Origin of the sequence: Microbacterium sp. PRF11 (genome assembly GCF_031844085.1) — a bacterium.
Classification (GTDB): Bacteria; Actinomycetota; Actinomycetes; order Actinomycetales; family Microbacteriaceae; genus Microbacterium.
This window is the reverse complement of the sequence record NZ_JAUZUP010000001.1, coordinates 450,571-508,241: the sequence shown is the minus strand read 5'-3', so window position 1 is coordinate 508,241 and position 57,671 is coordinate 450,571. Positions and strand designations below refer to the sequence as shown.

Annotated in this window: 48 protein-coding genes (2 of these 48 only partly in view); 19 read left to right on the top strand and 29 right to left on the bottom strand. The window is 71.1% G+C overall.

The annotated features are described in order from the left end of the window. From ribA to sdhC, 12 genes are all read right to left on the bottom strand, one after another. On the bottom strand, positions 1-1,100 hold the 5' portion of the coding sequence (gene ribA, locus Q9R20_RS02405) for a GTP cyclohydrolase II (protein WP_311247835.1). It extends 169 nt beyond the left edge of the window; the window shows 1,100 of its 1,269 coding nt (coding positions 1-1,100); its start codon is at positions 1,098-1,100; the stop codon falls past the left edge of the window. Continuing rightward, positions 1,097-1,753: a riboflavin synthase gene (locus Q9R20_RS02400; RefSeq protein WP_311247834.1), complete on the bottom strand. Its 657-nt coding sequence runs from the start codon at positions 1,751-1,753 to the stop codon at positions 1,097-1,099. The genes ribA and Q9R20_RS02400 overlap by 4 nt, the downstream gene beginning before the upstream one ends. After that, positions 1,753-2,856 carry a bifunctional diaminohydroxyphosphoribosylaminopyrimidine deaminase/5-amino-6-(5-phosphoribosylamino)uracil reductase RibD gene (ribD, locus tag Q9R20_RS02395; RefSeq protein WP_311247833.1) on the bottom strand — a complete coding sequence of 368 codons (1,104 nt, stop codon included), beginning with the start codon at positions 2,854-2,856 and terminating at the stop codon, positions 1,753-1,755. Before ribD ends, Q9R20_RS02400 begins: the two co-directional genes overlap by 1 nt. 323 nt (positions 2,857-3,179) lie before the next feature. Continuing rightward, positions 3,180-4,043: a DNA-formamidopyrimidine glycosylase family protein gene (locus Q9R20_RS02390; protein ID WP_311247832.1), complete on the bottom strand. Its 864-nt coding sequence runs from the start codon at positions 4,041-4,043 to the stop codon at positions 3,180-3,182. A gap of 54 nt (positions 4,044-4,097) precedes the next feature. After that, on the bottom strand, positions 4,098-4,655 hold the full coding sequence (locus tag Q9R20_RS02385; RefSeq protein ID WP_311247831.1) for a GNAT family protein: 558 nt from the start codon (positions 4,653-4,655) through the stop codon (positions 4,098-4,100). A gap of 291 nt (positions 4,656-4,946) precedes the next feature. Then, positions 4,947-5,951 carry a tryptophan--tRNA ligase gene (trpS, locus tag Q9R20_RS02380; protein WP_311247830.1) on the bottom strand — a complete coding sequence of 335 codons (1,005 nt, stop codon included), beginning with the start codon at positions 5,949-5,951 and terminating at the stop codon, positions 4,947-4,949. Between the two features lie 84 nt (positions 5,952-6,035). Continuing rightward, positions 6,036-6,884, bottom strand: a complete 849-nt coding sequence (locus Q9R20_RS02375) for an exodeoxyribonuclease III (protein WP_311247829.1) — start codon at positions 6,882-6,884, stop codon at positions 6,036-6,038. Between the two features lie 40 nt (positions 6,885-6,924). Further along, on the bottom strand, positions 6,925-8,124 hold the full coding sequence (locus tag Q9R20_RS02370; protein WP_311247828.1) for a YihY/virulence factor BrkB family protein: 1,200 nt from the start codon (positions 8,122-8,124) through the stop codon (positions 6,925-6,927). Positions 8,125-8,362: 238 nt separating this feature from the next. Next, complete coding sequence (locus Q9R20_RS02365) at positions 8,363-9,148, bottom strand: succinate dehydrogenase iron-sulfur subunit (RefSeq protein ID WP_311247827.1); 786 nt, start codon at positions 9,146-9,148, stop codon at positions 8,363-8,365. A gap of 1 nt (position 9,149) precedes the next feature. Beyond that, positions 9,150-10,979 carry a succinate dehydrogenase flavoprotein subunit gene (sdhA, locus tag Q9R20_RS02360; protein WP_311247826.1) on the bottom strand — a complete coding sequence of 610 codons (1,830 nt, stop codon included), beginning with the start codon at positions 10,977-10,979 and terminating at the stop codon, positions 9,150-9,152. A 46-nt stretch (positions 10,980-11,025) separates the two neighbouring features. After that, complete coding sequence (locus tag Q9R20_RS02355) at positions 11,026-11,484, bottom strand: succinate dehydrogenase hydrophobic membrane anchor subunit (RefSeq protein WP_295839076.1); 459 nt, start codon at positions 11,482-11,484, stop codon at positions 11,026-11,028. Further along, positions 11,484-11,918, bottom strand: coding sequence for a succinate dehydrogenase, cytochrome b556 subunit (sdhC, locus tag Q9R20_RS02350; protein WP_074615813.1), 435 nt, complete (start codon positions 11,916-11,918; stop codon positions 11,484-11,486). The genes Q9R20_RS02355 and sdhC overlap by 1 nt, the downstream gene beginning before the upstream one ends. 201 nt (positions 11,919-12,119) lie before the next feature. Between sdhC and Q9R20_RS02345 the strand changes: the two genes are divergently transcribed. The 8 genes from Q9R20_RS02345 to Q9R20_RS02310 all read left to right on the top strand — a co-directional run bounded on the left by Q9R20_RS02345 (position 12,120) and on the right by Q9R20_RS02310 (position 21,609). Next, positions 12,120-13,238 (top strand): mannose-1-phosphate guanylyltransferase, encoded by a 1,119-nt coding sequence (locus Q9R20_RS02345; RefSeq protein WP_311247825.1) that lies wholly within the window; start codon positions 12,120-12,122, stop codon positions 13,236-13,238. Between the two features lie 233 nt (positions 13,239-13,471). Then, positions 13,472-14,545 (top strand): BMP family ABC transporter substrate-binding protein, encoded by a 1,074-nt coding sequence (locus Q9R20_RS02340; RefSeq protein ID WP_311248393.1) that lies wholly within the window; start codon positions 13,472-13,474, stop codon positions 14,543-14,545. Between the two features lie 93 nt (positions 14,546-14,638). Beyond that, complete coding sequence (locus Q9R20_RS02335; RefSeq protein ID WP_311247824.1) at positions 14,639-16,156, top strand: ABC transporter ATP-binding protein; 1,518 nt, start codon at positions 14,639-14,641, stop codon at positions 16,154-16,156. Then, positions 16,153-17,481 carry an ABC transporter permease gene (locus Q9R20_RS02330; RefSeq protein WP_311247823.1) on the top strand — a complete coding sequence of 443 codons (1,329 nt, stop codon included), beginning with the start codon at positions 16,153-16,155 and terminating at the stop codon, positions 17,479-17,481. The genes Q9R20_RS02335 and Q9R20_RS02330 overlap by 4 nt, the downstream gene beginning before the upstream one ends. Beyond that, positions 17,478-18,755, top strand: coding sequence for an ABC transporter permease (locus Q9R20_RS02325; RefSeq protein WP_311247822.1), 1,278 nt, complete (start codon positions 17,478-17,480; stop codon positions 18,753-18,755). The genes Q9R20_RS02330 and Q9R20_RS02325 overlap by 4 nt, the downstream gene beginning before the upstream one ends. Before the next feature lie 36 nt (positions 18,756-18,791). Further along, on the top strand, positions 18,792-19,193 hold the full coding sequence (locus Q9R20_RS02320; protein WP_013583709.1) for a cytidine deaminase: 402 nt from the start codon (positions 18,792-18,794) through the stop codon (positions 19,191-19,193). Beyond that, a complete protein-coding gene (locus Q9R20_RS02315) occupies positions 19,190-20,479 on the top strand; it encodes a thymidine phosphorylase (protein ID WP_311247821.1) in 1,290 nt (429 codons plus the stop codon). The genes Q9R20_RS02320 and Q9R20_RS02315 overlap by 4 nt, the downstream gene beginning before the upstream one ends. Beyond that, a complete protein-coding gene (locus tag Q9R20_RS02310; RefSeq protein WP_311247820.1) occupies positions 20,479-21,609 on the top strand; it encodes an adenosine deaminase in 1,131 nt (376 codons plus the stop codon). Before Q9R20_RS02315 ends, Q9R20_RS02310 begins: the two co-directional genes overlap by 1 nt. A 497-nt stretch (positions 21,610-22,106) precedes the next feature. Here Q9R20_RS02310 and Q9R20_RS02305 read toward each other — a convergent pair whose 3' ends face one another. From Q9R20_RS02305 to Q9R20_RS02255, 11 genes are all read right to left on the bottom strand, one after another. Beyond that, positions 22,107-22,955 carry a type IV toxin-antitoxin system AbiEi family antitoxin domain-containing protein gene (locus Q9R20_RS02305; protein ID WP_311247819.1) on the bottom strand — a complete coding sequence of 283 codons (849 nt, stop codon included), beginning with the start codon at positions 22,953-22,955 and terminating at the stop codon, positions 22,107-22,109. Between the two features lie 496 nt (positions 22,956-23,451). Continuing rightward, positions 23,452-24,510: a class C sortase gene (locus Q9R20_RS02300; protein WP_311247818.1), complete on the bottom strand. Its 1,059-nt coding sequence runs from the start codon at positions 24,508-24,510 to the stop codon at positions 23,452-23,454. Positions 24,511-24,614: 104 nt separating this feature from the next. Beyond that, positions 24,615-26,129 carry a SpaH/EbpB family LPXTG-anchored major pilin gene (locus tag Q9R20_RS02295; protein WP_311247817.1) on the bottom strand — a complete coding sequence of 505 codons (1,515 nt, stop codon included), beginning with the start codon at positions 26,127-26,129 and terminating at the stop codon, positions 24,615-24,617. Between the two features lie 77 nt (positions 26,130-26,206). Next, the gene (locus Q9R20_RS02290; protein ID WP_311247816.1) at positions 26,207-30,340 is read right to left on the bottom strand and encodes an LPXTG cell wall anchor domain-containing protein; all 4,134 of its coding nucleotides are present in this window, start codon (positions 30,338-30,340) and stop codon (positions 26,207-26,209) included. A gap of 310 nt (positions 30,341-30,650) precedes the next feature. Next, positions 30,651-31,433, bottom strand: coding sequence for an alpha/beta hydrolase (locus Q9R20_RS02285; protein ID WP_311247815.1), 783 nt, complete (start codon positions 31,431-31,433; stop codon positions 30,651-30,653). Positions 31,434-31,454: 21 nt separating this feature from the next. After that, the gene (locus Q9R20_RS02280) at positions 31,455-32,606 is read right to left on the bottom strand and encodes a mannitol-1-phosphate 5-dehydrogenase (RefSeq protein WP_311247814.1); all 1,152 of its coding nucleotides are present in this window, start codon (positions 32,604-32,606) and stop codon (positions 31,455-31,457) included. Continuing rightward, the gene (locus tag Q9R20_RS02275; RefSeq protein ID WP_311247813.1) at positions 32,603-33,040 is read right to left on the bottom strand and encodes a PTS sugar transporter subunit IIA; all 438 of its coding nucleotides are present in this window, start codon (positions 33,038-33,040) and stop codon (positions 32,603-32,605) included. The genes Q9R20_RS02280 and Q9R20_RS02275 overlap by 4 nt, the downstream gene beginning before the upstream one ends. Before the next feature lie 102 nt (positions 33,041-33,142). Further along, positions 33,143-34,810 carry a PTS mannitol transporter subunit IICB gene (locus tag Q9R20_RS02270; RefSeq protein ID WP_311247812.1) on the bottom strand — a complete coding sequence of 556 codons (1,668 nt, stop codon included), beginning with the start codon at positions 34,808-34,810 and terminating at the stop codon, positions 33,143-33,145. Positions 34,811-34,862: 52 nt separating this feature from the next. Further along, complete coding sequence (ptsP, locus tag Q9R20_RS02265) at positions 34,863-36,548, bottom strand: phosphoenolpyruvate--protein phosphotransferase (protein ID WP_311247811.1); 1,686 nt, start codon at positions 36,546-36,548, stop codon at positions 34,863-34,865. Between the two features lie 15 nt (positions 36,549-36,563). Next, positions 36,564-36,839, bottom strand: a complete 276-nt coding sequence (locus Q9R20_RS02260; protein WP_311247810.1) for an HPr family phosphocarrier protein — start codon at positions 36,837-36,839, stop codon at positions 36,564-36,566. Positions 36,840-36,858: 19 nt separating this feature from the next. Continuing rightward, positions 36,859-37,185: a PTS sugar transporter gene (locus Q9R20_RS02255; protein WP_311247809.1), complete on the bottom strand. Its 327-nt coding sequence runs from the start codon at positions 37,183-37,185 to the stop codon at positions 36,859-36,861. A gap of 164 nt (positions 37,186-37,349) precedes the next feature. On the opposite strand from Q9R20_RS02255, the gene Q9R20_RS02250 reads away from it, so the two are divergent. Beyond that, positions 37,350-39,278, top strand: coding sequence for a PTS sugar transporter subunit IIA (locus Q9R20_RS02250; protein WP_311247808.1), 1,929 nt, complete (start codon positions 37,350-37,352; stop codon positions 39,276-39,278). A gap of 96 nt (positions 39,279-39,374) precedes the next feature. Here Q9R20_RS02250 and Q9R20_RS02245 read toward each other — a convergent pair whose 3' ends face one another. Continuing rightward, positions 39,375-41,081 (bottom strand): phospho-sugar mutase, encoded by a 1,707-nt coding sequence (locus Q9R20_RS02245; RefSeq protein WP_311247806.1) that lies wholly within the window; start codon positions 41,079-41,081, stop codon positions 39,375-39,377. Beyond that, a complete protein-coding gene (locus tag Q9R20_RS02240; protein ID WP_311247805.1) occupies positions 41,078-41,911 on the bottom strand; it encodes a purine-nucleoside phosphorylase in 834 nt (277 codons plus the stop codon). Before Q9R20_RS02240 ends, Q9R20_RS02245 begins: the two co-directional genes overlap by 4 nt. Before the next feature lie 73 nt (positions 41,912-41,984). Here Q9R20_RS02240 and Q9R20_RS02235 point away from each other — a divergent pair, with 73 nt between their 5' ends. Further along, complete coding sequence (locus Q9R20_RS02235) at positions 41,985-43,445, top strand: NAD(P)H-quinone dehydrogenase (RefSeq protein ID WP_311247804.1); 1,461 nt, start codon at positions 41,985-41,987, stop codon at positions 43,443-43,445. Positions 43,446-43,831: 386 nt separating this feature from the next. Here the strand turns inward: Q9R20_RS02235 and Q9R20_RS02230 are convergent, their stop codons facing one another. Further along, positions 43,832-45,598, bottom strand: coding sequence for a biotin carboxylase N-terminal domain-containing protein (locus Q9R20_RS02230; protein ID WP_311247803.1), 1,767 nt, complete (start codon positions 45,596-45,598; stop codon positions 43,832-43,834). A 77-nt stretch (positions 45,599-45,675) separates the two neighbouring features. After that, positions 45,676-46,323 carry a Maf family protein gene (locus tag Q9R20_RS02225; protein WP_311247802.1) on the bottom strand — a complete coding sequence of 216 codons (648 nt, stop codon included), beginning with the start codon at positions 46,321-46,323 and terminating at the stop codon, positions 45,676-45,678. Positions 46,324-46,435: 112 nt separating this feature from the next. Between Q9R20_RS02225 and Q9R20_RS02220 the strand changes: the two genes are divergently transcribed. The 4 genes from Q9R20_RS02220 to Q9R20_RS02205 are packed head-to-tail and all read left to right on the top strand — an operon-like array spanning position 46,436 to position 50,679. Beyond that, positions 46,436-47,695, top strand: a complete 1,260-nt coding sequence (locus tag Q9R20_RS02220) for a TRAM domain-containing protein (protein WP_311247801.1) — start codon at positions 46,436-46,438, stop codon at positions 47,693-47,695. Positions 47,696-47,742: 47 nt separating this feature from the next. After that, positions 47,743-48,411: a response regulator transcription factor gene (locus Q9R20_RS02215; RefSeq protein WP_311247800.1), complete on the top strand. Its 669-nt coding sequence runs from the start codon at positions 47,743-47,745 to the stop codon at positions 48,409-48,411. Continuing rightward, the gene (locus tag Q9R20_RS02210) at positions 48,389-49,660 is read left to right on the top strand and encodes an ATP-binding protein (protein ID WP_311247799.1); all 1,272 of its coding nucleotides are present in this window, start codon (positions 48,389-48,391) and stop codon (positions 49,658-49,660) included. The genes Q9R20_RS02215 and Q9R20_RS02210 overlap by 23 nt, the downstream gene beginning before the upstream one ends. Next, positions 49,657-50,679, top strand: a complete 1,023-nt coding sequence (locus Q9R20_RS02205; protein WP_311247798.1) for a hypothetical protein — start codon at positions 49,657-49,659, stop codon at positions 50,677-50,679. Before Q9R20_RS02210 ends, Q9R20_RS02205 begins: the two co-directional genes overlap by 4 nt. A gap of 400 nt (positions 50,680-51,079) precedes the next feature. On the opposite strand, the gene Q9R20_RS02200 is transcribed toward Q9R20_RS02205, so the two are convergent. After that, positions 51,080-51,316 (bottom strand): acyl-CoA carboxylase subunit epsilon, encoded by a 237-nt coding sequence (locus Q9R20_RS02200; RefSeq protein WP_295838890.1) that lies wholly within the window; start codon positions 51,314-51,316, stop codon positions 51,080-51,082. Next, a complete protein-coding gene (locus tag Q9R20_RS02195; protein WP_295838891.1) occupies positions 51,313-52,902 on the bottom strand; it encodes an acyl-CoA carboxylase subunit beta in 1,590 nt (529 codons plus the stop codon). The genes Q9R20_RS02200 and Q9R20_RS02195 overlap by 4 nt, the downstream gene beginning before the upstream one ends. 158 nt (positions 52,903-53,060) lie before the next feature. On the opposite strand from Q9R20_RS02195, the gene Q9R20_RS02190 reads away from it, so the two are divergent. The 5 genes from Q9R20_RS02190 to Q9R20_RS02170 form a co-directional block, all read left to right on the top strand. After that, complete coding sequence (locus Q9R20_RS02190) at positions 53,061-53,843, top strand: biotin--[acetyl-CoA-carboxylase] ligase (RefSeq protein ID WP_311247797.1); 783 nt, start codon at positions 53,061-53,063, stop codon at positions 53,841-53,843. A 54-nt stretch (positions 53,844-53,897) separates the two neighbouring features. Further along, positions 53,898-54,452 (top strand): PH domain-containing protein, encoded by a 555-nt coding sequence (locus Q9R20_RS02185; RefSeq protein WP_311247796.1) that lies wholly within the window; start codon positions 53,898-53,900, stop codon positions 54,450-54,452. A 170-nt stretch (positions 54,453-54,622) separates the two neighbouring features. Further along, complete coding sequence (locus Q9R20_RS02180; RefSeq protein WP_311247795.1) at positions 54,623-55,756, top strand: 5-(carboxyamino)imidazole ribonucleotide synthase; 1,134 nt, start codon at positions 54,623-54,625, stop codon at positions 55,754-55,756. 94 nt (positions 55,757-55,850) lie between these two features. Continuing rightward, positions 55,851-56,318 carry a 5-(carboxyamino)imidazole ribonucleotide mutase gene (gene purE / locus Q9R20_RS02175; RefSeq protein WP_295838920.1) on the top strand — a complete coding sequence of 156 codons (468 nt, stop codon included), beginning with the start codon at positions 55,851-55,853 and terminating at the stop codon, positions 56,316-56,318. A 53-nt stretch (positions 56,319-56,371) separates the two neighbouring features. Continuing rightward, on the top strand, positions 56,372-57,671 hold the 5' portion of the coding sequence (locus Q9R20_RS02170) for an LCP family protein (RefSeq protein WP_311248392.1). It continues 107 nt past the right edge of the window; the window shows 1,300 of its 1,407 coding nt (coding positions 1-1,300); its start codon is at positions 56,372-56,374; its stop codon lies beyond the right edge, outside the window.

Below are 57,671 nucleotides of genomic sequence, written 5' to 3'. Positions count from 1 at the left end.
TTCACCTTGTCGGTGTTGTTGGTCAGCAGGCGCACCTGCTCGACGCCCAGGTCGGCGAGGATGCCGGCCGCGGCGGCGTAGTCGCGGGCGTCGGCGGGAAGGCCCAGGGCGAGGTTGGCATCCACCGTGTCCATGCCGCGCTCCTGCAGGCTGTACGCGCGCAGCTTGTTGATGAGCCCGATGCCGCGGCCCTCGTGGCCGCGCATGTAGATGACGATGCCCCCGTCGCGGTCGATCGTGTCGAGTGCGGCGTCGAGCTGCGGGCCGCACTCGCACTTGAGCGACCCGAAGGCCTCGCCGGTCAGGCACTCCGAGTGCACGCGCACGAGGGGGGCCTTCTCGGTCAGGTCGCCGGAGACCACCGCGAGGTGATCGGTGCCGGTGACCCGGTCCTTGTAGGCGAGGAAGCGGAAGGTGCCGTGCGAGGTGGGGACGTTCGACTCGGCGCGCAGGCTCACCCGGCGACGCGGGGCGGCGGTCGCGGGGGCGGGATCGGTCTCGTCGAGGTAGGCGATGAGCTGCTCGATCGTGATGACGGGGATGCCGTCGCGCTCGCCGAGCTCGAACAGTCCGGGCAGGCGCATCATGCTGCCGTCCTCGGCGACGACCTCGGCGATCGCACCCACCGGCTGCAGGCCGGCGAGGCGCATGAGGTCGACCGCGGCCTCGGTGTGCCCCGCGCGCTCGCGCACGCCGCCGTCGACGGCGCGCAGCGGCAGCACGTGGCCGGGACGGATGAGGCTCGTCGGCACCGACTCGGGGTCGGCGAGCACGGTGAGCGTGTGGGCGCGGTCGGCGGCGCTGATGCCGGTGGTGACCCCCGAGGCTGCATCGACGCTGACGGTGTAGGCGGTGCCGCGGGCGTCCTGGTTCACCTCGACCATGGGCGGGAGGTCGAGACGGTCGGCCCACTCGGCCGGCATGGGGGCGCAGACGTACCCGCTGGACCAGCGGACGGTCCACGCCATCCACTCGGGGGTCGCGAGCTGAGCCGACAGGATGACGTCGCCCTCGTTCTCACGGTTCTCGTCGTCGGCGACCAGCACCGGGCGACCCTGGCGCAGGGCCTCCAAGGCCTCGGGGATGGTGGACAGGCTCATGCGGAGCCCCTCTCGGTCGTTGCGGCCGCGGCCGCGGGGTTCTCGGTTGTACGGAAGGCGAGCATGCGCTGCACGTGGCGCGCCAGGATGTCGGTCTCGAGGTTGACGGGGGTACCCGCCTCGGCCCGCCCGAGGGTCGTGGCCGCGAGCGTCTCGGGGATGAGCGAGACCTCCAGCCAGGGCTCGGACTCGTCGGCGGGGCTCACCGCGCTGACCGTGAGAGAGACGCCGTCGATCGCGATGGATCCCTTGTCGACCACGAGAGGGGCGAGCGGGGTTGGGATGCCGACCCGCACGACGCTCCACTGCGCGCCGGGCCGCACCTCGCGCACGATGCCCGTGCCGTCGATGTGTCCCTGGACGATGTGGCCGCCGAGGCGGCCGTGCGCCGCGGTGGCGCGCTCGAGGTTGACGGCGCGCCCGGGAGCGACATCGGCGAGCGTCGACATGTCGAGGGTCTGCTTCATGACGTCGGCGGTGAACCAGTCGGGGCCCTGGTCGACGACGGTGAGACACACACCGCTGACCGAGATCGAGTCGCCGTGACCGGCGTCCGACACCGAGAGGGGAGCGCGCAGCGTCAGCCGCACGCCGTCGCCCGAGGGCTCGACGGCGGTGACGGCGCCGATCTCTTCGACGATTCCGGTGAACATCAGGCGTCTCCTCTGTTCGTGAGCGCGGGCGCGGGGCGTCCCGGCTCGGCGGTCGGGGCGGTCACGGCGTGTCCGCCCGTGGCGGGGTCGGACGGCTCGGGGCGGGCGACGATCAGGAGATCGTCGCCCAGGGTCTGCAGCGAGGTCACGACCAGGCGCCGTGCGTCGGCGATGGTCGGCACGCCGATGTCGCCGACGGCGAGGCGCGATCCGCCCAGGAGCACGGGCGCGACGTAGACGAGCACCTCGTCGGCGAGACCGGCGCGCAGGAACGCGCTCGCCAGCGTCGGGCCGCCCTCGACGAACACCCGCTGCACGCCCCGGCCCGCCAGGTCGTCGAGGACCGCGGGCAGGTCGTGGGTCGCATAGAACAGGGGCGAGCGGGGGTGCCGGTGCACGGCGGCATCCGGAGGGGTCTCGCGGGTGCCGATCACGACGGGAACGGGCTGGGCCTCGAGCAGCGAGCCGTCGGCGGCGCGCGCGGTCAGCGCCGGATCGTCGGCGCGCACCGTGCCGGTGCCGGCGACGATCGCATCGGCGGCCGCCCGGCGTGCGTGCACGTCGCGGCGCGCGTCGGGACCGGTGATCCACTGGCTGGTGCCGTCGTCGGCGGCGGCGCGACCATCGAGGCTCTGGGCCCATTTGACGGTGACGTGGGGACGACCGGTGCGCTTCACGGCGGTCCAATCGTGGATGAGCGCCTCGGCGGCATCCGCTTCGACACCCGACTCGACCTCGACGCCCGCCGCGCGCAGCCGGGCGGCGCCCCCGGCGGCGGTGTCGGTGGGGTCGTCGAGGGCGAACACGACGCGGTCGACGCCCGCGTCGATGAGCGCCAGGGCGCACGGGCCGGTGCGACCGGTGTGGTTGCAGGGCTCGAGGGTCACGACGGCGGTCGCACCACGGGCCGCTCCGGGCGCGAGCTGAGAGAGGGCGTCGACCTCGGCGTGCGCGGTGCCGGCGCCGCGGTGGTACCCCTCGGCGAGCGTTTCGCCGGTGGGGGAGAGGATCACGGCGCCCACCTGGGGGTTCAGACCGCGCGGTCCGCGCCGGGCGAGCTGAAGCGCTCGCCGCATGGCGTCGATCTCGACGGCGGATGCCATTTCCCTGTCCTTCCCGCGGTGTCGGGGCAGGGGCGGCGGGAAGGCGCGACGCGCCCTCCGTGCTGCCTCCCATCCGGACTAGCGACGACCACTCGTCGCATCACCGTCGGTTCCGGAATCGCACCGGATCAACCCTTCGGCCGAGGCCTCGGAGTTCGCGGACTGTCACCGCCGGTTCGGATTCTCACCGACCCCGGAGCACGTAGTTGCTCTTCGAAGTGTAGTCAACGCCCCCTTCGCGGTTTCATTCCCCGTCATGCAGGGACGTGTTCTGCTACGCCCGGGGGTCCTTCGTCGCGCGTCGGCGATCGCGTCGGCCGGTGCTACTTGAGCAGGCGCGAGAGCCGCCGGTCGGCCAGCAGCTTGCCGCCCGTCTGGCAGGTGGGGCAGTACTCGAGGGAGTTGTCGGCGAAGAACACGCTGCGCACCTCGTCGCCGCAGACGGGACACGCCTCGCCCCGGCGGCCGTGCACGCGCATACCGCGACGCTTGGCATCCTTCAGCTCGGCGGGCGGCTTACCGCGCGCGGCGGTGACGGCCTCGGTGAGCGTGGTGGTCATCGCCTCGAACAGCCGGTCGACCTCGGCCTCGGACAGGGTGGCCGCGAGGGCGTACGGAGACATCTTGGCGGCGTGCAGGATCTCGTCGGAGTAGGCGTTGCCGACCCCCGCGATGATCGACTGGTCGCGCAGCACGCCCTTGATCTGCGTGCGCCGGCCGCTGAGCAGCGCGCCGAACTCGTCGCGACCGAACTCGTCGTCGAGCGGGTCGGGGCCCAGTCGCGCGATGCCCGGGACCTCGGACGGATCCGTCACCGCGTAGACGGCCAGCGATTTCTTCGTGCCGGCCTCGGTGAGGTCGAAGCCCGAACCGTCGTCGAAGCCGACGCGCAGCGCGATCGGCGTCTTGCCGGGCTTGATGAGCGTGGTGGGAAGCGTGTCGTACCAGCGCAGCCACCCCGCCTTGGCGAGGTGGAACACGAGACGGATGCCGCCGTCGCCGACGATGTCGACGAACTTGCCGTGCCGCTCGACGCCGATGACCTGCGCGCCGATCAAGGCGGTGAGCGGCGGGTCGTACGTCTTCAGCGCGTTGATGGCCGAGACGAGGGCCTTGTCGACCCGCAGCCCGGTGAGACGTTCACGCAGGAACTCGACGAGCCCCTGGACCTCTGGCATCTCCGGCATGACGTCATCGTGCCACGGCCCTCCGACATCGGGGCGGGGCCTTGCGCCGAGCGCTCAGAGCACGGGCCAGTCGACCGGGCCGCGGTCGTCTGCGCGGAGCAGCCCGCCCACCCAGAGATCGGCACGACCCAGCGAGTTGACGTGCGCCTGCCGCAGCAGCCCCTCGTACCGGAAGCCGAGAGAACGAGCGACGCGCGCCGAACCGACGTTGCCGGTCACCGCCCGCCATTCGATGCGGGCCACCGCCGGGCGCTCCGGCGCGAATCCCCAGTCGACGACCGCGCGGGCGGCCTCTGTCGCCACACCCCGACCGCGCACGCTCGCCGACACCCAGTAGCCGATCTCGGGGGCTCCGCTCGGCAGCTTCGCCAGGCCCGCCATGCCGACCAGCCTGCCGTCGAGGCGGATCGCCCAGGTCGCCTCCGCCCCCTCCGCCCACCAGCCCCGGGCGAGCTCGACGAAGGTCTCCGCATCGGCGGGCAGATACGGCGCGGGCACTGTCGTGAAGCGTTGGATCGCGGCATCCTGGCACTCCGCGTGGATGGCCGCGACGTCGCCGTCATGGGGTGCGGACAGCTCGAGGCGGGCGGTGCGCAGGGTCTCCGGTTCCATCCGGTCACCTTACCGGCGGCCGGCGTGCGCCACAGATTCGGAACCAGGCGACAGATTCGGATGCCGCCTCGCGACGCATCCGAATCCGGTGCAGCGATCCGATTCCGCGACATGGGCGGCGTCGCAGCCGCGGCACGAACGCCGACGCCCCCGCGACTCGGATGCCGCCTCGCGACGCATCCGAATCCGGTGCAGCGATCCGATTCCGCGACATGGGCGGCGCCGCAGCCGCGACCCGAACGCCGACGCCCCCGCGACTCGGCGAGTCGCGGGGGCGTGGGATGGCGCAGATCAGCCGCGGCGCAGCAGACCGATGCGGTCGTACACGTCGGAGAGGGTCTTCTCGGCGACGGATGCCGCCTTCCCGGCGTTCACGGCCAGCACGCGGTCGAGCTCGGCGGGGTCGTCGAGCAGGTCGAGGGCGCGGGCGCGCACGGGCTCGAACTCGTTCACGACGACCTCGGCGAGGCCCTTCTTGAAGTCGCCGTACCCGCGACCGGCGTACTCGTCCTCGATCGAGGTGATGTCACGTCCGCTCAGGGCCGAGTAGATCACCAGCAGGTTCGAGACGCCCGGCTTCTCGTCGCGGTCGAAGCGCACCGCTCCCTCGGAGTCGGTCACGGCTCGCATGATCTTCTTCGCGCTGACCTTGGGGTCGTCGAGCAGCCACAGCACACCCGCGTCCGACTCTGCCGACTTCGACATCTTCGACGTCGGGTTCTGCAGGTCGTAGATGCGCGCGGTCTCGCGCCGGATGACGGGCTTGGGCACGGTGAACGTCTCACCGAAGCGCTGGTTGAAGCGTTCGGCGAGATCGCGGGTGAGCTCGATGTGCTGCTTCTGGTCGTCGCCGACGGGCACGACGTCGGTCTGGTATAGCAGGATGTCGGCGGCCATCAGCACCGGATAGGTGAAGAGGCCGACGTTGGTAGCATCCGTGCCGTAGCGGGCCGACTTGTCCTTGAACTGGGTCATGCGCCCGGCCTCGCCGAAACCGGTGAGGGTCGACAGCACCCACTGCAGCTCGGCGTGCGCCGGCACGTGCGACTGCACGTAGAGGGTCGAGCGGGAGGGCTCGATCCCCGCGGCGATGTACTGGGCGGCGGTGCGACGGGTCTTCTCGCGACGCTCGGCGGGGTCGCCGGGCTGCGTGAGGGCGTGCAGGTCGACGACCGAGAAGAAGGCGTCGTACTCGTCCTGCAGGTCGCGCCACTGCAGCAGGGCCCCGATGTAGTTGCCGATCTGGAGGCTGTCGGCGGAGGGCTGCATTCCGGAGTAGAGGCGCTCGGTGGTCACCGTTCGATCCTAGGCCGCGAGGCGCGGCCGGTACGTCGGGGGAGCGAGCGTGGACGGGTGCCCCGGCTCACGGCGTCGGCCGGATCAGGTCCCGAGCGTGTAGTCGACGATCACCGGCGCGTGGTCGCTCCAGCGGGTGTCGTACGAGGGGGCGCGCTCCACCATGTACGACGTGACGCGGTCGGCGAGGGCGGGCGTGGCGACGTGATAGTCAATGCGCCACCCGCTGTCGGTGTCGAACGCCTTCCCGCGCATGGACCAGAACGTGTAGGGCCCGTCGACCTCGCCGACGGCGCGGCGTCCGACGTCGATCCAGCCCAGGCCCGTGCCCGTCGAGCCGTCGACGCCCTCGACCTTCTCGCCCTCGGCCCCGAAGAAGCGGTCGAAGTAGGCGCGCTCCCGGGGCAGGAAGCCGGCGTTCTTGCGATTCCCCCGCCAGTTCTTGATGTCGAGTTCGCGGTGGCCGACGTTCAGGTCGCCCACGACCAACGCCAGCTCGCGCTCGGCCTTGAGCTCGACGAGACGGCGCTCCATGGCATCGAGGAAGAGCCACTTCGCGTCTTGCTTGGGGGTGTCGACCTCGCCGCTGTGCACGTAGGCGCTGACGATCGTGACGGTCTCGCCGTCGATGTCGAAGTCGCTCTCGATCCAGCGGCCCGAGGCGTCGAGCGGCTCGGGGCCGAGGTGCGTGCGGGTCTCGACCCCGGGCAGCCGGCTGATGATCGCGACGCCCGCGCGCCCCTTCTGCAGGGCCTCGTCGTTGACGATCTCCCACCCGGGCAGGGCCTCGGCGAGCTGGTCGGCGGTCGCGCGCACCTCCTGCAGGGCCACGATGTCGGCGCCGGAGGCGTCGAGCCACTCGGTCATGCCCTTGCGGACGGCGGCACGGATGCCATTGACGTTGACGGAGACGATGCGTACGGAACGAGCCACCCGTCGAGCGTAGCCGGGGGCTCCGACATCGGCCGGGGCGTCAGTCGGGGATGAGCGAGACCCGGCGCGGCTCGGGGAGGTCGGCCTCGGCGCGCGCGAGGGTTTTGCGTGCCGCCACGACGTGCCGACGGGCCCGCCAGCGCCACGGCCAGCGTGCGCCGAGGAGGCGCTCCTCGGCCTGCCGGACGCCGACCTGCGCCGCGATGACGAGGGCGGCCTGCTCCATGGCGCGGCGGTCCTCGGGGGAGCGCAGCGGCACGTCGCGGTCGTCCGCGGCCACCGCGATCCACGCCGCGGAGACGAGGATCACGATGCCGATGAAGCGGAACCACAGCAGGAACCCGATCAGCACGGTGAACGTCGCCAGCAGCGGATTGGTCGGGCTGTAGACGAAGAGGAAGCCGGCCGCCACCTGCAAAGCGACCATGCCCGTCGCCCCCACGAGCGCGCCGGGAATCGCGCGGCGCCAGGTGAGCGAGGTGCCGGTCAGGAAGCGGAAGAGGGCCGCGAGCGCGAGGGCGTTGACGGCGAAGGCCACCACGACCGAGACGACGCGGGCGCCGATGGACCAGCCGAGGGTGTCGCGATCCCATCCGATGACGCTGAAGACGAGGTCGACTGCGCCGGTCGCCACCGAACCGAGCAGGGCGCCCACGAGCAGCGCGATGCCGAACAGCACGGCCGCGAGCAGGTCGCGCGCCTTCAGCATGACGTAGTTGCGCAGATCGAACGGCAGCCCGAACGTGTCGCGGACGGCGCGGCGCGTGAAGGTGACGAAGCCGATCGCGGTCCACACGACCACGACGACCGCGACGACACCGGTGATGGTGAGCAGGCGGCTGCTGTCCTGCGCGACGCCCTCGACCTGCTCGCGGGAGACCAGGCCGTTCTCGCTGATGATGCCCGGGATGTAGCTGTTGACGATGTGGATCAGTCCGTCGATCGCGGTGCGGCTCCCGCCGAGCCAGATGCCGACGCCCGCGAACGCCAGGTAGAGGGCCGAGAACACTGCGAACAGGCCCTGGTAGCTCATGCCTGCGGCCAGCAGGAAGCCGTTGTGCCGCAGGAAGTGCCGCCACACGCGGATGGGGAACCACTGCGCGATCTTCGCCGCACGAGCGAGGGGTTCGTCGAGGCGTTCCCGCACGGCGGTCTGCGCCGCCTCGAGCCGCTCGCGCAGCGAGGCGTCGTCATCGCGCACCGCGGGCAGCGGCCGCGGGTCGTGGCGGTTCTCGGTCACCGGAAAAGCCTAATGAATGGATGCCGCAGCCCCGGCGTCGCGCCGGCTCCGCGGCATCCGGGTCTCTCCGTCACGCGTGAGTCGCCAAGATTTGTCGCTTCGATGCGGTCTGAAGCGACAAATCCTGGCGACTCACGCGGCTGCGCAGGCGCGGCTGCGCAGGCGCGGCTGCGCGGAGACGCACGAACGCCGAACGGCGGGTCCGCCTGCGCGCACCCGCCGTTCGAGAGGGGAGGGGTCAGCGACCGCCGCGGAGGACGGCCTGCTTGACCTCGGCGATGGCCTTGGTGACCTCGATGCCGCGGGGGCACGCCTCGGTGCAGTTGAAGGTGGTGCGGCAGCGCCACACGCCCTCTTTGTCGTTGAGGATGTCGAGGCGCACGTCTCCGGCGTCGTCGCGCGAGTCGAAGATGAAGCGGTGCGCGTTGACGATCGCGGCGGGGCCGAAGTACTGCCCGTCGGTCCAGAACACGGGGCACGACGAGGTGCACGCCGCGCAGAGGATGCACTTGGTGGTGTCGTCGAAGACCTCGCGGTCGACGATCGACTGCACGCGCTCCTTGCCCGGCTCGGGCTTCGAGTTCGAGATGAGGAAGGGCTGCACCTCGCGGTAGGAGGCGAAGAACGGCTCCATGTCGACGATGAGGTCCTTCTCGAGCGGCAGGCCCTTGATCGCCTCGACGTAGATCGGCTGCGAGATGTCGAGATCCTTGATCAGCGTCTTGCAGGCCAGGCGGTTGCGGCCGTTGATGCGCATGGCATCCGAACCGCAGATGCCGTGCGCGCACGAGCGGCGGAACGACAGCGAGCCGTCGGTCTCCCACTTGATCTTGTGCAGCGCGTCGAGCACGCGGTCGGTGGAGTACAGCTCCACGTCGTAGTCGACCCAGCGGGGCTCGTCGTCGACCTCGGGGTCGAATCGACGGATGTTGAAGGTGACCATGAACGACTGGATGCCGGTGTCTTCCGGCGTCTGCTCGACCTCGTCCGAGGTGTCGACGTTCTCGATGACGGTGGATGCCATCTCAGTACTTCCTCTCCAGCGGCGGGTAGCGCAGCTCCCCGGCCTCGTTCTTGGTGAACACCACGGGCTTCCAGCCGAGCTCGATGTGATCGGCGGGGTGCGACGAGTGGGGGTCCCCCGACAGGTACGCCATGGTGTGCTGCATGTACTTCTCGTCGTCGCGCGTGGGGAAGTCGTCGCGCATGTGACCGCCGCGGCTCTCTTCGCGGTTCTGTGCCGAGTAGACGACGACCTCCGCGAGGTCGAGCAGGAAGCCCAGCTCGACGGCCTCGAGCAGGTCGGTGTTGAAGCGCTTGCCCTTGTCATCGACGTGGATGTTCTTGTAGCGCTCGCGCAGGTCGGCGATCACGTCCATGACGTGGGCGAGGGACTCGTGCGTGCGGAACACCTGCGCGCCCTTGTCCATCTCGTCCTGCAGCGTCTTGCGGAGCACCGCGATGCGCTCGGTGCCGCTGTTGTTGCGCAGGCCCTCGATGAGCCCGCGCACCTCGGCCGCCGGATCTTCGGGCAGCGGCACGAAGTCGGCGGTCTTGACGTACTCGACGGCGTTGCGGCCGGCGCGCTTGCCGAAGACGTTGATGTCGAGCAGCGAGTTGGTGCCCAGGCGGTTCGAGCCGTGCACCGAAACGCACGCGCACTCGCCGGCGGCGTAGAGGCCGGGCACGACGGTGTCGTTGTCGGCGAGCACCTCGGCCTTGATGTTGGTGGGGATGCCGCCCATCGCGTAGTGCGCGGTCGGCATGACCGGCACGGGCTCGACGACCGGGTCGACACCGAGGTAGGTGCGCGCGAACTCGGTGATGTCGGGGAGCTTGGTCTCGAGCACCTCGGCGCCCAGGTGCGTGCAGTCCAGCAGCACGTAGTCGCGGTGCGGGCCGGCGCCGCGACCTTCCGCGACCTCCTGCACCATGCAGCGCGCGACGATGTCGCGGGGAGCGAGGTCCTTGATCGTGGGGGCGTAGCGCTCCATGAAGCGCTCACCGCTGGCGTTGCGCAGGATCGCGCCCTCACCGCGGGCGCCCTCGGTGAGCAGGATGCCGAGACCGGCGAGGCCGGTCGGGTGGAACTGGAAGAACTCCATGTCCTCCAGCGGCAGGCCCTTGCGCCACACGATGCCGACGCCGTCACCGGTGAGGGTGTGGGCGTTCGAGGTGGTCTTGAAGATCTTGCCGAAGCCGCCGGTCGCGAAGACCACGGCCTTGGACTGGAAGACGTGCAGCTCACCCGTGGCGAGGTCGTAGGCGACGACGCCGGCGACCTGCGTCTTGCCCGCGGCATCCTTCACCGTGATGAGGTCGAGGACGTAGAACTCGTTGAAGAAGTTGATGCCGAGCTTGACGCAGTTCTGGAACAGCGTCTGCAGGATCATGTGTCCCGTGCGGTCGGCGGCGTAGCACGCGCGGCGCACGGGGGTCTTTCCGTGGTCGGCCGTGTGCCCGCCGAAACGGCGCTGATCGATCTTGCCCTCGGGCGTGCGGTTGAACGGCAGACCCATGTTCTCGAGATCGATGACGGCGTCGATCGCCTCTTTGGCGAGGATCTCCGCGGCATCCTGGTCGACGAGGTAGTCGCCGCCCTTGATGGTGTCGAAGGTGTGCCACTCCCACGAGTCTTCCTCGACGTTGGCGAGGGCCGCCGCCATACCGCCCTGCGCCGCACCGGTGTGCGAACGGGTCGGGTAGAGCTTCGAGATGACGGCGGTCTTCGCGCCGGGGCCGGCCTCGATGGCCGCGCGCATGCCGGCGCCGCCGGCGCCGACGATCACGACGTCGAACTGGTGGTAGTGGACGCCGTCTTTGACGATCGAGTCCGAAGCGGTCTGAGTGCTCACGTGTGCGATACCTCTGCTGTCAGGGGAAAGAAGGGATGCCGTCGGCTCACGCCGCCTGGCACACGTCCCACAGGGAGCTGCTCTCGGTGACACCGAGGCAGGGGTCGAAGGTGAAGACGACGAGCGTGCCGAGGAGGATGAGGAATCCGGCCGACACCCACAGCGACCCCACGAGGATCTTGCGGACGGTGGCGTTGGTCACGTAGTCGTTGACGATCGTGCGCATGCCGTTGGCGCCGTGGATGAGGGCCAACCACAGCATCAGGACGTCCCACCACTGCCAGAACGGCGAGGCGAGCTTGCCGGCGACGAAGGCGAAGTCGATCTGGTGGATGCCGTCGCCCGTCATGAGGTTGACGAACAGGTGGCCGAAGATCAGGACGATCAGCAGCACGCCGGAGGCGCGCATGTAGATCCAGCCCCACTTCTCGAGATTGGAGCCCTTCTTCCGCACGCTCGGCGTGCGGGGGGCGGGGATCGTGGCGGCTTCTTGGGCGACGGACATCAGTGGCTCCCGGTGACGGCGCTGAAGACGTTGATGAGGTGACGCGGGGTGAACCCGAGCATCGTGACGACCCAGAGACCGAGCACGCCCCACCACAGCTGGCGCTGGTGGCGCGTGGCCCAGGGCCAGAAGTCGACGAGGATGATGCGCAGACCGTTGAACGCGTGGTATGCGATCGCACCGACCAGAGCCACCTCGCCGAGACCCATGACCGGGTTCTTGTAGGTGCCGATGACGGCGTCGTAGGCCTCGGGGGACACCCGGATGAGCGCCGTGTCGAGGATGTGCACGAGGAGGAAGAAGAAGATGGCGACACCGGTGATGCGGTGAAGCACCCAGGACCACATTCCTTCGCGACCGCGGTACAGCGTGCCGCGGGGCCTCTTCGACGTGGTTTCTTTCACCGACGGCGTGGCACGTGCTGGTGCTGACACGGTCGTCCTCCCTGATCGAACACGGTGTGGGGGCCCGCACAGGCCCCGAGCGTCACACGGGCGCCATTGAATACTACGTCCGGGCTATGAAACGCGGGGATTAGGGCGGCCTAAGACTCTCTCGATATCGAGATAGTTCCGCGACGTGCGGCGTGACGCCCGCTGCGGTCTCCCAGGGGCTCGCCCGCTAGGGTCGGAGCCATGGCAGACCTCGCACTCGACGACTTCTACGCCGTCATCCCCGCCGGAGGGATCGGCAGCCGTCTCTGGCCCCTCTCGCGGGCGGACGCCCCCAAGTTCCTGCACGACCTCACCGGCTCCGGCCAGACGCTTCTGCGCGACACCTGGGACCGTCTCGCTCCGCTGTCCGGCGACCACCGCATCGCCGTGGTGACCGGGCGCGCCCACCGCGCCGCGGTCGAGCGGGAGCTCCCGGGCGTCCCCGACCACAACGTGTTCCTGGAGTCCGAGCCGCGCGACTCCTCCGCGGCCATCGGCCTCGCCGCGGCGATCCTCGTGCGCCGCGAACCGGATGTCATCATCGGCTCCTTCGCCGCCGACCACGTCATCCGCCAGACGCGCCAGTTCGACTTCGCCGTCCGCCAGGCCGTGGCCGTCGCACGGGCGGGATACATCTGCACCATCGGCATCCAGCCCTCCGAGCCCTCGGTCGGGTTCGGGTACATCAAGAAGGCCGACGAGCTGATCGTCGACGGCGCCCCCGAGGCGTACACGGTGGAGCGTTTCGTGGAGAAGCCCGACCTCGACACCGCCAAGGCGTATTACGCCGACCGCGACTACCTGTGGAACGCGGGCATGTTCATCACCCGCGCCGACGTGCTGCTCGCCGAGCTCGCCGTCAACGAGCCGGAACTGCACGCGGGCCTGCTCGAACTCGCCGAGGCGTGGGACGACCGCGACCGCCGCGGTCCCGCGGTCGACCGCATCTGGCCGGGACTGAAGAAGATCGCGATCGACTACTCCGTCGCCGAGCCCGCCGCAGAGAAGGGACGTCTCGCGGTCATCCCGGGGCACTTCGACTGGGACGACGTGGGCGACTTCGCGAGCCTGTCCAAGCTCAACTCCTCGGGCGGTCGCAACGAGCTGGCGATCCTCGGCGAGGACGCGCGCGTGCTCTCCGACGCCTCGAGCGGCATCGTCGTCTCGCAGACCAAGCGAGTGATCAGCCTCATCGGCGTGCGCGACATCGTCGTGGTCGACACCCCGGACGCCCTCCTGGTCACCACCAGCGAGAACGCGCAGCGAGTCAAGGGCGTCGTCGACGCGCTCAAGCTCACCGGTCGCGGCGACGTACTCTGACACCGGATGCCGCGCACCGTGGCATCCGGTCCCGTCGGCGTCGTCGCGTGTGGCGGTGGCGTGACGCGAGATTGCGTCTTTGTAACCATTGCCCGGCATGGGCGCCCTCGGTGCGCAACGGCGCCGACACAGTAGGTAACGTGACGGGATCGTCCCCCGAACCCGTTGGGGGCATCCGTCTTGGAGGACCATTCGTGAAGACCACGAAGAAGGCCGTCGTCAGCGGCCTCGCCATGATCGGCGCCGCTGCGCTGCTCGCCGGTTGCGGCGCCGCACCCGAGAGCAACGGCGCGTCCGGCGCAGCCGGAGGAAGCGTCGTCGAAGGCTTCACCCCCTGCATCATCTCGGATGACGGCGGCTGGAACGACCGCTCGTTCAACCAGTCCGCCAAGGAGGGCATCGACAAGGCTGCCGCCGAGCTCGGCGTCAAGTCCATCGACGTCGAGTCCAGCTCGGCGAACGACTACGCACCCAACCTCGAGAACCTCGTCGCCGAGGGCTGCACGTTCATCGTCGCGGTCGGCTTCAAGCTCAGCGCCGACACCGTGGCCTCGGCCAAGGCGAACCCGGGCCTGCAGTACGCGATCATCGACGACCGTGCCGACACCGACAACGACGGCAACACCGACGCGCCGAACATCAAGCCGCTGCTGTTCGACACCGTCCAGGCCGCCTACCTCGGTGGCTACGCCGCCGCCGCCTACTCCGCCGAGAACGGTGTGAACAAGGTCGGCACCGTCGGTGGCATCCCGATCCCGCCCGTCACCATCTTCATGGACGGCTTCGTCGACGGCGTCAAGAAGTACGACGAGGACAAGGGCGCCAGCGTCCAGACCTTCGGTTGGGACGTCGCCGCGCAGAACGGCTCGTTCACCGGTGGCTTCGCGGCCAACGACGCGGCCAAGCAGGCCGCCCAGGGTCTGCTCGACCAGGGCGTCGACGTGCTCCTGCCCGTCGGTGGGCCGATCTACAGCAGCGCGGCCGACGCGATCCGCGACAGCGGCTCGAAGAGCGTCATGCTCGGTGTCGACTCCGACCTCGCCAAGGCCGACCCGAACGTGTCCGACCTGGTCCTGACCTCGATCCTCAAGCGCATCGACACCGCCGTCTACGACTCGGTGACCCAGGCCGCCCGGGGCGAGTTCGACGTGACCCCCTACGTCGGCACCCTCGAGAACGACGGCGTCGGCCTCGCCGAGTTCGGCTCCGCCTTCACGCTGCCCGCCGGTCTCACCGACGAGCTCGACGCCCTGCGCGAGCAGATCGTCTCCGGCTCGCTGACGGTCACCTCGCCCAGCTCGCCGTAAGGCGACACCCCTCGAAACCGCGGTCGCTCGGACCCCTCCGAGCGGCCGCGGTTTCTTTCCGTGTTCTCAACGTCTTCGAATAGGGTGCACAGCATGAAGCTCGAGCTCCGCGGCATCACCAAGCGGTTCGGGTCCCTGGTTGCGAACGACCACATCGATCTGGTCGTCCAGCCTGGTGAGATCCACGCTCTCCTCGGGGAGAACGGTGCCGGTAAATCCACACTCATGAACGTCCTCTACGGCCTGTACCAGGCCGATGAGGGCGAGATCCTGCTGGACGACGTCGTCCAGCGCTTCCGCGGCCCCGGCGATGCCATGGCCGCGGGAATCGGCATGGTGCACCAGCACTTCATGCTCATCCCCGTCTTCACCGTCGCCGAGAACGTCATGCTCGGCCACGAGAGCACCAAGGCCCTGGGCGCGCTCGATCTGAACGCCGCGCGCAAGCACGTGCGCGACGTCGCGCAGCGCTTCGGCTTCGAGGTCGACCCCGACGCCCTCGTCGGCGACCTCCCGGTCGGCGTGCAGCAGCGCGTCGAGATCATCAAGGCCCTGTCCCGGGATGCCAAGGTGCTCGTGTTCGACGAGCCCACGGCCGTGCTCACCCCGCAGGAGACCGACGAGCTCATGGGCATCATGCGGCAGCTGCGCGACGAGGGCACCTCCATCGTGTTCATCACGCACAAGCTCCGCGAGGTGCGCGAGGTCGCCGACCGCATCACCGTGGTGCGCCTGGGCAAGATCGTCGGCGAGGCCGAGCCCACCGCCAGCAACGGCGAGCTCGCCTCGCTCATGGTCGGCCGCGCGGTCGAGCTGACCGTCGTGAAGGACGCGCCGAAGGCGGCGGCATCCGGGGGTCTGTCCATCCGCAACCTCCGCGTCGTCACCGCCGAGGGCACGGTCGTCGTGGACGACGTCGACCTCGACGTGCGTCCCGGTGAGATCGTCGCGATCGCGGGCGTGCAGGGCAACGGCCAGACCGAGCTCGTCGAGGCCATCGTCGGCCTCGCCGACGGCGTGACCGGGACCGTCGACCTCGACGGCACCGACCTCGTCGGCAAGAGCGTGCGCGCCATCCTCGACGCGGGGGTCGGCTTCGTCCCCGAGGACCGCAAGGAAGACGGACTGGTCGGGGGCTTCTCGGTCGCCGAGAACCTCATCCTCGACCGGTCCTCCGACTCGGCGTTCGTGTCCGGCGGCACCATCAAGCGCGCGGCGCTGGGCGCCTTCGCCCGCGACCGCATCGCGGAGTACGACATCCGCACCCAGTCGGCATCCACCCCGGTCGGCACCCTGTCGGGCGGCAACCAGCAGAAGGTCGTCATCGCCCGCGAGATGAGCCGCCCGCTGAAGCTGTTCGTCGCCGCCCAGCCCACCCGCGGCGTCGACGTCGGCTCGATCGAATTCATCCACAAGCAGATCGTCGCCGCGCGCGATGCGGGCGTGCCCGTGATCGTCGTGTCGACCGAGCTCGACGAGATCGCCGCCCTCGGCGACCGCATCGCGGTCATGTACCGCGGCGGCATCGTCGGCGTCGTCCCGGGGAACACGCCCCGCGAGACGCTCGGGCTCATGATGGCGGGCGAGCAGCCCGCGGAGGAGACAGCGTGAGCGGCCACATCCCGAGCACGGGCGCGAACGGGGACTCCGGTCTCCCGCCCGAGCAGCTGCCGACCGCATCGGGGCCGTTGACCGGCCACACCCCGGCCGAGACGCCCGCGCCCCCGCGGACGAACCAGTTCCTCACCGAGCTGCTGCGCTCCTCGTGGATCACCACGGTGCTCGCCGTCGTCGCGGCGATGATCGTGGGCGGCATCCTGATGGCCGCCACCAACGACCAGGTGCGCACGACCTCCGGGTACTTCTTCGCGCGGCCCGGCGACATGCTGGCCGCGATCTGGAACTCGGTCTACGGCGGGTACGAGGCGCTGTTCCGCGGCGCCATCTTCAACTCCCGCGTCGCCGACTTCGGGGCGCAGATCCGCCCGCTCACGAACACCCTCGGCTTCGCCGCGCCGCTCATCGCCGCCGGTCTCGGTGTGGCGCTGGCGTTCCGCGTGGGTCTGTTCAACATCGGCGGCCGCGGTCAGATCCTCATCGCCTGCGCCTTCGCCGGTCTCATCACGTTCAACCTCGACCTGCCGATGATCATCCAGCTGCCGCTGACGCTCATCGTCGGTATCGCCGGAGGCGCGCTGTGGGGCGGGATCGTGGGTCTGCTCAAGGCCCGCACCGGTGCGCACGAGGTCATCCTCACCATCATGCTCAACTACGTCGCCTACTACCTGGTGACGTGGATGGTGCGCACCCCGGGCCTGCTGCAGCGCCCCGCCGGCGACCAGCCGATCTCGTCGGCCACGCCCGCGAACGCGCAGTTCCCCGAGCTGTTCGGACCCCAGTTCCCGCTGCTCGACCTCGGCTTCGTCCTCGTGATCGCGGCGACGGTGTTCGTCTGGTGGCTCATGGAGCGCTCGAGCCTCGGCTTCCGCCTGCGCGCGGTGGGCGAGAACCCCCACGCCGCTCGCGCCGCCGGCATCTCGGTGCCCCGCATGTACGTCTACGCGATGCTGTTCGCCGGAGGACTTGCGGGCCTTGCCGGCATGAACCAGATCCAGGGATCGGTGACCACCGGTTTCGACGGTCTGATCGACGCGGGCATCGGCTTCGACGCCATCACCGTCGCCCTCCTCGGCCGCAGCCGTCCCTGGGGCGTGTTCGCCGCCGGCATCCTGTTCGGCGCCCTCAAGTCCGGCTCGTTCACGATGCAGGCGTCGCAGGGCATCCCCGTCGACATCGTGCTCGTCGTGCAGGCCCTCATCGTGCTGTTCATCGCGGCCCCGCCGCTGGTGCGCACGATCTTCTTCCTCCCCAAGAGCGAGGCCGAGCGCGCGGCCAAAGACCGGGCCAAGGCGGCCAAGAAGGCGGTGGCGGCATGACCGCGACGCATCTCGCGGATGACGCGATCCAGCTGACCACGGTGCGCGTGCGCCACCTCAAGCTGGCGGTGAGCCTGACGGTGGTCACCGTCCTGCTCGCGCTGCTGTTTGCCCTCGTCCCGCGCGACGGGCAGAGCACCTTCCGCCTCGGCGACCCGGCGTCCGACATCGACCTCGGCAGCGTCGCGGTCCCCACGGCGGTCACCAGCTGGGCCGTCTTGGTCATCCTGGCCCTGCTGACCGCCTGGTCGATCTGGGATGCCGTCAGCTACCGCCGCACGCCGCTGTGGCTGCCGATCGCCTTCGGTGCGCTGGCGGTGTTCGCGTTCCTCGTCTGGGCGGCCGCGGACGGGCTCGTCCCCGTCACCGGACTGCTCTTCGGCGCGCTCTCGCTGTCGGTCCCCCTCATCTTCGGTGCCCTCGGCGGTGTCATCGGCGAGCGCGTCGGCGTGGTCAACGTCGCGATCGAGGGGCAGTTCCTCTTCGGCGCCTTCAGCGCCGCGCTCGTGGCATCCCTCACCCGCAACCCCTTCCTCGGACTCGTCGCGGCCATGGTCGGCGGCGTCCTCGTGGCGTTCGTCCTCGCGGCGTTCTCGATCAAGTACCTCGTCGACCAGGTGATCGTCGGTGTCGTGCTGAACGTGCTGGTCACCGGTCTCACGGGCTTCCTCTACGGCGCGCTGCTCGTCCCCAACGAAGACCTGCTGAACCGTCCCGAGCGCTTCCCGCGCTGGGAGATCCCGCTGCTGGGCGACATCCCGATCATCGGACCGGTGCTGTTCAACCAGACCTTCATCGTCTACCTGATGTACGCCGTCGTGGCCGTGGTCGCGTGGGGCCTCTACCGCACGCGCTGGGGCCTTCGCCTGCGCGCGGTCGGCGAGCACCCGCAGGCCGCCGACACCGTCGGCATCAAGGTCAACTCGAGCCGGTTCTGGAACGTCTCGCTGGCCGGCGCGATCGCCGGTATCGGCGGCGCGTACTTCACGCTGGTGTCGGTGGGGCAGTTCACCAAGGAGATGACCGCGGGTCTCGGCTTCATCGCCCTCGCGGCCGTCATCTTCGGACGCTGGGATCCGATCCGCGCGACGCTCGCGGCCCTGCTGTTCGGCTTCGCGACCAACCTCCAGAACCTGCTGACGGTGCTGCGCACCCCCATTCCCAGCGAGTTCATGCTCATGCTGCCCTACGTCGTGACGATCATCGCCGTGGCCGGGTTCGCCGGACAGATCCGGGGCCCCGCGGCCGCCGGCAAGCCCTACATCAAGGGCTGACCCCCTTCCCTTCACGAGAGGATCCACCACTCCACGATGACCGACATCGATTGGGACGAACTCCGTTCGGCCGCCACGGATGCCATGCACCGCGCGTACGCGCCCTACTCCCGCTTCAAGGTGGGCGCCGCCGCCCTCGTCGCCGACGGACGCATCGTCTCGGGGTGCAACGTCGAGAACGCCTCCTACGGGGTGACGCTGTGCGCCGAGTGCGGGCTCGTGTCCGACCTGCACATGAGCGGGGGCGGCCAGCTCGTGGCCTTCGTCTGCGTCGACGGTGAGGGACGCACCCTCATGCCGTGCGGACGCTGCCGTCAGCTGCTGTTCGAGCACGCGATCCCGGGCATGCTGCTCGAGACCGTCAGCGGCATCCGGACGATCGACGAGGTGCTGCCCGACGCGTTCGGTCCGCGCGACCTCGAGGAGGCGGCCCGATGAGCGCCGAGCAGTACGACGCCGTCGACATCATCCGCGCGCAGCGCGACGGGCGCGCGATCACCGAGGGCGAGATCCGCTGGCTGGTCGACGCGTACACGCGCGGCTACGTCATGGACGCGCAGATGTCGGCGTTCACCATGGCGGTGCTGCTGAACGGTCTCGGCCGCGACCAGATCCGGGTGCTCACCGACGCGATGATCGCCTCGGGCGAGCGCATGGACTTCTCCTCCCTCGGCAAAGTCACCGTCGACAAGCACTCCACCGGCGGCGTCGGCGACAAGATCACGCTGCCGCTCGCGCCGCTCGTGGCCGCGTTCGGCGTCGCCGTGCCGCAGCTCTCGGGCCGCGGGCTCGGTCACACCGGCGGAACGCTCGACAAGCTCGAGTCGATCCCGGGCTGGCGCGCGGCGCTGTCGAACGACGAGATCATGGCGCAGCTGCGCGACGTGGGCGCGGTCATCTGCGCCGCGGGGACGGGCCTCGCCCCCGCCGACAAGAAGCTCTACGCCCTGCGCGACGTCACCGGCACGGTCGAGGCGATCCCGCTGATCGCCTCGAGCATCATGTCGAAGAAGATCGCCGAGGGCACCGACTCGCTCGTGCTCGACGTGAAGTTCGGCTCCGGCGCCTTCATGCAGGACATCGACCGCGCGCGCGAGCTCGCCGAGACGATGGTCGCGCTCGGCACCGACTCGGGCGTGAACACCACGGCGCTGCTCACCGACATGAACACCCCGCTGGGCCTCGCCATCGGCAACGCCAACGAGGTGCGCGAGTCGGTCGAGGTGCTCGCCGGCGGCGGCCCCGCCGACGTCGTCGAGCTGACCGTCGCCCTCGCCCGCGAGATGCTGACGCTGGCGGGCAAGCCCGACGCCGACGTCGAGGCGGCGCTGCAAGACGGCCGCGCGATGGACGTCTGGAACCGCATGATCCGCGCCCAGGACGGCGATCCGGATGCCGCGCTCCCGACGCCCCGCGAGACGCACACGGTCGTGGCCGAGCGTTCGGGCGTCGTCTCCCGCGTCGAGGCTCTGCCCTTCGGCATCGGCGCGTGGCGCCTGGGCGCCGGTCGCGCCCGCGCCGAGGACGCCGTCGTGCACGCCGCGGGCATCGACCTGCACGTCACCGTCGGCCAGTCGGTCGCGGCGGGTCAGCCGCTCTACACGCTCTCGGCCGACGACGCGTCGCGCTTCGAGCGCGCGCTCGGGGCCGTCGAGGGAGCGCTCGAGGTCGGCGACACCGCCCCCGTCGCCACTCCGATCGTGCGCGAGCGGATCACCGCCTGATGGCATCCGGAAAGAAGGACACCGTGGCATCCGACGACTTCCGCATCGGTCGCACCAGGATCGCCGACCTGCCCAAGGTCTCGCTGCACGACCACCTCGACGGCGGGCTGCGCCCCCGGACGGTGCTCGAGCTCGCCGATGAGATCGGCCTCGACCTGCCCGCGCAGGATGCGAAGGGCCTCGAGGCATGGTTCTCCGACCACATCGACGGCGGCTCGCTCGAGGACTACCTCGAGAAGTTCTCCGTCACGGTCGGCGTGATGCAGACGCGCGAGGGGCTCGTGCGCACGGCGAAGGAGTTCGTCGAGGACCTCGCCGCCGACGGCGTCGTGTACGGCGAGGTGCGGTGGGCTCCCGAGCAGCACCTCACCCGCGGTCTCACCCTCGACGAGGTCGTCGACGCCGTGCAGGAGGGCATCGAAGAGGGAGAGGATGCCGCGGACGCCCGCGGACAGGACATCCGCGTCGGTCAGCTGCTCACGGCTCTCCGGCACAACGACAACGCGCGCGACATCGCCGAGCTGGCGGTCGCCTGGCGCGGACGCGGCGTCGTCGGGTTCGACCTGGCGGGGCCCGAGGACGGGTTCCTCCCGTCGGGCCATCGCGCGGCGTTCGACTACCTGGCCGAGCAGTTCTTCCCCACGACGGTGCACGCGGGCGAGGGTGCCGGCCTGGCATCCATCCGCTCCGCGCTGATCGACGGCCGGGCGCTGCGCCTCGGCCACGGCGTGCGCATCGCCAACGACCTCGACGTCGTCTCGCGCGAGGGCGAGGAGGTGCAGGTCACCTTCGGCGACCTGGCCCGCTGGGTTCGCGACCGCGAGATCACGCTCGAGCTGTCGCCGACGTCGAACCTGCAGTCGGGCGCCGTCACGGCGTGGGGTGACACGATGGACGCCCACCCCTTCGACCTGCTGTACCAGCTGGACTTCTCGGTCACCGTGAACGTCGACAACCGCCTGATGAGCGCGACCACGCTGACCCGCGAGCTCGGGCTGCTGGCGCAGGCCTTCGACTACGACCTCGACGACCTCGAGGCGTTCCAGCTCAACGCCGCCGCCGGTGCGTTCCTGCCGGTGGAGGAGCGCGAGGAGCTCATCGAGATCATCTCGGAGGGTTTCGGACGCTGAGTCGTCGGTCCGGGGGCGCGCACCGTTGCGGGTGGGCGCCCCTTCGGCGTTTCTGCGGGGCCGGGCGTGGCTGGTTCGGGGCTGGGGTGTGTGCGGCGTGGGTGGTGCCGCGCTCCGGCGATCCGGCGGCCCGGGGGAGTCGTCGTACTCCTGAGTTTTACGCGGTGCTTCGGCCGCGGTGGCTGGTGTCGCCGGGGTGGGGCACGGGGGCGCGGCGACGCGGGGACGCGGCGCGCGGTCGCTGTTCTCCGGGGTTTCGCGCTTCGCGTGGCGCTGAGGGGCGGGCGGGGCGCGCTGGGGCCCGGTTCTCAGGAGTTCGGCGAGGGGTGTCGGCGCGAGCGCAGAGAGGTTCCGCCGGTCGGCGCGCGGACGGCGACAGGCGCCCGAGGACGGATTCTCAGGAGTTCGGCGAGCGGACCGGAGCGTCAGCCCGCGGAACCGCGGGGGAGGCAGCGACCAAACCGGTCCGCCTATGGTGCGTGAGGGCGACCGAGACGTCAGGAGTTCGACGAGCGACGGCCCCGGGCGATTGCAGCCCGGAGGTCCGCCTGAACCCGTTCGGGTGAGAAGAAGACGTCCTCGGCGAGCAAGCGGACGGTCGTGAAGCCGAGCCCGAGAGCGGCGAGATCGCGGCGTCGGTCGTTCTTGTGCTCTGCCCACCCGCCGTGGAATTGCTTGCTGTCGCACTCGACGATGAGCCATCCGTCCACGAGGAGGTCGACACGACCCACCCCGGGGATCGTGACCTGCAGGTCCACGTCGCAGCCGAGAGCGCGCAGAAGGAGTCGGACGAGACTCTCCGTACCCGCTTCGCTGCGCGGATCCAGGAGGCGACGAAGAACTGCGTACCGGCGCGGTAGTCGTGCCATGACCTCATCGATCCCGGCTTCGTCGACGAGACCGAGGTGCCACGCGCTATCGAGGGTCGCGACGCTCGCCCGGGGCGACTGGCAGCGAACGGCCTGAGCGAGAGCCTCGACGATCCCGACGACGAGCTCGTCAGCGCCGGCGTCAGTGGAGCGCCAGTGGCGTCGTGCGCCCGGGGAGAGTCGCGGACGCCTACTCGCCGACGGATCGAGCTGCACGTGCGGCAGCGGCCTTTCCAGGACGAACACCCCGAGCGCCGCGAGGAGGCTGACGCAGTCCAGACGTCCGCCGATGCGCGCGGCGTCGAGAAGGTCGGCCGTGTGGCCGGGCTCGACGTAACGGCCCCGGCGTACGCGCACCAGCTCTCCCTCTCGAACGGCCCGGGCGATCGTCCACGGCGAGTGACCGGCGGCGCGCAGCTCGGCGGTGGTCCTGACGAGGGGAGCGGGCGAGCGGGGCGACGGCGGGAACGGGTGCATCCGCCCACCGTGACCGATCGCGGGGCAGCGGCCGCATGGCATCCCGTCGTCCTGGGGATGAAGACGGCGGGCGCGGTCGTGGGGAGGAGGGGTCGCTTCGCGCGTTGCTCCGGAGTCTCTCCGGCGGGCCCGAGCAGACGGGCGGTGGCTTGGCGGTGTAACTCCTGATTCTGCGCAGCGCGTCGTCGCGTGCGGCGTCTCCGAACTCCTGAGCCTGGTCAGAGGTCGAGGCGCCGGGAGGTTGTCGGAAACTCGCGCAACTCCTGTGTTCCAGGGGGCATGGGTGCGCGGCGGCCGTTCCCCGGCGATCGAAGGCCCGGGACTCTGGAGTTCGGCGGGGCGGGGTGGGATGCCGGCGCATACTAAACCCGGCTCGTTCAGGAGTTCGGCGGGCGTTGCCAAGGTTGCGGGGACCGGGGCCGCGCCGGTCTTCAGGAGTTCGACGGGCGGCGGTGGCCCTTGCGCGGCGCCGCGGCGGTGCGGGCGGCGCGGCGCTTCAGGAGTTTGGCGGGATGGCCGAGGCCGCACCCGAGGAGGCAGCACCTGCGGAGGGGGCACCCGAGGGAGCCGCTGCGGGGGAAGCAGCAGGGAGAGCGGCGCCGGAGGAAGCCGCGGCGGGGGAAGACGCGGCCGCGGAAGCCGTGCCCGCGCCCGAGGCGGCGGGGGCCGCCGCGCGCGGGGATGGCCGCCGGCGCGGCGGCCGGCCGGCCCACCACACGTACAGGCCCGCGGCCAGTACGGCGGCGGCCAGGACGAAGATCCACCACGGGAACGTCGGGATCTCGGGACGGGCCCCCGCCCCGTCGAGGTCGGCCTGGGGGGTCGGGACGATGCGCTCGCCGGTGACGAGGATGCGGTGGCTGTTCACGCCCAGCGGCGTGCACGTGACGAGGGTGACGAGGTCGCGCCCGACGACGGGGACGAGCGACTCGGTGTCCTGCGGTTCGACGACGCGCGTGTCGACGACGCGGTAGGCGAGGACCTCACCGAACACCTCGATGGTGAACTCGTCGTCGATGCTCACCCGGTCGAGGTGGGTGAAGAGCTCGGCGGTGGCGAGTCCGCGGTGCGCCGTGAGCACGGAGTGCGTGGTCTCGCCGCCGACGGGCAGGGCGGTGCCCTCCAGATGGCCCACGCCCTCGTAGAGGACCTGTTCGCTCGTGCCGTGGTAGATCGGCAGGTCGACCGCGATCGCGGGGATCTTCAGCCGCGCCATGAGACCTGCTCCGTCGGCGCGGAGCTGCTCGGCGTACTCGCTGGATTGATCGGGGGCGTTGGCGAGGGGGAGTCGCTCGTTCGCGGCGATCTCGGCCCCGCCGTCGACGAGCCGCGAGTTGTAGTCGCGTGCCGCGTCGAGCGTCTCGGCGAGCGTCTCCGCGCCGAGGTCGCGGATCTGGTCGGAGTAGCCGTCGATCGTCTGCGACTGGGCGTACTGCGCGAACCAGGCCGCGACCGTCGGGTACATCAGCAGCGCGACGCCCACGAGCGCGCCGGTCGCGAGCAGCAGCGACACGACGGACAGACGCCACGGGGGGCGGCGGAGGTCGCGGCGCAACGACGGAGGGGAGGTCCGTTCACCGGACCTCCCCTCCGGGGAGGGGGACGACACCGCGGCGGTGCGCCGCGGCATCGTCCCCTTCTTCACTGAGCGATCGTCCCTCAGACCGCGGCCTGAGCGCCGCGGGCGCGCCGACGCGCGACCACGAGAGCCGAGCCGACCATGGCGGTCAGCAGCGCGGCGCCGCCGATGCCGAACCAGAGGCCGCCGTCGCCACCCGTGATGGGCAGGGCGAATGCGGGTACCTGGTTGTGGGCGAACTCGACGTAGTTGCGCACGGGGTTGGCCGTGGACGTCGGGCCGGGCGTCACGGTCGTGAGCGCCTGCGGCGGGTTGGGCAGCTGGTAGCCGCTCGGCGGGGTGATCTCACGGACGTAGTAGTTGCCCGGCGTGATGATCGGGATGACCACGTTGCCGTTGGCGCCGGTCGTCCAGTTGGTCTCGCCGTTGATGACGATCGGGTTGGCCCCGTTGTTGGCATCCTGCTCGTTGAGGAACACCTGGTAGACCGCGCCGGCGAGCGGCACGCGGATGCCGTTCGAGGTGGTGTACGCCGACACCGTGAGCTGGCCGATCGGGGTGCTGCCGGTGACCGTCTCGGTCGCGCCGTTGACGTTCGCCGTCGCGGTGTTGACGATGACGCCACTGGCGGGGATCGCCGTGGCGCGGGTCAGCACGTTGAAGGTGACCGTGCCGCCCTGGAGGGCGGTCAGGCGGTTCAGGCCCTGGGAGGTGAAGTTCAGCGTGAGCGCACCGCCGGTGTTCGCGATCGTGTAGTCGGTGCCCGCCGTGAAGGTCTGGGCGGTTCCGGCGGCGTTGGTCACGACGACGTTCGACGGGGTGACGCCCGCGGGGGTCGTCGTCGCGTCGAGGTAGGTCAGCTCGGCCGGCAGGTTGTCGGTGAGGGTGAAGACGTCGAGCGCGTCACCCGCGGCGAGCGTCGGGATCGACGAGGCGATCGCCCAGCGGACGAGGTCGGGGTTGCGCTGCTCGATCGAGCCGGCGGGAGCCGGCACGCGGGTCTTCGTGAGCTGGGTGACGGCGTTCTTGGGGTAGACGTGAACGTCGTAGATCCACTGGTTCGAGGGGCTGCCTGCGGCGCCGGTCGGCGTCGGCAGGGTGACCAGGAACGGGGCGGCCGGGTTGGTCGCCGTCGGCGGCAGCTGCGTCTCGGTGACGAGGTAGACGCCGATGGGCATGCCGGTGGGGTACTGCGCGGCGTCGACCGGGAAGGTCGACACACCCGCGGTGTTCGACACGGTCGAGACGAAGCTCACCGTGTTGGGGCGCTGCGCGGCCTGCGCGGGCGTCAGCGACGCGGCCTGGGACCAGCCGGCCGAGGTCGTGAGGTCGATGCCCGTGACGAGCGTCGCGGTGAACTGCGCACCGGCCAGCGGGTCCGCCGGCGGGTTCGCGAGCTGCTGGCCCGTGCTGAACGGGTTCAGCGGCGTCGACGGGCCGAGCGCGTGCTTGTGGATCGTCAGCGTGCGGTTGACGGTCGAGTCGATGTTGCCCGGGAGCGTCACAGCCGATGCCGGTGCGGCGGCACCGACGGCGGCGAGGGCCCCGATCGCGAGGACGCTCAGAACGGCGCCTGCTCTCTTTCGGATGGACATGGATTTTCTCCTTGAAAGGTGGTGAGTGCTTCGGATGAGGAATTGGTGCGGTCGGCGGCTTCGCGCGACGGGAGGGATCATGTCGTCAGGCGCCCTCCCTTGCGTCTGCGGTGGATCACGGCGCCCGCGACGGCGAGGGCGAGCAGGAGGCCTCCGGCGAGGAGGAACGAGTCGCTGCCGATCCCGCCGGTGAGGGGCAGGGTGGGCCCGACGACCGAGGCGTTGACGAAGCGGTAGACGACGTTCTGGCCGGCGGCGGGAGCGGTGACGGTGCGGCTGTTCACGGTGGTCCACGTGGTGCCGTCGAGCCGCTCGAGACGGAGGGTCTGGTAGCTCAGGCGCGTGCCCGACACCGTGGGCGCCTCCGAGAGCGTGTAGCCGTGGCCGGGGCGCACCTCGAAGGTGCTCGCGGCGTTCTGCCCGGCCGCGTAGGCGGCCCCGACCCGGCTCTGGGTGGGCAGGGTCGCACCGGTGAGGGCCGCGGGCGTGGCCGTCACGGTCCAGGTCGACGGCTGGAAGCCGGGCGTGGGCGAGACGACGTCTTTCAGCAGCGTCATCGTGGCGGTGGCGTTGGTGACGGTGCAGGTCACCGCGGCGCCGGTGCGCAGCGTCACGTCGCTCGTGGCGGTGACGGCGACCTCGGCTCCGGTGGTGTCGACGCAGCGCCAGGCGCCGACCTGCAGGTAGGCGGCGTTCGTGCCGGTCTCGGACAGGCGGTAGGCGCGCCCCGGGGAGACGGCGACGTTGGTCACGGCGGCGGTGCCCGTGCGGCCGGTCGGACCGGCGAGCGATCCGCTCGGGGCGGTCGCGGTGAGGGTCCAGTCGGTCGCCGCAGCCGAGCCGAATGACACCGACTTCACCAGCGTCAGCGAGGTGACCGCCTGATTCGTCAGCGTGCAGGCGACGGTGTCGGAGGCCTTGATGCCCGTCAGCGAGCCGCTGACGACCCCGCCCGTGGTCGTGAAGGTCGGATTCACGGTCGCGCCGTTCACGGTGCACGTCCCGCTGACGAACGTGAAGCGCGACTGCTGCACTTCCGAGATGGTCAGCGTCGCCCGCGATGCGGCCGAGCCGAACAGGACGGTCCATACCGCGTTGCCCGAGGCGTCGGAGTTCTGTCGCGGCGCCTCGCTGGGCAGCGCCGTCGCGGTACCGGTCGTTGCGGTCGCCGCGGTGCCGAGGCTCCAGCCGGCCGCGGGGGCGGACTGATTCGTCGCGGGATCGAACACGAGCTTGGTGACCGTCACGGTCGCCACGGGGCTGGGCGAGTTGAAGAAGGTGCACACGACGTTCGCGCCGAGGCGGTCGGGCATCGTGAAGGTGCCGTTCGGGATGCTCGCGTTCGCGACCCGGATGCCGTCGGACCAGCATTCCAAGCGAACCGTGTAGGCCCCGATCACCGACGTCGATCCGCTCGCCATCGCCTCGGACACGTTGAGGGTCGTCCCGACCTGCACGGGGAAGGGGCCGACCTGGGCGGCCTGCCGCCCGGTCGCGGTGCCCGAGGTGGTCGCGGAACCGATCGCGGCGCCGGCGGAGTCCGACAGCGTGATCTGGAACTGGTCGGCCGCCGCGGCACGACCGACGACGTTCTTCAGCAGCGACACGGTCGCGGGCGAGTTGCAGGTCGCGAGGTCGGTGGAGGCGAAGTCGACGCCCGCCGAGCCGGAGATGCGGGTCCAGGTCGTCGGGTCGTACTCGTAGGTCGTGGTGGCGTTGGAGAGGTAGGCGGTTCCGCGCGGAGAGAAGGCGAGGCCGTTCACGTTCCCGAGCCCGGGGTTCAGGATGCGGGTGTTCGACGTGCTCACCGGCAGCGTGCCGCCGTTGGCCGCGGCCAGGCTCGCGGCGGTGACCGAGAAGATCGCGACGCTGTTGTTGGCCGCCGCGCCCAGCACGTACAGATTGCCGCGCGAGTCGAACGCCATGTCGCCGTTGCCGTTGGGGCCGGTGCCGGCGCTGAAGGAGCCGAGGTACGCGAATCGCGAGGCGGTCGGCGCGGACTCGGTGAAGCTCCACAGGTAGAACACGCCACTGTCGAACTTGCCGAAGACGTACCGTCCCGAGGCCAGGTCGATGGCACCCGCGACGATGCTCCCGGCCACGGTCGCGCCGTTCGGGCCCACCGGCGTGTAGGCCGTGTTGGCGAGGGTCTCGAACCCGCCCGCGCTCGTCCACTTCAGCATCGACAGCACGGTCGTGGCATCCGTCGACCTGTTCACCGCGTACGCCGAGGTTCCTCCGGCGCCGATGCCGAGGGCGTTGGCGCCGCTCGCGTTCGCCCAGCTGCCCACGGTCGCCTGACCGCCCGAGACGCTGTCGCCCTGGATGAGGGCGCCGGCGGCCGTGATGCCGTAGAACAGGCTGTTGTCGCAGGCGAGGCGCACCTGCTGCACGGTGTTGGTGAAGGTGCACACCACCTCGGCGCCGGGGTCGCTCGGCATGGTCAGCGACCCGGAGCGGGATGATCCCACCGCGATGACCGTGCCGTCGCGCGAGCATTCGTAGGAGCTCCCGTAGCCCAGGCCCGGGCCGGACGTCGGCGCCTCGCTGATCGTGTACGTGCCCCCGGCGTCGACGATGAGTCGTGAGACCTGCGCCGACTGCACCCCGGTCGCCGTGCCGGTGGTCGTGGCCGAACCGAGGACGGTGGTACCGCTGCGCACCGACAGGGTGAACTGGTCGGTCGAGGTCAGGCGGGCGGGGAGGTTCTTGCGCACGGTGAGGCGGGTCGCCGGCACGACCGTCAGCGTCGTGGCCTCGGGGGCGTTCAGCACCGTCGCGACGTTCCCGGCACCGTTCGTGAAGGTGCCGTCGGTGGATGCCACGACGTTCACCGTGATCGTGCACGAGGTCGCACCGGCGGCGAGGTCGCCGCCCACGGCCGCGATGCTGCTCGCTCCGGCGACCGCGGTGACGGCGAAGGCCGTGCCCGCGGAGTTGGTGCACGTCCCGCCCACGGACGGGGTGGGTGCGACGGCGAGGCCGGCGGGCAGGGTGTTGGTGAAGGACCAGTCGTTCTTCGCGATCAGGTCGCTGGTGTTCGTGATCGTGTACGTGAGCGTCGTCGGCGTGCCGACGGCCACGGTGGACGGACCGAACGACCAATCGAGGCTGGGGGTCACGTCGAGGATGCGCAGGTTGTCGACGCCGAAGCCGCTGCCCGTAGCTGTCACGGTGTTCTGCAGACGCACCTGGGCGCCCGAAATCTGCGCCGGGGTGAGGATCGCGGCCGTGTTGCCGGTGTAACGCGCGGCGCGGACCGAGGTGCTGATGGCGGGATCGAGCGCGTTCAGTCGCGCTTGATCGTTGGAGGTGTAGAAGACCGCGCCGGTCGTGCTGCAGGGGAGAACGGGCGAGGAGAACGCGTTCAGGAGAGGCGTGCCGCCGGACACGAGCGCGAGGGACAGAGACGGCGGGTTATTGCCGCACGGCGCCGCGGCGACGTCCATCCGCATCGTGTAGTAACGGGACGCCGCGGCGGCGATACCGGTGCCGTTGGCGGTCAGCAGGACCGTGGTGTTGCCCGTGCCGGTGCCGGTGTAGGGCAGGTTGACGAGGGCGGCGTTCGCGCGGGTCGTCGTCGTGGAGGCGTTGGCCGGGGTGTTCGCTGCGGAACCGCCCACGGAGCCGGCCGCAACCTGGCCGAGGGCATCGGCGAGTCGTCGCACCTCGCGGGCGGACCCGGAGGAGACCGGGATGTTCAGCAGCGACTGGCTGGGGCAGAAGTTCGCGTTCGGATACGGCGCGGAGAAGTTCAGAAGTACACCCGTGCAGTTGGTTCCGCTGCTCCAGCCCACCGTGGTGTACCGACGGTTCGGGTAGTCGATGAGGGAGGAGGCGCTGTTGGCCGGGAGGCCGTCGAAATTCTCGCTCCACACCTCCGCCGGCGCCTCCGGCTGCCCCGCCGCCAGAATCCCCACACTCGTCGCCGACACACGGGCGGCCGGGGCCGCCGGCGCCTGCGTCGTGGTCGGCGCCGGAGTCGGGCTCGCGGAGGCCGTCGTGGTGGGCGTCGGGCTCTGAGCGGGGGCAGCGGTCGCCGTCGTCACGGGGGCGGCCGTGGGGGACGGCGCCGGGGTGGCGTCGGCCGTCGGCGTCGGCGTCGGGGAGGTTGTCTGCGTCGGGGTAGGCGTCGGCGTCGCCGTCGCCCCGGCGGCCGCGCCGGTCGGCGTGGCCGTCAGAGCGGTCACGAGCGCCACGGACGCGGCCACGGCGGCGACGCGTGACGTCCACTGCCACAGCGGGGCACGGCCTACTTGCGATGCCCGACGGCTACGCGGGCGCGCGACGAAACGACGCGAAGAGAACATGGGCCTCTCGCGCGGCGCAGGCGGACGCCGCGTGGGGTCGACGAGGGCCGGGGATGGGGGTCGCCGACGCTCGGGAACGATAGGGGGTGGGGCTCTCGTCTGCTCTCGACTCGCGAGGAACCTGTTATCGAAATGCTATGGAGGCGCTGAGTGCCCCTTCCACACCTCGACTACTGGTTTCACTACTGGGTTCCCGCGGCGCCGAGGCGGGTCAGCCGCGCGGGAGGAAACCGGCCAGCTGATCCGCGATGATCCGCTCGACGTCTTCCGAGTCCGCCGTCGGTGTCCCATCACCGGGCTGCGGACCATACGAGCCGAATGAGGCGTGTGAGGCGCCGGGGATCTCGACGAAGGTCGTGGTCGCGGGCAGCTCGGCCTTGGCATCCGAGATCTTCTGCGGGGTCGACAGGCCGTCCTCCGAGCCGCTGAGGCTGAGGACCGGGAGCCCGGACTGCGACAGATCGTTCGCGCAGTACGAGGCGAAGAGCACGAGGGCGTCGGCGTCGGAAGCCAGCTGACAGGCGCGCACGCCGCCGAGGGAGTGCCCGCCGACCGCCCAGGTGGAGACGTCGGGGGCGAGATCCGTGAAGGTCGAGAGGGGACGCGGGTCGAAGAACGCGAGGTTCAGCCACGGACGGGTGATGACGACCGTGATCCCGTCGTCGACGACGGTGTCGGCGAACGTCGCGATGTACCCCTCGGCCTCGACCTTGGCGCCCGGGATGAACACGAGGCCCTGACCGGTCGCACCGGCGGTGGGGCTGAGGACGATTCCCGCCCCGTCATCGGCGATCGTGAGCCCGGGGTTCGCGCGGGCCTCCGCGAGCGGCTCGGCCTCGGCGCCCATGACCCCCATCTGGCTGTAGATCAGGATGCCGCCGACGAGCAGGACCACGAGGGCCCCCAGGCCGCCGAGGATCCAGCGCAGCAGACGACGACGCCGGCGGGGCGCTCGAGGCGCTCCGCCGGCGTCGGACGGGGTCGTGTCGGTCACCCCACGAGGGTAACCCCGGGGTCAGGCCGCGACAGCGGCCTTGCGTACCGAGACGATCTCGACGATCCGCGCGAACAGGGGGTGCTCGGCGTCGAGGCCGGTGACCTCGGTGGTGAACGCCTCGGCGTCGAGCTCGCGCAGCATCCGCTGCAGGTCGACGGCCTGGGCGTCCTCGGCATCCGAGAACTCCAGGGCCGCGGCCATTGCGGCCACCAGGGCGTCGACGGGAAGACCCCGCTCGACGGCCTCGGCCGCGGGGCCGACGAAGCGCTCGTGCCGCGAGAGCTTGCGCAGCGGCTGCCGGCCCACGCGCCAGACGGTGTCGGGGAGGGCATCGTTGCGGAAGCGGCGCAGGATCGTCGCGCGGTACTCGCCCTGCACGTCGGCGTCGAGCTCGTGCTTCTGCACCAGCAGGGCGCTCGTCTCCTCGAGTGCGGCCTCGACCTTCGCGGCGATCCCGGGGTCAGCCAGCGCATCGGAGATGCGGTCGATCCCGGCCTGCGCCCCGAAGTACGCCGTGGTGGCGTGCCCGGTGTTGACCGTGAAGAGCTTGCGCTCGATGTACGGCTCGAGGTCGTCGACGAAGTGCGCGCCCGGGATGTGCGGCGGGGTGTCGCCGAACGGTGCGCGTTCGATCGCCCACTCGTAGAACGGTTCGACCGTGACGTCGACGCCGCCCTGGGCCTGCGCGGGGACGATCCGATCGACGGCGGTGTTCGCGAACACCGAGCGCGCGGCGAGCGCATCCCAGGAGTCGCCGGCGATCGCGATGACGTGCTCGCGCAGCTGGTCGGTCGCGCCGATGGCGTTCTCGCACGCCATGATCTGCAGCGGGGCGAGGGAAGGGTCGCGAAGGGCCAGCCCCGCCACGATGTGCGGGGCGACGAACTTCAAGATCGTGGGTCCGACGGCGGTGGTCACCACGTCGGCGGTCGCGATCTCGTCGACGAGGGCCTCGGCATCCACCGAGCTGTCGATCGCGCGGAAGCCGGTCACCTCCTTGTCGACGCCGCCGTCGCCCACCTCGTGGACGGTGTAGGAGCTCGCCGAGTTGATCGCCTCGACCAGGGCCGCCGAGACGTCGGAGAAGACGAGGTCGTAGCCGCCCTCGTGAAGCAGGAGGCCGACGAAGCCGCGGCCGATGTTGCCCGCGCCGAAGTGGACCGCCTTCATGCGTTGACGGAGGCCGAGAGGGCCCGGAACAGCTCCTCGGGGGAGGAGGCGGCCTTCAGGCGCGCGACGTCGTCCTCCTCGGAGAAGAGGATGGCGATCTGCGACAGGATCTCGAGGTGCTCGTCGCCCTTGCCGGCGATGCCGATGACAAAGGTCACGGGCTCTCCGCCCCAGTCGACGCCGCCGTCGTAGCGCACGACCGACAGACCGGACGTGAGGATGGCCTGCTTGGTCTCGTTGGTGCCGTGAGGGATCGCGAGCTCGTTGCCCATGTACGTCGACACGGTCTCTTCGCGCTGCTGCATGGCGGCGAAGTACTCGGCGGTGACGGCGCCGGTGGCCTGGAGCAGGTCGGCGGCTTCCTTCATCGCCTCCTCGCGGGTGGCGCTGCCGGGGTGGATGCGGACGGATTCGCTGCGGAGGACGTCTGACATGGTTCTCGCCTTTCTCGTCGTGCTGTCCAGCCTCGCAAAACACGGGGCGGACGGGAAGACGAAGGGGCCGGGCTTGTGCCCCGGCCCCTTCGTGCTAGGGGATTACTTCGCTTCGTGCTGCGCGCGCACCATCTCCACGACCTCGTCGTAGCGCGGCGAGTTCATGAAGTTGTCGACCGAGACGTGCACCGAGTCGGGCGACTGCGCCTTGGCGCGATCGGTGAGCTGGTTCTGCGTGATGACCAGGTCGGCCGAGCCGTCGAGGTTCGCGATCGCCTGGTTGGTGACCGTGACTCCGTCGATGCCGGCCTTCTTGATCTTGTTGCGCAGGACGCTGGCGCCCATCGCCGAGGAGCCCATGCCGGCGTCGCAGGCGAACACGATGTTGTTCAGCTGCTTCGTGGTCACGGCGCCGCCCTCGAGCCCGCCGAGAGCGCCGTCGACGTCGCGGTCGGCCGTCTCGGTGGTGCCCGAGCCGGTCGTGCCGGCAGCACGGGTGCGCAGAGCGCCGAGGGCCGACGACTCCTTGCCCTTGTTCGCCGCGGTCTGGTCGATGGCCGCGGCGAAGCTGTCGCCCTCGGCCTCCTGGTCGCGCTTGCGCGAGGCCCGCAGGATGACGCCCGAGACGAGGAAGGTCACGACGGCGGCGACGATGACCGAGAGGTACACGACGAGGACGTTCGCCACGCCGCCACCGGCGGCGGCCGCCGTCACGGCGATGATGCTGCCGGGAGCGGCCGGGAACACCAGACCGCCGCCGAAGATCATGTTGACCGCGACACCCGAGGCGCCACCGGCGATCAGGGCGAGGATCGTCATGGGCTTGGCGAGCGCGTACGGGAAGTAGATCTCGTGGATGCCGCCGAGGAACTGGATCACGATGGCGCCGGGAGCGGAGGCCTTCGCCGCACCCACACCGAAGAAGGTGAAGGCGAGCAGCAGGCCCAGACCCGGTCCGGGGTTGGCCTCGATGAGGAACAGGATCGACTTGCCGGTGTCGGCGGCCTGCTCGATGCCGAGCGGGGTGAAGACACCGTGGTTGATGGCGTTGTTGAGGAACAGCACCTTGGCCGGCTCGACGATGATCGACAGCACCGGGAGCAGGTTGAACTGCACGAGGAACGCGACGATGCTGCCGAGGACGGCGCTGATGCCGAGGAAGACCGGACCGAAGGCGAAGAAGCCGACGATCGCGAGCACCATGCCGAGGATGCCGGCGGAGAAGTTGTTCACGAGCATCTCGAAGCCGGGGCGGATCTTGCCGTCCCACAGCTTGTCCATCTGCTTGGTGATCCAGGCCGCGAGCGGACCCATGATCATCGCGCCGAGGAACATCGGGATGTTGGTGCCGACGATGACGCCCATCACGGCGATCGTGGCGACCACGCCACCGCGGGCACCGTAGACGATACGTCCACCGGTGTTGGCGATGAGAAGCGGCAGCAGGTAGGTGATCATGACGCTGACCAGGCCCACGTAGCCCTGGTAGGTGTCGCCGCCCTCGGTCGCGGTGAGCGCGGTCATGGCGCCGGGCCAGCCGATGGCCGCGGCGTCGCCGCCGCCGCCGATGATCTCGGCCACGGGCGCCCAGTGCCAGCCGAACGGGCTGTTGGCACCGAAGAACCCGGCGGGGATGAAGAGCATGGTGATGAAGCCCCATGCGATGAATGCCGCGATGTTCGGCATGATCATGCCGGAGAGGAACGTGCCGAATCGCTGAACCGCGATCCGAGCCCCTCCCGGCTTCTTGGCGGGTGACGTCGTCGTCATTGCTGTGTCTCCTTGGGTGACGGTACGGCCGGAGCCGCGGTAAGGGTGCGGCTCACGCCGCGACGGTGTTCGACGAGGCCGCCTGGGCGGCCTCTCGGGCGGAGGCCGCGTCATCGGCGGCCAGGGCGGCCTCGGCGATGCGGCGGGCATCGTCGAGAGAGTGGGTGAGCAGGGTGGCGCGCACGTCGGCCAGGGCCGTGGGGGCCATGGAGAGCGTGGTGGCGCCGAGGCCGACGAGCACGACCGCGAGCAGCGGGTCGGCCGCCGCCTCGCCGCAGATGCCGACGGGCTTGCCGTTGGCCGCACCGGCGGCCCCGACCTCGCGGATGAGGCGGAGGACGGCCGGATGCCACGGGTCCTGGAACGACGCGACCGAACCGAGCAGACGGTCGGCGGCGAGGGTGTACTGCGTCAGGTCGTTCGTGCCGATCGAGGCGAAGTCCGCGATCTGCAGGATGCGGTCGGCGAGCAGGGCCGAGGAGGGGACCTCGACCATGACGCCGGTGGTCTTGAGGCCGTAGTCCTTCGCCAGCGCGGTGAAGTACCGGGTCTCCTCGACCGTCGAGACCATGGGGGCCATGACCCACAGGTCGGCGGGGCCGGCCTCGGACGCGCGGGTCGCGGCATCCGCCTCGGCGAGGGCGGTGAGCTGCTCGCGCAGGATGTCCTCGCTCGCACGGAGGGCGCGCAGGCCCCGCAGGCCCAGCGCCGGGTTCTCCTCGTGGGCGTCGTTGAGGAACGGCAGCGGCTTGTCGGCACCGGCGTCGAGGACGCGCACGACGACCTTCTTGCCGGGGAAGGCACTGAGCAGCTCGGTGTACGCCGCGCGCTGCTCCTCGACGGTGGGCGCGGAGCTGGAGCTGAGGAAGAGGAACTCGGTGCGGAACAGGCCCACGCCCTCGGCGCCCAGCTCGACGGCCTCGGCGGCTCCGCCGGGCTTGCCGAGGTTCGCCAGCAGCGGCACCTTCGTGCCGTCCGCGAGCGAGCCGTCGGTGATGGGGGCGGATGCCGCGGCCTTGCGGGCGTCGGCGCGGTTCTGGGCGCGCGCGAGGTCGTCGTCGGTCGGGTCGACGGTGACGACCCCCGCGGCGGCGTCGACGATGACCGTCTGACCGTCGACCAGGTCCTTGGCGCCGCTCGCTCCCACGACCGCGACGATCGACTTCTCGCGAGCGAGGATCGCCGTGTGCGAGGTCGGGCCGCCCTCGGTGGTCACCAGCGCGAGCACCTTGTCGAGGTCGAGCAGGGCGGTGTCGGCGGGAGCGAGGTCCTTCGCGACGAGCACGAACGGGTGGCCGGGGTCGGGGATGCCGGGGGCGGCGACGCCGCGCAGGCGCGCGATGACGCGCTGGGCGACGTCGTCGAGGTCTGCGGCGCGCTCGCCGAGGTAGCCGCCGAGGGCCACGAGCTGCTCGCGGAACGACGCGAAGGCGTCGTGGACGGCGAACTCGCCGGTCTTACCGGCGGCGAGGCGGCTGTCGACCTCGGCCTCGAGCGTGGGGTCCTCGGCGATCATCGCCTGCGCCTCGAGCACGTCGCGCGCGGCGCCGCCCGCCTGCGCACCGCGGGCCTCGAGCTCACGGGCGACCGCGGCGACGGCCTCGCGCACGCGGACGGTCTCGTCCTCGACGCTCAGCTCGCTCTTCGCGTCCTTCGGGGCGGGCAGGGGCTCTGCCATGCGCGCGATGGGTCCCTGGGCGACGCCCAGTCCGATTCCGACTCCACGGAGTTCCGTCATGGTGCTGTGTTTCCTTTACTCGGCGTCGTGGTCGGTGGTCAGGAGCTCGGCGAGGCGCTCCAGCGTCGCCTCGGCGTTGTCGCCGTCGGCGGTGAGGGTCACGTAGTCGCCCTGTTCGAGCCCGAGCGCGATGATCCCGAGGATGCTCGCGGCGTTGATGGGCCCACCCGCGTCTTTGGCCAGGGTCACCGGGATGCCCGATTCCTTCGCGGCCTGCGCGAACAGCTTCGCCGGACGCGCGTGCAGCCCGTGCGACGATCCGATGCGGACGGTGCGGGTCAACTGGGGCATGGTGTCGTCTCCATCGGGCTCAGATCGTGTCCGCGTGCGGGCGGGAACGCAGCGCGTCCTCGACCAGGGCGAGGGTCCGGATGCCGCTCTGGTCGGCGAAGACGTCGTCGGGCATGAGGACGACGGTCGCGCCCCGCGGGGCGGCCGCGGCGCGGATCCGGTCCAGCTCGGGAGCCAGGTGCGGACCCACGAGCACGATGTCGGCGGCGTCGAGGTCGATCGGGAGGGAGCGCGAGGTCCCCGCCGAGGCGGAGTAGTCCAGCCCCCGCTCGTGCGCAGCACGACGGACGCGTTGCGCGACGAACGTGCTCGACGCACCCGCTCCACACACCACGAGGATCCTCATCGACCGGCCTTTCTTCCTCTCGATTGTGCGCACCCCGTTCACAGGCGACAACCAGGTTCGTTTCCCACCCCCCGGAACGCGGATGCCGCCGCCCCGCGCCGCGCGCGGATCCGCGTGGTTGGATGGAGGGAACGCTGCCAGCCCGGCGGCGCGGAGGACGGATCGTGACGACGAAGGCTCGCCAGGACCGCCTGCTGGCTCTGCTGCTGCGGGACGGGGAGTGGTCGACCGCCGCGTCCCTGGCAGACGCGCTCGGCGTGACCCCCCGCAGCGTCCGCTCCTACGTCACCGCCGTCAACGCGCGCGTGCCCGGGGGTGCGGCGATCGAGTCCGGTCCGCTCGGCTACCGCGCCGGCAGTGAGGCCGCGTCGGCCCTGCGGGCCCTCAGCGGAACGGATGCCGGCACCCCCCGCGACCGCCTGCACACCCTGGTGCGGCGCCTGCTCGACTCCGCCGACGGCATCGACGTCTTCGACACCGCCGACGCCCTCCATGTCAGCGCCGCGACCCTCGAGGCCGATCTCGCGCGGGTGCGGAGCCTTCTCGGCGGAACGGAGCTGACCCTCGAGCGCTCGGCATCCACCGCCCGCCTCCGGGGGACCGAGGTCGCTCAGCGGCGCCTGCTGTCCAAACTCGCGCATGACGAGATGGATGCCGGGCTGTTCGACCTCGACGCGCTGCGGCGCACGCTCGGGGAGCGGTCGGTGGGGGCCCGCGCGTTCGGACCGTTCAAGGCCGAGCTCGTCGCCGAGCTGAACGCCCTCGGCTACTACGTCAACGAGATCGGCATCGGCGACGTCGTGATGCACATCGCGATCGCCGCCGACCGCACCACGCGGGATCGTGCCCTCGGCTCTCCCGGCGGCGACTCCAGCGACGCCGCGGCCGCGGTCGTCGACCTGCTCGACCGCCTCACCGTGAAGCACATCGGCGTGCAGCTCGGCTCCGGCGACCTCCGCCACCTCGCCACCCTCGTTCTCACGCGCATCGTGGCCCCGGGCACCCCGGGCGGCGACGACGTCCGCGCGCGCCTCGATCCCGACGTCGAGGCCGCCGTCCGCCGCGTCGTCGAGAACGCGGCATCCGAGTTCCTCGTCGACATCGCACACGACGACTTCATCCTGCGGCTCGCGCTGCACGTGCAGAACCTCCTCGCGCGCTCGCGGGAGCAGGCGTGGTCGCGCAACCCCCTGACGCGCTCGCTGAAGTCGACGTACCCGATGATCTTCGAGGTCGCGGTGTACATCGCCAAGGGGCTGCAGGACGGCCTCGGCATCCCGATCCTCGACGACGAGATCGCCTACATCGCCATGCACGTCGGCGGGCGGCTCGAGCGCAGTCGCCGAGCGGATCAGCTGCTCACGGCCACCATCGTGTGCCCCGGGTACTACGAGCTTCACGAACTGCTGCGCTCGTCGGTCGACCGCTCGCTCGGGCAGGCGATCGAGGTCGTCGGCGTCGAGACGCGCATCGACCCCGCGTGGGATGCCATCGACACCGACCTCGTGCTCACCACGATCGACCCGCCGCGCCCCGGCGACCGGTTCGTCCGGATCCAGCCGTTCCTGACCGACGCCGACGTCGAGCGCGTCCAGGCCGCCGCCGGGCGCATCCGACGCGGTCGGCGGCTGGCGCGCCTGCGGGCCGAGCTCGAGCGGTACTTCGCGCCGGGCGCCTTCGTGCGGGGCCTGGATGCCACGGCCGCCGAGGCCGGGGTCATCCGGCGCCTCGGGGGCCTGCTCGTGGACCAGGGCGTCATCGACGGCGCGTACGTCGACCGGGCGGTCGAGCGCGAGACGATCTCGTCGACCGCGTTCACCGATGCCCTCGCCGTGCCGCACGCGATGGGCATGACCGCGACCCAGACCCGTATCGCCATCGGCATCGCCGACCCCTCGATCGAGTGGGGCGAGGGTCGCGTGCAGGTCGTCGCGCTCGTGGCCTTCAGCGAGACCGACCGCGAGGCCTTCCAGACGGTGTTCGAGCAGTTCGTCGAGGTGTTCAGCGAGCGCGAGAGCGTGCAGCGCATCGTACGCCGCGCGACGTCGTTCCCCGCGTTCCTCGACGAGCTGGTCGCGGTGATCGACGGCTGACGCGGGTGGGTTGGGTCGGCATCCCCTGCCGCTAGGTGGCCCCGGGGCCATTTCTGTCGCCCCGGGGCCACCTGCGATCGCCGAAACCAAACCGGCTCAGCGCACCGCCATCAACAACTCCTCCGCCCCCGCCCGCAGCGCCTCGAGCCGGCGGCGCGCCTTCTTCGCCGAGGAGCCGCGCACGTCGAGGTACAGCTTGAGCTTGGGCTCGGTGCCGCTGGGCCGCACGATCAGGCGCGAGCCGTCGTCGAGCCAGATGCGCAGCACGTCTCCGGGCGGGAACCCGTCGACCCCGAGCAGCAGGTCGTCGATGCGCGACACCGGGGTCTCGCCGATCGCGGCGGGCGGCTGGGCGCGGAGGGATGCCATGATCCCGGCGATCTCGCTCACGTCGTCGACGCGCACCGAGATCTGGTCGCTCGCGAAGGCGCCGAACGTGTCACGGAACTCGCGCAGCAGGTCGCCGACGGTGCGGCCCTCGCCGCGCGCCTCGGCGGCCATGCCGAGCAGCGCGACCGCCGCGGAGATGCCGTCCTTGTCGCGCACGGTGCCGGGGTTCACGAGGTAGCCGAGCGCCTCCTCGAAGCCGAAGACGATACCCGGCGCCCGCGAGATCCACTTGAAGCCAGTGAGGGTCGAGTGGAAGGCGAGTCCGTAGTGCTCGGCCACGGCCTGAAGGCCGGGCGACGAGACGAGCGAGCAGGCGAGGGATGCCGGTGCCTCGGCGCCGGATTCTGCGACACCGTCCGCGGGCGTAGCGGCCGAAGCCGCAGCGCGCGCCGCACGCCACCCGAGCAGCAGCCCGATCTCGTTGCCGGTGAGCCGCCGCCAGCCGCCCTCGGTGTCGGGGTCGGGGATCGCGACGGCGAGACGGTCGGCATCCGGGTCGTTCGCGATCACCAGCTCGGCGTCGGATGCCCGTGCGGTCTCGAACGCGAGATCCATCGCGCCGGGTTCCTCGGGGTTGGGGAACGCGACCGTGGGGAAGCGGCCGTCGGGTTCGATCTGCGCCTGCACCAGGGTCGGCGCGGGGTAGCCGGCCTCGGCGAGCACGCGGGAGACGGTCTCCCATCCGACGCCGTGCATCGCGGTGTAGACCCAGCGCAGCCCCTCGGCTCCGCTCGGCGCGGGCGCGACGGCGGCGGTCGCGGCGACGTAGGCCTCGACCACCGATTCGGGGGCGTTCTCGTAGCCGACCGAGCGGGGGAGGGTCGTGATGTCGCCGCCGTCGGCGATGCGCTGGATGTGCGCGGCGATCTCGGCGTCGGCCGGCGAGACGATCTGCGCACCGGCGTCGTCGCCGCCGAGGTACACCTTGTAACCGTTGTCGTCGGGCGGGTTGTGGCTCGCCGTGACCATGACGCCGGCGTCGGCACCGAGGTGGCGCACCGCGAAGGCGAGCACGGGGGTCGGCAGCAGCCGCGGCAGCAGGATGGCCCGCAGCCCCGCGCCGGCGAAGATCTCCACCGAGTCGCGGGCGAACACGTCCGAGTTGCGTCGGCCGTCGTAACCGACCACGACGGTCGGCACCCCGCCCGAGGAACGTTCGAGCAGGTACGCCGCGAACCCGGCCGCCGCCTGTGCGACGAGCACGCGGTTCATGCGGTTCGAGCCGGCGCCGAGGGTTCCGCGCAGGCCGGCCGTGCCGAACGCCAGGCGGGTGGAGAAGCGATCGTCGAGATCCGCCGAGGCCTCGGCATCCCCCGCTTCGGCCCGGGTGATGAGGGCGGTGAGCTCGTCACGGGTGACGGCATCCGGATCCTGGGCGAGCCAGGCCCGGGCCGCGTCGAGGAAGGCGCTCACAGTGCCCCGATCACGCGCGCGAGCAGCGCCGAGATCACGGGCTCCGCCTCGCGGCCGGCCTCGAGCACCTCCTCGTGGCTGAGAGGGGTCTGCTGGATGCCGGCGGCCAGGTTCGTGATGAGCGAGAAGCCGAGGATCTCCATGCCGGCCTGTCGCGCGGCGATCGCCTCGAGAGCCGTCGACATGCCGACGATGTGCCCGCCGATCGTCTTGGCCATCTGCACCTCGGCCGGGGTCTCGTAGTGGGGGCCGCGGAACTGGCAGTACACGCCCTCGTCGAGGCTGGGGTCGACGCCCCGCGCGATCTCGCGCAGGCGCGACGAGTAGAGGTCGGTGAGGTCGACGAAGGTCGCGCCCTCGAGGGGGGAGTCGGCGGTGAGGTTGATGTGGTCGCTGATGAGCACGGGCTGGCCGGGCTTCCACGTCTCGCGGATGCCGCCGGCGCCGTTGGTGAGGATCATCGTGGTCGCGCCCGTCGCCGCGGCGGTGCGGACGCTGTGCACGACGCGGCGCACGCCGTGTCCTTCGTAGTAGTGCGTGCGGGCGCCGATGACCAGGACGTTCTTGCCGCCGGGCGTGCGGACGCTGCGGAGCGTGCCGACGTGCCCCTCGAGAGCGGGCTTGCTGAAGCCGGTGACCTCGGTGGCGGGGAACGACGCCGTCTCCTCGCCGATGAGTTCGGCGGCGCGGCCCCAGCCCGACCCGAGGGTCACGGCGATGTCGTGGTGCTCGACGCCGGAGAGGCGGGCGATGTCGGCCGCCGCGGTCCGCGCGACCTCGAAGGGATCGACCGCCGGGTCGTCGAGCGGGTGAGATGTGCTGTGGGACATCCCCCCACTCTAGAAACTGCGCGGCTCGCGAGCCACCTGTGAGGCGCATCGGCATCCGCTCAGCGCTGACAGAATGGATGCCATGGTGCAGAGCTTCGAGCGCAAGCAGTCCGTCGCGATCGTCGGCGGGGGCCCCGGCGGCTACGAGGCGGCCCTCTCCGCGGCCCAGCTCGGTGCCGACGTCACCCTCGTCGAGCGCGCGGGCGTCGGCGGTTCCGCCGTCATCACCGACGTCGTGCCGTCCAAGACGCTCATCGCGACCGCCGACGCCGCCGTCGCGATCCGCAACGCCAGCAGCCTCGGTGTGCAGTTGTTCGCGAAGGACGACCGCGGCAAGCCGCTGACCCCCGAGGTCGCGATCAACCTCGCCGCCGTCAATCAGCGTCTGCTCTCCCTCGCGCGCCAGCAGTCCGACGACATGCGGTCCTCGCTGCTCGAGGCGGGTGTGCGCATCATCTCGGGTCACGGCCGCCTCGACGGCAACGGCGCCGTGGTCGTCTCGACCGAGGCCGGCGGCACCGACTTCGACCGGATCGAGGCGGAGACCCTCGTCGTGTCGGTGGGCGCCTCCCCGCGCGAGCTGCCGTCGGCGAAGCCCGACGGTGAGCGCATCCTCACCTGGACGCAGCTGTACAACATGAAGTCGGTGCCCTCGCACCTGATCGTCGTCGGCTCCGGTGTGACCGGCGCCGAGTTCGCCTCGGCGTACATGAACCTCGGCGCCAAGGTCACGCTCGTCTCGAGCCGCGACCAGGTGCTGCCCGGGGAGGACCAGGATGCCGCCGCCGTCCTCGAGCGCGTGTTCCAGCGCGGGGGGATGACGCTGCTGTCGAAGGCGCGGGCCGATTCGGTGGTCAACACCGGCGACGGTGTCACGGTGACCCTCGCCGACGGGCGCACGATCGAGGGCAGTCATTGCCTCATGGCCGTGGGCTCGATCCCCAACACCGCCGGTCTCGGCCTCGAGCAGGCGGGTGTGCAGATGACGGCATCCGGGCACATCCGCGTCAACCGCGTCGCGCGCACCTCGGTGCCGAACATCTACGCCGCCGGCGACTGCACGAACTTCTACCCCCTGGCCTCCGTCGCGTCGATGCAGGGACGGCAGGCGATCTTCCACGCGCTGGGCGACATCGTCATCCCGCTCGAGACGCGCCGCATCACCGCCAACATCTTCACCGCCCCCGAGATCGCCACGGTCGGCTTCAGCGAGCAGGACATCACCGAGGGCCGCATCGCCGGAAAGGTGCGCAAGCTCCCGCTGTCGGCGAACCCGCGAGCGAAGATGCAGGGCATCACCGACGGTTTCGTCAAGCTCATCGCCCGCGAGGGCAGCGGCACCGTGATGGGCGGCGTGATCGTCGGCCCCAAGGCGTCGGAGCTCATCTACCCGATCGCGATCGCCGTCGAGCGCCGCCTCACGGTCGACCAGGTCGCCCGCGTGTTCGCGGTCTACCCCTCGCTCACCTCGAGCATCACCGACGCCGCCCGCGCCATGCACATCGTCGACCGCGACGACCCCGGCGAGGACTGAGCATCCCGGATGCCGCGGGCTCGCGGCATCCGTCGCCGTCCGGCGGGGTCCGGGGTGGGGTGCTGGTCCACGCTATGTGCCTGCGCATAAACGCCGTTCGCGAGGGGAAACGCGGTGTGCTCGCGTTTCTGCGCGTGGATCGCGTTTATGCGGGGGTGTGGAGCCTCGGCGGGGCCTGAGTGTGCCGGATGCCGTGCGTTTGCGGAATCCGTCGCCGGTTCGGTGTCCCGTGGCCGGCCGGGTTCGCGCATAAACGCTGTTTGCGCGCATAAACGCGGTGTGCTCGCGTTTTTGCGCACGGATCGCGTTTATGCGTGGGGGGGGTGAGACGAACGACGGCGCCGCACCCCCGGGGGAGTGCGGCGCCGAGCGAGTGACGCGGGACGTCAGCTGATCAGCAGCAGCTGGTGGCCGGCGGAGACGGTGGTGCCGGGGGCCGCGTCGATGCCCGCGACCGTTCCGTCTTTGTGCGCCTGGATGGGCTGCTCCATCTTCATGGCCTCGAGGACGACGACCAGGTCGCCCTTCACGACCTGCTGGCCCTCTTCGACGGCGACCTTGACGATCGTCGCCTGCATCGGCGACTTCACCGCATCGCCGGTGGCGCCGGCGGTGGGGGAGGCCGCGTGCGAGCGACGGGACGGGGGAGCGGCGGCCGGACGGCCCACCTGCGGGGCGGCCGCGGTGATGCGGTCGGGCAGGCTCACCTCGAGGCGCTTGCCGCCGACCTCGACCACCACGGTGTGACGGCCGGCGGCCGCTGCGGGTGCCTCGAGCTCGCCGTCCCAAGCCGGGATGTCGTTGACGAACTCGGTCTCGATCCAGCGGGTGAAGACGCCGAACTCGCCGTCCTCGGCCGTGAAGGCGGGGTCGCGCACGACCTTGCGGTGAAAGGGCAGCACCGTCGGCATGCCGGCGACCTCGAACTCGTCGAGGGCGCGGCGGGCGCGCTCGAGCGCCTCGGCGCGGTCGCGGCCGGTCACGATGATCTTCGCGAGCAGCGAGTCGAACGCGCCCGAGACGCTGTCGCCCGCGGTCACTCCCGAGTCGAGACGGATGCCGGGACCACCGAACGTCTTGAACACGTGGATGGGGCCGGGCTGCGGCAGGAAGCCTCGGCCCGGGTCTTCTCCGTTGATGCGGAACTCGATCGAGTGGCCGCTGGGCTCGGGGTCGCCGTAACCGAGCTCTTCTCCCTCGGCGACGCGGAACTGCTCGCGCACCAGGTCGATGCCGGTGACCTCTTCGGAGACGGGGTGCTCGACCTGCAGGCGCGTGTTGACCTCGAGGAACGAGATGGTGCCGTCGGCGCCGATGAGGAACTCGCACGTGCCCGCACCGACGTAGCCGACCTCTTTGAGGATGGCCTTGGATGCCGAGTACAGCACCGCGTTCTGCTCGTCGCTGAGGAACGGCGCGGGGGCTTCCTCGACGAGCTTCTGGTGGCGGCGCTGCAGCGAGCAGTCGCGCGTGGAGACGACGACGACGTTGCCGGCGGAGTCGGCGAGACACTGCGTCTCGACGTGGCGCGGCTTGTCGAGGTACTTCTCGACGAAGCACTCGCCGCGGCCGAAGGCGGCGACCGCCTCGCGCGTGGCCGATTCGAACATCTCGGCGACCTCGTCGAGTTCGCGGGCGACCTTGAGGCCGCGTCCGCCGCCGCCGTACGCCGCCTTGATCGCGATGGGAAGTCCCACCTGCTCGGCGAAGGCGATGACCTCGTCGGCGCCCGAGACGGGGCCGGGGGTTCCGGGGGCGAGGGGCGCGCCCACCTTCTCGGCGACGTGGCGCGCGGTGACCTTGTCGCCGAGGGCCTCGATGGCATCCGGGGAGGGGCCGATCCAGATCAGGCCGGCACCGATCACGGCGCGGGCGAAGTCGGCGTTCTCGGCGAGGAAGCCGTAGCCGGGGTGAACGGCGTCGGCGCCGGAGCGGCGGGCGACCGAGAGGATCTTCTCGATCGAGAGGTAGGTGTCGGCGCTCGTGGAGCCCTCGAGGGCGTACGCCTCGTCGGCGAGGCGGGTGTGCAGGGCGTCGCGGTCCTGATCGGCGTAGACGGCGACGGAGGCCTTGCCCGAGTCGCGGGCGGCGCGGATGATACGGACGGCGATCTCGCCGCGGTTGGCGACAAGGACCTTGGCGATCTTCGGCATTCGTCCAGCCTAGCGACGGTGGGGGCCCGCTTTTTGACCCTCCTCGACAAGAAACGTCCGAAAACGTGTGCGGGAGTCTACGAACGGTTCCAGAGGGCGGTCCACGAGCCGCCGAGCTCGCGCACGAGGCGGCGCACGGTCGACAGCGACATGCCCACGACCGTGGAGGGATCCCCCTCGACGCGCTCGATGAAGGCGCCGCCGAGGCTGTCGACGGTGAACGCGCCGGCGACGAGCAGAGGTTCGCCGCTGGCGACGTACGCGGTGATCTCGTCGTCGTCGACGTCGGCGGCGAAGGTGACCGACGCCTCGGCGACCGCGTGCGCTTCGCGCGGTTCGGCGCCGGGCTGCAGACGGAAGACGCTGTGACCCGAGTGCAGCACGCCGGTGCGTCCGCGCATCCCGCGCCAGCGCGCGGTCGCCGCCTCGGGGGTGTACGGCTTGCCGAGGATCTCGTCGCCGAGCTCGAACATCGAATCCCCGCCGATGACGAAGCCGTCGAAGCCGGGATCCTCGGCGCGCAGGCGATGGGCGACGTCCGCGGCCTTACGGCGGGCGAGCAGCAGCACGTGCTCGGCCGCCGGCAGGCGACGGGCCTCGGCCGCCTCGACCTCGGCGATCACGGCCTCCTCGTCGACCTGCGGACCCTGCGCCTCGGGCTCGATCCCCGCCTGTCGCAGCAGCATGAGTCGAGCGGGAGAAGTGGATGCCAAGCACACGCGCATGCGTCCACGGTACCGACGCGCGCACCCCGTCGCGCGCGGCGGGTCCCGGACCCTTCGACAGGCTCGGGCCCGCGCCCGGCGCTCTCCCGGACGCATGTGACAGGCTCGGGGGATGCACGACGACGACCTCATCGATCTCGACATCACCGGCATCGCCCACGGCGGCGTGTCCGTCGGGCGGCACGACGGGCGGGTCGTCTTCGTCTCGGACACCCTGCCCGGCGAACGCGTGCGCGCGCGTCTGACCGACACGCGCAAGAAGTCGTTCTGGCGGGCCGACGCCGTCGAGGTGCTGGAGGCGGCGCCCGAGCGGCGCCCGCACGTGTGGCGCGCGGCCGACATCGACGTCGATCCGTCGGTGCGCGTGGGCGGCGCGGAGTTCGGGCACATCGAGCTGTCGCACCAGCGTGCGCTCAAGGAACGTGTCATCCGTGAGGCTGTCGAGCGGGTGGGCAAGCTGGAGCTGCCCGTCGACGTGCGTCCCGCGGGCGACGCGGACGCCCCCGAGACGGCCGACGGCACCGGATGGCGCACCCGCGTGAGCCTGCACGTCGACGAAGAGGGTCGGGTCGGCGCGTACGCCGCGCGCTCGCACCACGTCGTCGAGACCCCCGATCTCCCGCTGGCCACCGACGCGATCGCCCGCGCGGCGGCGGAGGCGCGCGCGGGCGCGCGTCCGGGCCGCATCGATCTCGTCCAGCCCGCCGACGGACGGGTGCGCGTGATCGCCCGCCCCGACGGCGCCCGCCCCGCGGGTTCTCCCGAGGTGATCGAGGAGCGCGTCGGCGAGCGCACCTTCCGCGTGGATGCCACGGGCTTCTGGCAGGTGCACCGACTCGCCGCCCGCACCCTCACCTCGCTCGTCGCCGAGGAGCTGACCGCGTCGATCGGCGCCCTCGACCCCGACGCCCTGCACCTGGATCTGTACGGGGGAGTGGGGCTGTTCGCCGCGACGCTGGGGGATCTCGGCGGTCCGGCGACGCGCGTCGTGAGCGTCGAGTCCGACCCCCGGGCCACCGAGCACGCCGGCGAGAACCTCGCCGGGTGGCTGGGGGCGCGGGCCGAGACCGCCCGGGTGGACCGCTTCGTCGCCCGGCTCGCCGCCGACGCCTCCGAGCGGGAGCGGGAGCGCGTGTCCCGGGGTGTCGTCCTGCTGGATCCGCCGCGCGCGGGCGCGGGCCGCGAGGTGGTCGATCACGTCGCCGCGCTGTCGCCGTCCGCCGTCGTCTACGTCGCCTGCGACCCGGTCGCCCTCGCCCGCGACCTCTCGACCTTCGCCGCGCACGGGTACCGCGCCGACAGCGGCATCCGCGGCGTCGACCTCTTCCCCCATTCGCACCACGTCGAGGCGGTGACGGTGCTGCGGCGCTGAGCCCCGCGCCTCCCCGCTGCCCCCTCCCGCGCCGATACGATGAGGGGATGACGCGCGTCGCCCTCATCGATGATCACGAGTCCGTCCGGCTCGGGTTGGAGGCCGCCCTGACGCGCACCGAGGCGACCGAGGTCGTGTTCTCCGGCGCCAGCGTCGCGGCGTATCTGTCGTGGCGGCAGAGCACCGCGGCATCCCCCGCCGACGTCGTCGTTCTCGACCTCACGCTCGGCGACGGCACGACGGTGTCCGAGAACGTCGACCGCGTCGTGCGCGACGGCTCGAGCGTGATCATCCACAGCGTCGCCGACCGCGCCGCCGCGGTGCGCGAGGCGCTCGCCGCGGGCGCGGCGGGCATCGTCAGCAAGTCCTCGCCCACGCACGAAGTGCTCGGCGCCATCAGCACCGTCGCGCGCGGCGAACTGCTCGACAACGTCGAGTGGGCGAGCGCGGTCGAGGGCGACCGCGAGTTCGCCGACGCCCAACTGTCGGCCCGAGAGCGCGAGGTGCTGCGACTGTACGCGGCGGGACTGCCGTTGAAGGCCGTCGCCGAACGCCTCGGGGTGGCCTACTCGACCGCGAAAGAGAACATCACGCGGGTCCGGGTCAAGTACGTCGAGGTCGGCCGCCCGGCGCCGACGAAGGTCGACCTGCTGCGTCGCGCCATGGAAGACGGCATCCTGCAGGATGCGCCCGATGACGCCCCCGGCAATGGCTGAGGCCGATCGGTCGGTGCTCGACGAGGCGTGGGGGCGCATCCCGCACACGCGCGAGGGGCAGGCCGAGCAGGGCTCGTTCACGCAGACGCGGATCGAGCGCGTGATCACCCTCATCGTCGGCCCGGGGTCGCTCGTGCTCGGGGCGCAGGCGTTCTTCGCCGCCTTCGGTCCGGGCGACGAGGCACCGGGCTGGCATCTCCCGCTGGTGCTCGCCGTCTTCGTCCCGCTGATCGCGATGATCGTGGCGTGCTCGGTGGGGCGGTTCGCGCGCGTGTTCTCAGGCATCTTCGCCGTGGTGTTCGTGCTGGCGCTGACGCTGTGGCCTTTCGCGACCGCCGGCGGCCCGTCTCCGGTGCCGACCGAGAACCCGTGGATCTTCTACCTCGTCAACGTGGCCACGGTCGCCACGATCGTCGCCTTCCCGCTTCCGCTGCAGGTGGCCTGGACGGTGGCCACCCCGCTCTTGTTCGGCGTCGTGCGGCTGCTGCAGGCCGGCGGGCGTCCGGAGTTCGTGCTGCCGATCGCCCTCGACGTGTCGTTCGCGCTGATCCTCGGCAGCGTCCTGGTGACCCTCGGGTGGATGTACCGCTCGATCGCGGCGAACGTCGACCAGGCGCGCGCGTCGGCGGTGACCAGCTACGCCTCGGCGGCGGCGACGGCGGCCACCGAGCACGAGCGCGTCGCTGTGGCCGCGCTCATGCACGACAGCGTGCTCGGCGCGCTCCTCGCCGCCGAACGTGCGTCGACCCCGCGGGAGCGCACGCTCGCGGTGAGCATGGCCCGTGAGGCGCTCACCCGTCTGGCGAACGCCGAGAAAGACGCTCTCGAGGGCAGCGACGAACCGGTCCCGGCCACGCGTCTCGCCGACGACATCGAGTCCGCGGCGCGGGAGCTCGGCGTCGAGCTCACCGTCATCCGCCAGGTCGAGGAGGGCACGCCCCGGGTTCCGGGCCGCATCGCCCGGGCTCTCGTCCTCGCCGCGATGCAGGCGGTCGCCAACGCCGTCCAACATGCGGAGGCGCAGGGCCTCTCGGTGCAGCTGACCGGGTACACCGCCCCGGGAGGGGTGGCGGTGCGCGTGCGCGACACCGGTCCCGGCTTCGACGTGTCGGCGATCCCGCCGGACCGCCTCGGCATCCGGGGCTCGATCGTGGCGCGTCTGGCCGCGGTCGGCGGCCGCAGCGACATCGACGCCCACGAGGGCGGCACGACCGTCACCCTCGAGTGGGAGAGCGGTGATCGCTGGTGAACGTCCGCTCCGTCCTCTCGCTGCTCGGCTTGGCCTTCACGGCGTACCTCGCGGCGCGCGGCTTGATCTGGACCTCACCCGAGACGGTGCGACGCGGCTGGCTCATCGTCGCCGCGCTGGTGGTCTACCTCCCGGTGACCGTGCTGTGGATCTTCGGCGTCGGTGCCCGCGCGCGCTCCTCCGACCGCGCGGCCCGCATGCCGGGATGGGGCGTCGCCCTCGCCCTCCTCGTCGCGGTCGTCGTCTCGAATGCGCCGTTCCTCGCCGTCACCGAGGAGGGCCGGACGCAGCCGTTCGTCACCTGGGTCATCGGGGGCATCGGGGCGCTGATGACGATCGTCATGGTGCGGCGCCGCCCGATCGTCGCGTGGGTCGGCATGATCGTGCTCACGATCTCGACGTCGTTCTGGCTCGGCCCGCTGCAGGCGCTGAGCCTCGGACTGGTCGGGTCGTTCCTGTGGGTGACGTCGGCTCAGCTGGTCACGATCGCCCTCGACAAGGCGGCGCGTGACACCGAGCGTCTCGCCGAGCTGCAGCAGGCCGCCTCGGCGTGGCAGGCCTCGCAGAGCGGACGGCAGCGCGAGCGGCGGATCCACGTGCAGCGGGCGCTGCAGGCCGCGGGCCCGATCCTCGCCCGCACGATCGAGAACGGCGGCAATCTGCGTGCCGCCGATAAAGAGGCCGCCCGCCGGGCCGAGGCGAGCCTGCGCGACGAGCTGCGCGGAAGCCGCCTGCTCGACGACGGCGTCCGTGTCGAGATCGAGGCGGCGAGGCGCCGTGGCGCCGCGGTCAGCCTGTTCGACGAGGGTGGCCTGGAGGGGATGGATGCCGCCCACCTGGCGTGCATTCGCAAGGAGCTGGCCGAGATCCTCCGGGAGTCGGTGTCGGACCGCGTGATCATCCGCACGTCGCCGCACCACGAGGTGGCGGTGACCATCGTCGGCCGCTCCAGCGGAGACGCCGAGGCCGGCGACGACGACAACGTCGATCTCTGGCGCGAGATCCGACGGCCACGGTAGTCGTCGGAGGCGGCCCGGCGGCGCGGACTCCCGCGTCCGCCCCGGGCGGCGGGCCGTCACGCGCGTCGCGTGACCTTGCGTGCCGCATCATCGGCATCCGATATCCGGCGCGCTCACACCACCACCCCTGCGGACCTGGGGTTCCCATCGACGTTTCTTGGGGGGGGGGGGGGGGATTCCGTCGACGAAAGCGGTCTTGTCCGCAGGGGAGGTGGGGGTGAGGGGCAGCGAAATCGCCTGCCCCTCACCCGGGCGAACGGTTACCCGAAAACCGTTCGCGCGGCCGGAGCCGGCTCTAAGGAGCGGTCCGACCGAACGCGTGATGCGTTCCAGCTCCTCCAGTATCGACGGCTGTGCCGCTGTCGTCTGTAGGTATTTCGGGGGACAGTCGACGAGGGCGTCAGCCCGTGAAGCCGTGCCAGCCCGCCGTGCGGTTCAGGGGCGTGCGCAGGCCCCGCGCCGACAGCTCCCAGCGCGAGCGGGGAGCGTCGTCGGGAGCGGTGGCCTCGGCCACCTCGCGCACGTACGCCTCGCCGACCACGACGATCGCCGCGGCCAGCTCCTCCTCGGTGGGCGTGCCGCGCACGACCTCCGCCACGAACGGGCGGGGGGCGTCGGCGTCGAGGGCGTCGCTCACAGCGGGATGTTCCCGTGCTTCTTCGCGGGCAGGCTCGCGCGCTTGTTGCGCAGCGCTCGCAGGGCCTTGGCGATCGAGACGCGCGTCTGCGCCGGCTCGATGATCCCGTCGAGCTCGCCGCGCTCGGCGGCGAGGAACGGGGATGCCACGTTGTAGGTGTACTCGTTCGCGAGACGCGTGCGCACGGCGGCGACGTCTTCGCCGGCCTCTTCGGCGCGCTTGATCTCGCCGCGGTAGAGGATGTTGACCGCGCCCTGACCGCCCATGACGGCGATCTCGGCGGTGGGCCAGGCGAGGTTGATGTCGGCACCGAGCTGCTTGGAGCCCATGACGATGTAGGCCCCGCCGTAGGCCTTGCGCAGGATCACGGTCACCAGGGGCACGGTGGCCTCGGCATAGGCGTAGAGCAGCTTCGCGCCGCGGCGAATGACGCCGGTCCACTCCTGGTCGGTGCCGGGGAGGTAGCCGGGCACGTCGACGAGGGTGACGATCGGCACGGAGAACGCGTCGCAGAAGCGCACGAAACGGCTGGCCTTCTCGCCCGCGTCGATGTTGAGGGTCCCCGCCATCTGCGAGGGCTGGTTGGCGATGATGCCCACGGTGCGCCCCTCGATGCGGCCGAAGCCGATGACGATGTTCGGCGCGAACAGCGGCTGCACCTCGAGGAACTCCGCGGCATCCACGATTCCGTCGATGACGGTGTGGATGTCGTACGGCTGGTTCGGGGAGTCGGGGATGATCGTGTTCAGCGAGCGGTCGGCATCCGTCGTCTCGAACTCGAAGGGGGTGTCGTAGACGGGGATCTCGGCGAGGTTGTTGTCGGGGAGGTAGCCGATGAGACCGCGGGCGTAGTCGATCGCGTCGTCCTCGTCGTCGGCGAGGTAGTGCGCGACGCCCGAGCGGGTGTTGTGGGTGTGCGCTCCGCCGAGCTCCTCCATGCCGACGTCTTCACCGGTGACGGTCTTGATGACGTCGGGGCCGGTGACGAACATCTGGCTGGTCTTGTCGACCATGATGACGAAGTCGGTGAGCGCGGGGGAGTAGACCGCACCGCCGGCGGCGGGTCCCATGATGATCGAGATCTGCGGGATGACGCCCGAGGCCGCGGTGTTCAGGCGGAAGATCTCGCCGTACTTTCCGAGCGCCACGACGCCCTCCTGGATGCGGGCGCCGCCGGAGTCCAGGATGCCGATGATCGGGATGCCGCTTCTCAGCGCCAGCTCCATCACCTTGATGATCTTGTCGCCGGCGACCTCGCCGAGCGAGCCGCCGAAGGTGGAGAAGTCCTGCGCGTACACGGCGACGGTGCGGCCGTGGATGGTGCCGGTGCCGGTGACGACGGAGTCGCCGTAGGGGCGGGACTTGTCCATGCCGAAGGCGGTGGTGCGGTGGCGTACGTACTCGTCGAGCTCCACGAAGGAGCCCGGGTCGACCAGCATCTCGAGACGCTCGCGGGCGGTGAGCTTGCCCTTCGCGTGCTGCTTGGTGCGGGCGGCGGCTTCGGCGTCGACGACCGCCTCCTGGAACCTGTTGCGCAGGTCGGCGATCTTGCCGGCGGTCGTGAAGAGATCGGGCTGGTCGGTCACGCATTCCACCCTAGCGACCGCACCGTCGGCGAGGTTGGAGGGTGCGCACAAGCGAACGCCCGAGGTGCTGTGGCATCCGTCCATCGGTGCAGCCGTGGGCGCCGAGTCCCGTGGTGCAACCGGATGCCGTGCCCCCGGCGCTTCCCTAAGGTGTGGGCATGCCGATTCCCGCCGACGGATACCCCCGCGCAGCCGCTCACACCCCCCGCCTCCAGGTGGTCGAGACCACCGATTCGACCAACGCCGACGTCGTCGCGGCGGTCACCGCCGACCCCGCCGGGTGGCCGCACCTGTCGCTGCTCGTCACCGACGATCAGCGCGCCGGCCGCGGCCGACTCGACCGCTCGTGGACCGCTCCGGCCGGGACGGCCCTCGCCGTGTCGGTGGTGGTGGACGCCTCGACGATCCCCATGCCGCTGCGGGGCTGGATCCCGCTGGCCGCGGGGGCGGCGATGACGCGCGCGGTGCGCGGGCAGCTGACCGGGCACGGCAGCACCGCCGAGCTGAAGTGGCCGAACGACGTTCTCGTCGACGGCGGCAAGATCTGCGGCATCCTCGCCGAGGCGGTGCCCGGCACCTTCGACACGGTGGTCGTCGGGGCGGGCGTCAACACGCGCATGACGCGCGCCGATCTGCCCGTGACGACGGCCACCTCGTTCGCCGCGATCGGCATCGACAGCGACGACGACCGCCTGCTCGCGGACTACCTCGAGGAGCTGGGACGCATCCTCGCCGAGCTGGCGAAGGGCGATGTCGAGCGGGTGCATCGCGACGTCGAGAAGCTCTGCGCCACCGTGGGCCGGGACGTCTCGGTGGCGATGCCCGACGGCTCGACGCTCGCCGGGACCGCCACGCGCCTCGACCACGAGGGACGGCTGGTCGTCGACGCCGGCACGATCGAGACCGTCGTCTCGGCCGGAGACGTCGTCCACGTGCGCTGACCGGCCCCCGCGTGGCGGCGGCACGCTCCCGGCGCGACGTCGCACAATGAGAGGGTGACTCAGCCGTCGAGCTCGATCGGCCGCCCGCGCACGCCGGCGCCGGGAACGGCCGCGCCCGAGCTGCGCATCGCGCGGCTGCACGCGCACGCGCGTCGGCTGCTGTGGTCGGCGCTCGTGCTCATCGGCGTCGCGGGAGCGACCGGCTACTTCTACGACAACCTCCCCGCCCCCTACGAGAACTGGATGCTGCTGACGGCCGCCGGCGTCGCGGTGCTGCTGCTGGTGGTGGTGCCCTTCCTCGTCTGGCTGTCGCACACGTGGACGATCACCACGCGCCGCGTGATCGAGCGCTCGGGGCCGTTCGGCGCGAACCACCGCGAGATCTCGCACGTGCGCGGGTACGCGATCCAGATGCGCCGCGGCATCCTGCAGCGACTGTGGGGTGCGGGCACCCTGACGCTGTCGAACGGCGTCGAGCCGCCGCTGCGTCTGAAGAACATCCCGAACGCGGTGCTCGTGCACGAGACGCTCGTCGACCAGGTCGAGGTCAATCAGATCCTCGCGCACCGCGACTCGCAGACCTTCGGTTCGGGCTCGGTCGGTCTCTGACGCGGGCCGCGGTCCCGTCGCCGGCGTCCGAGGGGTCCGGTCCCTTCGACAGGCTCAGGGACCTCGGGTTGCGTCGAGGTGGCTGAGCTTGGCGAAGCCACCGGGACCCCGGCGTCGGCTCGCGTCCCCGCGGCGGTGCCGACAGAATGGATGCCGACGGAAGGAGCGGCATGGCGCTGCGAGTCGGAGTGGTCGGTGGCGGACAGCTGGCGCGGATGATGATCGCGCCCGCCGTGGAGCTCGGGGTCGAGATCCGTGTGCTCGCCGAGGACGAGGGGATGTCGGCGGCGCTCGCCGCGACCGCCGTCGGCGACTACCGCGACGCCGAGACGGTCCTGGCCTTCGCGCGCGACGTCGACGTCATCACCTTCGACCACGAGCACGTCCCGCAGGACGTGCTGGCCGCCCTCGTCGACGCGGGCGTGCCCGTCCACCCGGGTCCCGCGCCCCTCGGCGTCGCCCAGGACAAGCTGGTCATGCGCGCGAAGATGGCCGAGCTCGGTCTGCCGCAGCCCGACTGGGCCGCCGTGTCCTCGGCATCCGACCTGCAGGACTTCCTCGACGCGCACGGCGGTCGCGCCGTGGTGAAGACGCCGCGCGGCGGCTACGACGGCAAGGGCGTGCGGGTCGTGTCGGCCGCGACCGAGGCCGACGACTGGTTCGCCGCCCTCGCGGAGGACGCCAACGGCGGTTCGCTCCTGGCCGAGGAACTCGTGGACTTCACCCGCGAGCTCGCCCAGCAGGTCGCCCGCCGCCCCTCGGGCGAGGTACGCGCCTATCCCGTCGTCGAGACGGTGCAGCGCGGCGGCGTGTGCGCCGAGGTGGTCGCGCCGGCGCCCCGCGCCGACCAGCGCGTGCAGCGGGTGGCGGCCGAGATCGGCGTCGCGGTCGCCGAGGGCCTCGGGGTGACCGGCATGCTCGCCGTCGAGCTGTTCGAGACCAGCGATGAGCGCATCCTGATCAACGAACTCGCGATGCGCCCGCACAACAGCGGCCACTGGACGCAGGACGGCGCGGTGACGAGCCAGTTCGAGCAGCACGTGCGCGCGGTGCTCGACCTGCCGCTCGGGTCGACCGACCCGGTCGCCCCCTGGACCGTGATGATCAACGTGCTGGGCGGCCCCGCCGAGGGCACCCTCGAGGAGCGCTTCCCCGCCGCGATGGAGGCGCACCCCTCGGCGAAGATCCACACCTACGGAAAGGCGCCGCGGCCGGGACGCAAAGTCGGTCACGTCAACGTGACCGGTGACGACCTCGACGACGTCGTCTACGAGGGGCGCGCGGCGGCGGCCTTCTTCGACTGAGCGCGCCGTTCCGCGATCTTCCAGCGAGCCGCCCTACCCTGGACCGGTGACCCGGCCGCTGCATTCTTCCGAGACGCCCGTGGTCGGCGTCGTCATGGGCTCCGACTCCGATTGGCGCGTCATGAACGCCGCCAGCGAGGCGCTGACCGAGTTCGGCATCCCGCACGAGGTCGAGGTCGTCTCGGCCCATCGCACGCCCGACAAGCTCATCCGTTATGGGCGCGAAGCGCGTGAGCGCGGGCTACGCGCCATCATCGCCGGGGCCGGAGGGGCCGCGCACCTGCCGGGCATGCTGGCATCCGTGACCGCCCTTCCCGTCATCGGGGTGCCGGTGCAGCTGTCGACGCTCGACGGGATGGACTCGCTGCTCAGCATCGTGCAGATGCCCGCGGGCATCCCCGTCGCGACCGTGTCGATCAACGGGGCGAAGAACGCCGGTCTCCTCGCCGCGCGGATCCTCGGCAGCTCCGACGCCGCCCTCGCCGAGCGCGTCGAGACGTACGCCCGCGACCTCGAGGCGCAGGTCGAAGAGAAGAACCGCCGCCTGAAGGAGTCGCTGTGACCCTTGCCGCGTCGCGCCCTCGGGTGCAGGCGCGGGTGGTCGAGCAGCGGCCCATGCGCCACCCCGACGCGTCGTCGAGCGCGGTGATGACGCGCCGCGGCTGGTGGCTCGTCGTGCTCAACTTCCTTGTTCCGGGTTCCGCCCAGGTGCTCGCGGGCAACCGCCGGCTCGGCCGGTTCGGCCTCGGGGCCACCCTGGCGCTGTGGACGGTGCTCATCGTCGCGGGTCTCGCCGCGCTGCTGTGGCCCAGCGGGTTGTTCGCCCTGGCGACGGGATCGTTCATCCCGGAATTCCTGTCGTGGTTCCGCCCGCTGCCGCTCACCCTCGTGCAGATCGCGCTCATCGGCTACGCGGTGCTGTGGATCGTGCTGACGATCGACACGCTGCGCCTGGTGCGCCTGGTCAAGGTCGGGCCGTTCTCGCGCATCGCGATGGCGATCGTGTCAGTGGGGCTGCTCGTGCTGTCGGGCTCGGGTGCCGCGTGGGCCGCGCAGACGGCGGGCACCACCCGCGACGCGTTCTCGGAGCTGTTTGCCGAGTCGGCACCGGTCGTGCCCCCCTCCGACGGCTACTACAACATCCTCCTCCTGGGCGCCGACTCCGGCGAGGGGCGCGATTCGATGCGCTTCGACAGCATCTCGGTCGTGTCGATCAACGCCGACACCGGCGCGACGACGATCACCGGCATCCCGCGCGACATGCCGCACTTCCCCTTCGCCCCCGGACCCATGCAGGACGAGTACCCGAACGGGCACCAGGGCTACGCCAACGCCACGTGCGGGTGGGGGAGCGGGATCAACCAGCTCCGCACCGAGGTCGAGGTCTGCCAGGACGGCACGAAGCTCTACCCGAACGCGGAGGCCGAGGGCTCCGAGCCGGGTATCGAGGCGACCAAGGATGCTGCCGAGGGGATCATGGGGATCCAGATCCCGTACTACGTCCTCATCGACATGAAGGGCTTCGCCGACCTGGTCGACGCGCTCGGCGGTGTCGACATCGACGTGAAGGAGCGCCTGCCCAAGGGCGGTCCCGCTTACGACGGCCAGCCGGTCGACGACTGGGCCTTCGGATGGGTCGAGCCCGGACAGCAGCACATGAACGGCGACACCGCCCAGTGGTACGCCCGCTCGCGGTACACCACGAGCGACTTCGACCGCATGCGCCGGCAGCGCGAGCTGCAGGAGGCGATCCTCGCCCAGACCACGCCGCAGAACGTGCTCGCCCACTTTCAGGAGGTGGCCAAGGCGGGCACCAGCATCGTCGAGACCGACCTGCCGCAGGGGCTCATCGCCCCGACCCTCGTGAACCTCGCCATGAAGGCGAAGGACCAGCCGGTGGGCACCCTCGAGCTGA

Coding starts and splice junctions, on each gene's coding strand:
- Q9R20_RS02335 (WP_311247824.1), top strand. CDS start 14,639: ATGAAGCTCGAGCTCCGCGGCATCACCAAGCGGTTCGGGTCCCTGGTT.
- purE (WP_295838920.1), top strand. CDS start 55,851: ATGGGCTCCGACTCCGATTGGCGCGTCATGAACGCCGCCAGCGAGGCG.
- Q9R20_RS02345 (WP_311247825.1), top strand. CDS start 12,120: ATGGCAGACCTCGCACTCGACGACTTCTACGCCGTCATCCCCGCCGGA.
- Q9R20_RS02180 (WP_311247795.1), top strand. CDS start 54,623: ATGGCGCTGCGAGTCGGAGTGGTCGGTGGCGGACAGCTGGCGCGGATG.
- Q9R20_RS02240 (WP_311247805.1), bottom strand. CDS start 41,911: ATGTCCCACAGCACATCTCACCCGCTCGACGACCCGGCGGTCGATCCC.
- Q9R20_RS02210 (WP_311247799.1), top strand. CDS start 48,389: ATGACGCCCCCGGCAATGGCTGAGGCCGATCGGTCGGTGCTCGACGAG.
- Q9R20_RS02320 (WP_013583709.1), top strand. CDS start 18,792: ATGACCGACATCGATTGGGACGAACTCCGTTCGGCCGCCACGGATGCC.
- Q9R20_RS02260 (WP_311247810.1), bottom strand. CDS start 36,839: ATGCCCCAGTTGACCCGCACCGTCCGCATCGGATCGTCGCACGGGCTG.
- Q9R20_RS02310 (WP_311247820.1), top strand. CDS start 20,479: ATGGCATCCGGAAAGAAGGACACCGTGGCATCCGACGACTTCCGCATC.
- Q9R20_RS02275 (WP_311247813.1), bottom strand. CDS start 33,040: ATGTCAGACGTCCTCCGCAGCGAATCCGTCCGCATCCACCCCGGCAGC.
- Q9R20_RS02305 (WP_311247819.1), bottom strand. CDS start 22,955: ATGCACCCGTTCCCGCCGTCGCCCCGCTCGCCCGCTCCCCTCGTCAGG.
- Q9R20_RS02340 (WP_311248393.1), top strand. CDS start 13,472: ATGATCGGCGCCGCTGCGCTGCTCGCCGGTTGCGGCGCCGCACCCGAG.
- Q9R20_RS02255 (WP_311247809.1), bottom strand. CDS start 37,185: ATGAGGATCCTCGTGGTGTGTGGAGCGGGTGCGTCGAGCACGTTCGTC.
- Q9R20_RS02225 (WP_311247802.1), bottom strand. CDS start 46,323: ATGCGCGTGTGCTTGGCATCCACTTCTCCCGCTCGACTCATGCTGCTG.
- Q9R20_RS02355 (WP_295839076.1), bottom strand. CDS start 11,484: ATGTCCGTCGCCCAAGAAGCCGCCACGATCCCCGCCCCCCGCACGCCG.
- Q9R20_RS02270 (WP_311247812.1), bottom strand. CDS start 34,810: ATGACGACGACGTCACCCGCCAAGAAGCCGGGAGGGGCTCGGATCGCG.
- Q9R20_RS02280 (WP_311247814.1), bottom strand. CDS start 32,606: ATGAAGGCGGTCCACTTCGGCGCGGGCAACATCGGCCGCGGCTTCGTC.
- Q9R20_RS02390 (WP_311247832.1), bottom strand. CDS start 4,043: ATGCCGGAGATGCCAGAGGTCCAGGGGCTCGTCGAGTTCCTGCGTGAA.
- Q9R20_RS02295 (WP_311247817.1), bottom strand. CDS start 26,129: ATGTCCATCCGAAAGAGAGCAGGCGCCGTTCTGAGCGTCCTCGCGATC.
- Q9R20_RS02235 (WP_311247804.1), top strand. CDS start 41,985: ATGGATGCCATGGTGCAGAGCTTCGAGCGCAAGCAGTCCGTCGCGATC.
- Q9R20_RS02220 (WP_311247801.1), top strand. CDS start 46,436: ATGCACGACGACGACCTCATCGATCTCGACATCACCGGCATCGCCCAC.
- Q9R20_RS02365 (WP_311247827.1), bottom strand. CDS start 9,148: ATGGCATCCACCGTCATCGAGAACGTCGACACCTCGGACGAGGTCGAG.
- Q9R20_RS02400 (WP_311247834.1), bottom strand. CDS start 1,753: ATGTTCACCGGAATCGTCGAAGAGATCGGCGCCGTCACCGCCGTCGAG.
- ribD (WP_311247833.1), bottom strand. CDS start 2,856: ATGGCATCCGCCGTCGAGATCGACGCCATGCGGCGAGCGCTTCAGCTC.
- ptsP (WP_311247811.1), bottom strand. CDS start 36,548: ATGACGGAACTCCGTGGAGTCGGAATCGGACTGGGCGTCGCCCAGGGA.
- Q9R20_RS02385 (WP_311247831.1), bottom strand. CDS start 4,655: ATGGAACCGGAGACCCTGCGCACCGCCCGCCTCGAGCTGTCCGCACCC.
- Q9R20_RS02325 (WP_311247822.1), top strand. CDS start 17,478: ATGACCGCGACGCATCTCGCGGATGACGCGATCCAGCTGACCACGGTG.
- Q9R20_RS02230 (WP_311247803.1), bottom strand. CDS start 45,598: ATGCCGAAGATCGCCAAGGTCCTTGTCGCCAACCGCGGCGAGATCGCC.
- Q9R20_RS02215 (WP_311247800.1), top strand. CDS start 47,743: ATGACGCGCGTCGCCCTCATCGATGATCACGAGTCCGTCCGGCTCGGG.
- Q9R20_RS02315 (WP_311247821.1), top strand. CDS start 19,190: ATGAGCGCCGAGCAGTACGACGCCGTCGACATCATCCGCGCGCAGCGC.
- Q9R20_RS02190 (WP_311247797.1), top strand. CDS start 53,061: ATGCCGATTCCCGCCGACGGATACCCCCGCGCAGCCGCTCACACCCCC.